This is a genomic window from Isoptericola sp. NPDC056134, from assembly GCF_042264825.1.
GTDB lineage: Bacteria > Actinomycetota > Actinomycetes > Actinomycetales > Cellulomonadaceae > Isoptericola > Isoptericola nanjingensis.
In genome coordinates, this window is record NZ_JBHJVM010000001.1 from 423358 (window position 1) to 479820 (window position 56463).

At 74.6% G+C, this 56463-nt stretch carries 46 protein-coding genes and 1 riboswitch (1 of these 47 only partly in view); of the genes, 22 read left to right on the forward strand and 24 right to left on the reverse strand.

Going from position 1 to position 56463, the window contains the following annotated elements:
• Nucleotides 1-190: 190 nt before the first annotated feature.
• Entirely contained in the window at nt 191-1123 is a 933-nt protein-coding gene (locus ACFCZN_RS01870) for an ornithine cyclodeaminase family protein (protein ID WP_430555628.1), read from the forward strand.
• A 15-nt stretch (nt 1124-1138) separates the two neighbouring features.
• On the opposite strand, the gene ACFCZN_RS01875 is transcribed toward ACFCZN_RS01870, so the two are convergent.
• Together ACFCZN_RS01875 and ACFCZN_RS01880 are read right to left on the reverse strand one after the other, a co-directional pair.
• Complete coding sequence (locus ACFCZN_RS01875; RefSeq protein WP_430555629.1) at nt 1139-1951, reverse strand: alpha/beta hydrolase fold domain-containing protein; 813 nt, start codon at nt 1949-1951, stop codon at nt 1139-1141.
• A 960-nt stretch (nt 1952-2911) separates the two neighbouring features.
• Complete coding sequence (locus ACFCZN_RS01880) at nt 2912-6277, reverse strand: DUF5979 domain-containing protein (RefSeq protein ID WP_430555630.1); 3366 nt, start codon at nt 6275-6277, stop codon at nt 2912-2914.
• Between the two features lie 195 nt (nt 6278-6472).
• Between ACFCZN_RS01880 and ACFCZN_RS01885 the strand changes: the two genes are divergently transcribed.
• Nucleotides 6473-7444, forward strand: coding sequence for a diguanylate cyclase domain-containing protein (locus ACFCZN_RS01885; RefSeq protein WP_430555631.1), 972 nt, complete (start codon nt 6473-6475; stop codon nt 7442-7444).
• Between the two features lie 347 nt (nt 7445-7791).
• On the opposite strand, the gene ACFCZN_RS01890 is transcribed toward ACFCZN_RS01885, so the two are convergent.
• On the reverse strand, nt 7792-8715 hold the full coding sequence (locus tag ACFCZN_RS01890) for an SDR family oxidoreductase (RefSeq protein ID WP_430555632.1): 924 nt from the start codon (nt 8713-8715) through the stop codon (nt 7792-7794).
• A gap of 80 nt (nt 8716-8795) precedes the next feature.
• Here ACFCZN_RS01890 and ACFCZN_RS01895 point away from each other — a divergent pair, with 80 nt between their 5' ends.
• On the forward strand, nt 8796-9308 hold the full coding sequence (locus ACFCZN_RS01895; RefSeq protein WP_430555689.1) for a low molecular weight protein-tyrosine-phosphatase: 513 nt from the start codon (nt 8796-8798) through the stop codon (nt 9306-9308).
• A gap of 157 nt (nt 9309-9465) precedes the next feature.
• Nucleotides 9466-10011 carry a GNAT family N-acetyltransferase gene (locus ACFCZN_RS01900; RefSeq protein ID WP_430555633.1) on the forward strand — a complete coding sequence of 182 codons (546 nt, stop codon included), beginning with the start codon at nt 9466-9468 and terminating at the stop codon, nt 10009-10011.
• Here ACFCZN_RS01900 and ACFCZN_RS01905 read toward each other — a convergent pair.
• Genes ACFCZN_RS01905 through ACFCZN_RS01920 form a run of 4 tightly spaced genes read right to left on the reverse strand, consistent with a single transcriptional unit; the run spans nt 9944 to nt 15588 of the window.
• Complete coding sequence (locus tag ACFCZN_RS01905; RefSeq protein WP_430555634.1) at nt 9944-11113, reverse strand: alpha/beta hydrolase; 1170 nt, start codon at nt 11111-11113, stop codon at nt 9944-9946. The genes ACFCZN_RS01900 and ACFCZN_RS01905 overlap by 68 nt on opposite strands.
• Before the next feature lie 57 nt (nt 11114-11170).
• Complete coding sequence (locus ACFCZN_RS01910) at nt 11171-12601, reverse strand: gluconate:H+ symporter (protein ID WP_429762776.1); 1431 nt, start codon at nt 12599-12601, stop codon at nt 11171-11173.
• Between the two features lie 15 nt (nt 12602-12616).
• On the reverse strand, nt 12617-14233 hold the full coding sequence (locus ACFCZN_RS01915; protein ID WP_430555635.1) for an amidohydrolase family protein: 1617 nt from the start codon (nt 14231-14233) through the stop codon (nt 12617-12619).
• A gap of 11 nt (nt 14234-14244) precedes the next feature.
• Nucleotides 14245-15588 carry an amino acid deaminase gene (locus tag ACFCZN_RS01920; RefSeq protein ID WP_430555636.1) on the reverse strand — a complete coding sequence of 448 codons (1344 nt, stop codon included), beginning with the start codon at nt 15586-15588 and terminating at the stop codon, nt 14245-14247.
• Between the two features lie 107 nt (nt 15589-15695).
• Between ACFCZN_RS01920 and ACFCZN_RS01925 the strand changes: the two genes are divergently transcribed.
• Nucleotides 15696-16112 (forward strand): RidA family protein, encoded by a 417-nt coding sequence (locus tag ACFCZN_RS01925; RefSeq protein ID WP_429762773.1) that lies wholly within the window; start codon nt 15696-15698, stop codon nt 16110-16112.
• Here the strand turns inward: ACFCZN_RS01925 and ACFCZN_RS01930 are convergent.
• The 4 genes from ACFCZN_RS01930 to ACFCZN_RS01945 are packed head-to-tail and all read right to left on the reverse strand — an operon-like array spanning nt 16100 to nt 18914.
• A complete protein-coding gene (locus tag ACFCZN_RS01930) occupies nt 16100-16948 on the reverse strand; it encodes a Nif3-like dinuclear metal center hexameric protein (protein WP_430555637.1) in 849 nt (282 codons plus the stop codon). The genes ACFCZN_RS01925 and ACFCZN_RS01930 overlap by 13 nt on opposite strands.
• Nucleotides 16949-16992: 44 nt before the next feature.
• Complete coding sequence (locus ACFCZN_RS01935; RefSeq protein ID WP_430555638.1) at nt 16993-17775, reverse strand: HAD-IIA family hydrolase; 783 nt, start codon at nt 17773-17775, stop codon at nt 16993-16995.
• Nucleotides 17772-18356: an AAA family ATPase gene (locus ACFCZN_RS01940; RefSeq protein ID WP_430555639.1), complete on the reverse strand. Its 585-nt coding sequence runs from the start codon at nt 18354-18356 to the stop codon at nt 17772-17774. The genes ACFCZN_RS01935 and ACFCZN_RS01940 overlap by 4 nt, the downstream gene beginning before the upstream one ends.
• A 6-nt stretch (nt 18357-18362) precedes the next feature.
• The gene (locus tag ACFCZN_RS01945; protein WP_430555640.1) at nt 18363-18914 is read right to left on the reverse strand and encodes a DUF1992 domain-containing protein; all 552 of its coding nucleotides are present in this window, start codon (nt 18912-18914) and stop codon (nt 18363-18365) included.
• An 83-nt stretch (nt 18915-18997) separates the two neighbouring features.
• Between ACFCZN_RS01945 and ACFCZN_RS01950 the strand changes: the two genes are divergently transcribed.
• The 3 genes from ACFCZN_RS01950 (at nt 18998) to ACFCZN_RS01960 (ending at nt 21759) form a co-directional block, all read left to right on the forward strand.
• The gene (locus ACFCZN_RS01950) at nt 18998-20179 is read left to right on the forward strand and encodes an aminotransferase class I/II-fold pyridoxal phosphate-dependent enzyme (RefSeq protein WP_429762768.1); all 1182 of its coding nucleotides are present in this window, start codon (nt 18998-19000) and stop codon (nt 20177-20179) included.
• Between the two features lie 294 nt (nt 20180-20473).
• Nucleotides 20474-21265 (forward strand): endonuclease/exonuclease/phosphatase family protein, encoded by a 792-nt coding sequence (locus tag ACFCZN_RS01955; RefSeq protein WP_430555641.1) that lies wholly within the window; start codon nt 20474-20476, stop codon nt 21263-21265.
• The gene (locus ACFCZN_RS01960) at nt 21262-21759 is read left to right on the forward strand and encodes a DUF6328 family protein (RefSeq protein WP_429762766.1); all 498 of its coding nucleotides are present in this window, start codon (nt 21262-21264) and stop codon (nt 21757-21759) included. Before ACFCZN_RS01955 ends, ACFCZN_RS01960 begins: the two co-directional genes overlap by 4 nt.
• Before the next feature lie 7 nt (nt 21760-21766).
• Here the strand turns inward: ACFCZN_RS01960 and ACFCZN_RS01965 are convergent, their stop codons facing one another.
• Nucleotides 21767-22087, reverse strand: coding sequence for a CBU_0592 family membrane protein (locus tag ACFCZN_RS01965; RefSeq protein ID WP_429762765.1), 321 nt, complete (start codon nt 22085-22087; stop codon nt 21767-21769).
• Nucleotides 22088-22272: 185 nt separating this feature from the next.
• Between ACFCZN_RS01965 and ACFCZN_RS01970 the strand changes: the two genes are divergently transcribed.
• The 8 genes from ACFCZN_RS01970 (at nt 22273) to ACFCZN_RS02005 (ending at nt 30763) form a co-directional block, all read left to right on the forward strand.
• Nucleotides 22273-23181, forward strand: coding sequence for a LysR family transcriptional regulator (locus ACFCZN_RS01970; RefSeq protein ID WP_429762764.1), 909 nt, complete (start codon nt 22273-22275; stop codon nt 23179-23181).
• A 72-nt stretch (nt 23182-23253) separates the two neighbouring features.
• The gene (locus ACFCZN_RS01975; protein WP_430555642.1) at nt 23254-23907 is read left to right on the forward strand and encodes an HdeD family acid-resistance protein; all 654 of its coding nucleotides are present in this window, start codon (nt 23254-23256) and stop codon (nt 23905-23907) included.
• Between the two features lie 77 nt (nt 23908-23984).
• A riboswitch (glycine riboswitch) is annotated at nt 23985-24092 on the forward strand.
• Between the two features lie 149 nt (nt 24093-24241).
• Complete coding sequence (gene gcvP, locus ACFCZN_RS01980) at nt 24242-27328, forward strand: aminomethyl-transferring glycine dehydrogenase (protein WP_430555643.1); 3087 nt, start codon at nt 24242-24244, stop codon at nt 27326-27328.
• Between the two features lie 46 nt (nt 27329-27374).
• The gene (gcvT, locus tag ACFCZN_RS01985) at nt 27375-28538 is read left to right on the forward strand and encodes a glycine cleavage system aminomethyltransferase GcvT (protein WP_430555644.1); all 1164 of its coding nucleotides are present in this window, start codon (nt 27375-27377) and stop codon (nt 28536-28538) included.
• Nucleotides 28539-28607: 69 nt separating this feature from the next.
• Nucleotides 28608-28976, forward strand: coding sequence for a glycine cleavage system protein GcvH (gene gcvH, locus ACFCZN_RS01990; RefSeq protein WP_429762760.1), 369 nt, complete (start codon nt 28608-28610; stop codon nt 28974-28976).
• Nucleotides 28977-29226: 250 nt separating this feature from the next.
• Entirely contained in the window at nt 29227-29457 is a 231-nt protein-coding gene (locus tag ACFCZN_RS01995; RefSeq protein ID WP_429731230.1) for a helix-turn-helix domain-containing protein, read from the forward strand.
• Between the two features lie 118 nt (nt 29458-29575).
• On the forward strand, nt 29576-30013 hold the full coding sequence (locus tag ACFCZN_RS02000; protein WP_429762759.1) for a (deoxy)nucleoside triphosphate pyrophosphohydrolase: 438 nt from the start codon (nt 29576-29578) through the stop codon (nt 30011-30013).
• A gap of 78 nt (nt 30014-30091) precedes the next feature.
• Nucleotides 30092-30763, forward strand: coding sequence for a GAP family protein (locus ACFCZN_RS02005; protein ID WP_430555645.1), 672 nt, complete (start codon nt 30092-30094; stop codon nt 30761-30763).
• On the opposite strand, the gene ACFCZN_RS02010 is transcribed toward ACFCZN_RS02005, so the two are convergent.
• On the reverse strand, nt 30750-31379 hold the full coding sequence (locus ACFCZN_RS02010; protein WP_430555646.1) for an AAA family ATPase: 630 nt from the start codon (nt 31377-31379) through the stop codon (nt 30750-30752). The genes ACFCZN_RS02005 and ACFCZN_RS02010 overlap by 14 nt on opposite strands.
• 82 nt (nt 31380-31461) lie before the next feature.
• On the opposite strand from ACFCZN_RS02010, the gene ACFCZN_RS02015 reads away from it, so the two are divergent.
• Nucleotides 31462-34380, forward strand: a complete 2919-nt coding sequence (locus ACFCZN_RS02015; protein ID WP_430555647.1) for an FAD-binding and (Fe-S)-binding domain-containing protein — start codon at nt 31462-31464, stop codon at nt 34378-34380.
• Here the strand turns inward: ACFCZN_RS02015 and ACFCZN_RS02020 are convergent.
• On the reverse strand, nt 34308-35264 hold the full coding sequence (locus tag ACFCZN_RS02020) for a DMT family transporter (RefSeq protein WP_430555648.1): 957 nt from the start codon (nt 35262-35264) through the stop codon (nt 34308-34310). The two genes, ACFCZN_RS02015 and ACFCZN_RS02020, sit on opposite strands and share 73 nt — an antisense overlap.
• Nucleotides 35265-35303: 39 nt before the next feature.
• Between ACFCZN_RS02020 and ACFCZN_RS02025 the strand changes: the two genes are divergently transcribed.
• Entirely contained in the window at nt 35304-35789 is a 486-nt protein-coding gene (locus ACFCZN_RS02025; protein WP_430555649.1) for a MarR family winged helix-turn-helix transcriptional regulator, read from the forward strand.
• Nucleotides 35790-35918: 129 nt separating this feature from the next.
• Here the strand turns inward: ACFCZN_RS02025 and ggt are convergent, their stop codons facing one another.
• Nucleotides 35919-37778 (reverse strand): gamma-glutamyltransferase, encoded by a 1860-nt coding sequence (ggt, locus tag ACFCZN_RS02030; protein WP_429762753.1) that lies wholly within the window; start codon nt 37776-37778, stop codon nt 35919-35921.
• A 174-nt stretch (nt 37779-37952) separates the two neighbouring features.
• Between ggt and ACFCZN_RS02035 the strand changes: the two genes are divergently transcribed.
• Both ACFCZN_RS02035 and ACFCZN_RS02040 read left to right on the forward strand, forming a co-directional pair.
• Entirely contained in the window at nt 37953-42050 is a 4098-nt protein-coding gene (locus ACFCZN_RS02035) for a phosphodiester glycosidase family protein (RefSeq protein ID WP_430555650.1), read from the forward strand.
• 64 nt (nt 42051-42114) lie between these two features.
• On the forward strand, nt 42115-42339 hold the full coding sequence (locus ACFCZN_RS02040) for a hypothetical protein (protein WP_429762751.1): 225 nt from the start codon (nt 42115-42117) through the stop codon (nt 42337-42339).
• Between the two features lie 36 nt (nt 42340-42375).
• On the opposite strand, the gene ACFCZN_RS02045 is transcribed toward ACFCZN_RS02040, so the two are convergent.
• The 9 genes from ACFCZN_RS02045 to ACFCZN_RS02085 form a co-directional block, all read right to left on the reverse strand.
• The gene (locus tag ACFCZN_RS02045) at nt 42376-44406 is read right to left on the reverse strand and encodes an RICIN domain-containing protein (RefSeq protein WP_430555651.1); all 2031 of its coding nucleotides are present in this window, start codon (nt 44404-44406) and stop codon (nt 42376-42378) included.
• A gap of 92 nt (nt 44407-44498) precedes the next feature.
• Complete coding sequence (locus ACFCZN_RS02050) at nt 44499-45932, reverse strand: aminopeptidase P N-terminal domain-containing protein (RefSeq protein ID WP_429762749.1); 1434 nt, start codon at nt 45930-45932, stop codon at nt 44499-44501.
• The gene (locus tag ACFCZN_RS02055; RefSeq protein WP_430555652.1) at nt 45929-47212 is read right to left on the reverse strand and encodes an alpha/beta hydrolase family protein; all 1284 of its coding nucleotides are present in this window, start codon (nt 47210-47212) and stop codon (nt 45929-45931) included. Before ACFCZN_RS02055 ends, ACFCZN_RS02050 begins: the two co-directional genes overlap by 4 nt.
• Complete coding sequence (locus ACFCZN_RS02060; RefSeq protein WP_430555653.1) at nt 47209-48213, reverse strand: ABC transporter ATP-binding protein; 1005 nt, start codon at nt 48211-48213, stop codon at nt 47209-47211. Before ACFCZN_RS02060 ends, ACFCZN_RS02055 begins: the two co-directional genes overlap by 4 nt.
• Nucleotides 48210-49055, reverse strand: coding sequence for an ABC transporter ATP-binding protein (locus ACFCZN_RS02065; protein ID WP_430555654.1), 846 nt, complete (start codon nt 49053-49055; stop codon nt 48210-48212). The genes ACFCZN_RS02060 and ACFCZN_RS02065 overlap by 4 nt, the downstream gene beginning before the upstream one ends.
• A gap of 10 nt (nt 49056-49065) precedes the next feature.
• The gene (locus tag ACFCZN_RS02070) at nt 49066-50064 is read right to left on the reverse strand and encodes an ABC transporter permease (RefSeq protein WP_429762744.1); all 999 of its coding nucleotides are present in this window, start codon (nt 50062-50064) and stop codon (nt 49066-49068) included.
• A complete protein-coding gene (locus tag ACFCZN_RS02075; RefSeq protein WP_430555655.1) occupies nt 50064-51020 on the reverse strand; it encodes an ABC transporter permease in 957 nt (318 codons plus the stop codon). The genes ACFCZN_RS02070 and ACFCZN_RS02075 overlap by 1 nt, the downstream gene beginning before the upstream one ends.
• A gap of 3 nt (nt 51021-51023) precedes the next feature.
• On the reverse strand, nt 51024-52751 hold the full coding sequence (locus ACFCZN_RS02080) for an ABC transporter substrate-binding protein (protein WP_430555656.1): 1728 nt from the start codon (nt 52749-52751) through the stop codon (nt 51024-51026).
• 68 nt (nt 52752-52819) lie between these two features.
• Nucleotides 52820-54757: a glycoside hydrolase family 127 protein gene (locus tag ACFCZN_RS02085; protein ID WP_430555657.1), complete on the reverse strand. Its 1938-nt coding sequence runs from the start codon at nt 54755-54757 to the stop codon at nt 52820-52822.
• 303 nt (nt 54758-55060) lie between these two features.
• Between ACFCZN_RS02085 and ACFCZN_RS02090 the strand changes: the two genes are divergently transcribed.
• On the forward strand, nt 55061-55738 hold the full coding sequence (locus ACFCZN_RS02090; RefSeq protein WP_429762740.1) for a GntR family transcriptional regulator: 678 nt from the start codon (nt 55061-55063) through the stop codon (nt 55736-55738).
• A gap of 83 nt (nt 55739-55821) precedes the next feature.
• Nucleotides 55822-56463, forward strand: the 5' portion of a protein-coding gene (locus tag ACFCZN_RS02095; RefSeq protein WP_429762739.1) for an NAD(P)/FAD-dependent oxidoreductase. 558 nt of this gene lie beyond the right edge of the window; the window shows 642 of its 1200 coding nt (coding positions 1-642); its start codon is at nt 55822-55824; the stop codon falls past the right edge of the window.

The window sequence follows — 56463 nt, forward strand, 5'->3', positions numbered from 1 at the left end:
TTGCGGATGACATCCCCCTCCCCGGGCGTCCCCCCCGGACCTCCCTCCCCTTCCCCCCCCCCTCCTCCTCCCGCCCCCCCCCCCCGCTGGCCCCCCCGGCCCGTGCTGCGGGCGTCCGGCCTGCGCATCCCCGCGGCGGCCCCGTGGCATCCTGGCCCCGTCCGTGACGTCGAGGGCCAGGAGACAGCAGATGAGCGCCGGGACGGGGCTGCCGTTCGTCACGGGCGACGAGGTCCGCCGCCGGATCGGGCCCGACGACGCCCGCCGGCTGGTCGAGCGGGCGCTGGCCGACGGGTTCGACCCGGCCGACGACCCGGCACGGTCGTCGGTGGCCGTCGGCGCGGGGCACCTGCTGCTCATGCCGTCGGTGCTCGGCGACTGGGCCGGGGTGAAGATCGCGTCCGTGGCCCCGGACAACCCGGCCCGCGGCCTGCCGCGCATCCAGGCGACCTACCTGCTGCTCGACGCCGCCACGCTCACCCCGCGGCTGCAGATCGACGGTTCGGCGCTCACCGAGCTGCGCACGCCCGCGACCTCGGCGGTCGCGGTCGACCACCTCGCCGCGGCGGACGCGCGGCGCCTGGTCGTCGTCGGCACCGGACCGCAGGCGGTGGAGCACGCGGTGGCGATGGCGGCGGTCCGCGACCTCGACGACGTCGCGCTCGTCGGCCGCGACCCGGGGCGCCTGGCGGCGGCCGTCGAGGCGCTGGTCGCGCGTGGCCTGCCGGCCCGCGCGGGAGGCACGGCCGACGTCGCCGACGCCGACCTCGTGGTGTGCGCGACGTCGGCGGGCGCGCCGCTCTTCGACGGCGCCCTGGTGCGCGACGGCGCGTGCGTCGTGGCCATCGGCTCGCACGAGCCCGACCGTCGCGAGCTCGACGCCGGGCTCATGGGGCGGGCGCTCGTGGTCGTCGAGGACCGTGCGACCGCGATGCGCGAGTGCGGCGACGTGGTCCTCGCCGTCCACGAGGGCGCCCTGCGCGTCGACGACCTCGTGCCGCTCGCCGACGTCGTGCGCGGCCACGCCCGGGCCACGGACCGGCCGAACGTCTTCAAGGGCTCCGGCATGTCGTGGCAGGACCTCGCCGTCGCGGTCGGCGTCGCGGAGACGGACGAGGCCTGAGCCGGCGGGCGGCGCTCAGGCGAGGCGGAAGAACGCCGCCGCCTCGGTGAGCACCGTGCCGGCGCGCTCGGTGCCGACGAACCCGTGCTCGGCGCCGGGCAGCTCGACCAGCCGGCAGGGCACGCCGTCGCGGCGGCAGGCGTCCGCGAGCTCCCGCGCCTCGGGGCGCAGCGAGTCCAGCTCTCCCACGGCCACCAGCGTGGGCGGCAGCCCGCGCGCGGAGCGCTGCAGGCGCGGCGCGTCAGCGGGCTCGACGCCGGTCCACGCGCGCATCGCGTACGTGGACAGCTCGCGGCCCGGCCCGCCCGGCAGGTCGTCGTCGTAGGTCTCGAGCGACAGGTCGAGGTTGGGGTTCGTGAGCAGCAGGCCGGCCAGCGGGTGCGCGGTGCGCGCGGCGGCGAGGACGGCGACGGCGCCGCCCGCGGAGTCGCCGTCGAGGTAGAGGCGGTCGAAGCCGTCGCCGGCGAGCAGGTCGAGCGCGGCCAGCGCGTCCACGACGGCGTCGTCGAGCCTCGCCTCCGGCGCGAGCCGGTAGTCGACGGCGAGCACGACGACGCCGAGCGCCTCGGCGGCCCGGCGGCACCAGCCGTCCTGCAGCTCGAGGTCGCCGAACAGCCCGTACCCGCCGTGCAGGAAGACCATCGCGGCGCCGGGGCGACGGCGGTCGGGCGTGTAGCGGCGCAGCGCGACGCCGTCGGTCGCGAGGTCCGTCACCGCACCCGCGAACGGCCGCCGCGGGCGGGCGACGGCGCGCTCGTGGGCGCCGCGCCGGAGCGCCGCGACGTCGGGCAGGCCCGCGGAGCCAGGATCCGCAGGGCCGGGGGTCATGGGACGATCCGTAGCTCGGCCATGTCGACCACCTTCTCGTAGCCGAGCCGCTCGTACAGCGCGTTGGACACCGGGTTCTCCAGGTCGGTGAACAGGCAGACGCGGTTCCCCGAGTCCTGCAGCCGAGCCGACGCGTGCGCGACCAGCGCCCCGCGAATCCGCGCCCGCGGTGCTCGGCCGGGGTGAAGACCGGACCCAGCCGGGCGACGTCGAGCGCAGGGCCGACGTGGCCGACCAGCGACACCGGCGCGCCGTCCACCTCCCACCACCAGAGCTTCCCCGCCCGGACCCGCCGCTCGACGGTGTCCCGCGGCGGCGGTGGGATCCGGGGTGGCCCAGTCCGGCCCGCCTGCGCGTCGGCGTCTGTCACGAAGTCCGCGAACCAGGAGCAGGCCAGGTCGAGCTCGTAGTGCCGCACCGGCCGAGGCGCACCGGCGGGCGGCGACGTCGGCGGGGCGAGCGTGCCCAGCTCGAACAGCCGCGTCGGCCGCGCGACGGCGACGCGACCACCCGTGCGCGCGGCGACCCGGTCGAGGAACGCGCGCGCCGGCGCCTGGGCGCCGTTCGTCGCGGTGACCACCTCGCCGCGGTCCACGAGGAGGTCGGCCAGGGCCTGTGCCGTCCGCCGGTCGGCGACCAGGACGTGCGCCTGGTGCGGCGGCGCCGGCGCGGTCCGCATCGCGACACCGACGACGGCGCCGTCGACGTCGTGCGCGACGGCGAACCAGCACGGGTGGTCCGGCCGTGGCTCGCCGGCCGCGGCGCGAGTCGCGAGCCGGTGGGCGGTGTTCGCCACGATCGTCGCCCGCACCGGGTCGGCGGCGAGCAGGTCGCCGACGTCGTCGAGGAATGCCTGCGGGTCCTCGGTGAGCTCCCACCTCGGGAGCCCACCTGCCCCGGGAGTCGGGTCGGCCATCCGCGCAGGCTAGCGCTTCGGCCGGCCCTCGTCCCCCGGCGAGGTCAGGCCCGGAGCGTGCGCGCCACGAGCCGGACGGCGATGCCGAGGAGCAGCAGCCCGAGTGCCAGCAGCGGGAGCGTGCCGCCGCCGAACCCCGTCTCCGGCAGCTGGCCACCCGGCGTCGTCGGGCGGGCCGTGTTCGTCAGCGTGACGGCGTTGAGCCGCTCGTCGTTCGCGTGGATCACCACCCAGCCGTCGTCGTCGGGCTCGAGCGTCTGCCCGTTGATCGCCCAGCGCGGCGCGGCCCACGTGCTGCCGTCGACGGCGGGCGGGTCGGCCTCGCGGATCTCGACCGTGGTGCCCAGCGGGACGTCGTCCGCCACGAACGGGTCGCCGAGCACGAGGTCGCCCTCCTGGACGGGGCCGTCGTCCACGCGGTACTCGACCGGGAAGCGGGTGCCGTCGGGCAGGTCCGCGCCCTCGACCAGCTTCTCCACCCGCAGGGTCGTGATGGGGACGGCCGAGTTCGTCACCGTGAAGGCCGTGGTGCCGGTGCCCTCGTCGATCGTCACGCTGCTGCCCGGGGACCAGGTCGGGACGGCCCAGGTCCAGCCGTCGGGCAGCATCGCGTCGGAGGGCGGGTCCTCGGTGACGTGCACCGTCGTCCCCACCGGGAACTCGCGGTCCGGGCCGACGGCGGAACCGTCGGCCGGCACGGTGAGCACCCCCTCGTCGGTGCTGCCGTCGGGCAGGGTGGCGGTCCACGGCACGGCGAACCCGTCGCCGCTCACGTCGCCCGGGTCGGCGCCCTCGAGGGCCTTCGAGACCTCGAACGTGCCGTGCTCCACCGTGGCGGAGTTGGTGACGACGACCTCGGCGGTCTCACCATCACCCACCGTGATCTCTGCCGGCGTGATCGTGGGCTCGCCCCAGTCCCAGCCGGGGAGGTCGGGCAGGTCCGCCTCGTCGAAGGTGACCGTAGTGCCGACGGGGAAGTCGAGCGGGTCGCCGTCGGCGTCCGTCGGGGCCACCGGCTCGCCGTCCGGGGCGAGGGTGGTGGAGCCGCTGGTCGTGGTGCCGTCGACATAGGTCGCCGTCCACCCCACCGTGAACCCCGTGCCCTCGGGCACGTCCTCGGCCTGCGGACCGTCGAGCGTCTTGGACAGCTCGAACGTGCCGGTCGCCACCTGCCCGACGTTGGACACCTCGAGCGCGACGGTCTCGTCACCCGTCAGCTCGATCGGGTAGAAGCCGTCCTCGTCCGGGTCGGTGAGCGGCTCCCCGTTCACGGTGAGCACCGGGTCCTCCCACGTGATGCCGTCGTCGCCCGTCGGCTCGGGCTCCTGCACCCACACCGTGCTGCCGGCGGGGATGGGCTCGCCGTCGAGCAGGGTGTCGATCGTGATGGGGTCGCCGACGGCGATCTCCCGCTGCCGGGCCTCGCGCGGACCGCCCGGCGGGTCGAACGTGTAGGCGATCGAGAACTGCGGTTCCGGGTCGACCGGCGCGTCCAGGTCGAGCACCTTGACGACGCTGAACGACGCCGTCCCCGACTCGGGCACCAGCAGGTTCGCGAGATCGACCGTGACGGCCTCGCCACCGCGCTCGATGGTGAACTCCTGCCCCGGGCTCCACGTGGGGTCGCCCCAGTCGTAGCCGTCCGGCGCCGCGCCGGCGTCGACCTCCACGAGGCGGATCACGGTGCCCACCGGGAAGGTCACCGGGTCCCCCTGGTCGTCCACCGGGCCCTGCGGCGTAAAGGTGCCGTCCGCGCCTGCCACCAGCTCGATGGTGCCGGAGGCCGTGCCCACGCCACCCCCGGGGAACTCCGCCTCCCACCAGACCGTGATGGTGGTGCCCTCGGGCACCGTCGGCGGGTCCTCGGTGCCGTCCGACGCGGTCTTGGCGACCTCGAAGGTGCCGGTCGTGCGCTCCGCGGTGTTCGTCACCGTCGCGGCCACGACGCCGTCGCCGTCCGCGGTGATGGTCACCGGGTTCGGGGCCACGGACGGCGCCCCCCACTCCCAGCCAGGTACGGCGTCCGGCGTCTGCTCCTCGAACGTGATCACGGTGCCGACAGGGAAGGTCTGGGGGGTGCCGTCCACCGCCGTCGGGCGCACGGGCGAGCCGTCGGCGGGCAGCTCGAGCGTCCCGGTGCCGAGCACCTCGCCGTCGGGCGACGTGGCGGTCCAGTCCACGGCGAAGGTGGTGCCCTCCGGCAGGTCGCCCGCGGTGATGCCGTCGAGCTCCTTGTCCACCTCGAACGTGCCCCGCGGCTCGCCGCACGGGATCGTGCTCGCGAACAGGAACGAGTGCACCTCGCCGCCCAGCAGGGTGACGTCCCGCCCCATGACCTGGCCGTCGAGGGGCGCGGCGTCGACCGTGACGTCGGCGAACGGCGCGAAGATCGAGCCGTCGATGCGGCTGCCGGTGTTCTCGACCGTCACGTCCCCCGTCACCGCCGACAGGTCCCACAGGATGTACGGGGAGAACTGGCCCTGCGGGTCGACGCGCAGGCCGTGCACGTCGGTGGTGCCCGCGGGCACGCGGATGATCAGGGGGTTCGCCTGGCCGGGGGTGGGGCTGCCCGCCGAGAACTGGAGCAGGCTCGCACCCGCGACGTCCTCGTACGCGACCACGTTGGGCCGGTCGGCCGCGAGCGGGGCGAGCACCTTGCGGTCGCCGTCGTCCTCCGCGACCGTCACGTGGTGCGCGTCCTGGCTGTCGGGGTCCGCCATCGCCGCGAGGCACTGCGCGCTCTCCTCGGTGGTCGCGTCCTGGTTCGCCTGCACGTACCCGGCGACGACGTCCTGGGTGCCGCCCGTCTGTGCCGTGAAGATGGACGTGTTGCCGCCCGTCGGGGGCTCCGCGTCGGCGGGGTAGGTCTGCGCCGTCGCGTCGATGAGCGGCGGTGCCGACCCCGGCTGCGAGACGCGCACCCAGCTCTCCCCGCGCGCCGACGTCTCGAAGGGCCCGAGGTCGCGGTCCACCATCTTCAGCGTGCCGACGTTGTCGGGCGTGGTCGCGCCCCGGCTCGTGATGTTGACCTCGCCGACGTTCCGCGTCGTGTCGGGGTCGAAGCGCCCGATCAGCAGGCGGTTCGGGTCGCCGTCGACGGTGGGGATGGTGTAGTCGGCGGTGCCGGCGGCGACGTGGATCACGGCCCACTGCTCGGCCGTCGTCCGCGCGAAGTTCCGGCCCGCGGCCAACGAGCCCTCGAGCTCCTGGTTGCCGGCGAAGGCGTCGCGCTGCGCGTAGACGGTGTAGCCGCCGGCGGACGTGAACGGGTTGACGTCGCCCTCGGCCGCGGCCGCCGGCGGTGCCGTCGCCGTCTGCGCTCCGAGGCCCACCAGCCCACCCAGCGCGAGCGCGGCGGCCAGCAGGCCGCTCGTCGTCCTGCGCCCGACCGCCGTGCTCGTCCTTCGCATGTGTCGCCCCCGAGACATCACAGACATCGCGTACCCTCGCGACACTCTAGGGACGGGCGATCGTGGGCGCTGCGTGGTCGCGCTCCCAAGTTTCGGGGCCGCTTCCGAGGCCCCGGCTGAACGGCCGGCGAACGCTCGGCGAACATCTCCGCGGAGCGCCTCTGACCGGGTCACCGGGTGGCCATACTTCCGCTTGTGCACGACGAGATCGCCCGCCTGGCCCGCCACGTCGCCCCCCGCCGGACGGCGCGCGTGGCGTCGGTCGCGGCGCTGGCGCAGCCGGTGCTGGTGGTGGGTTCCATGCTGCCCGTCGGGCAGCTCGAGGTCATCTTCCGGCGTCCGGAGGTGGGATCGGTCGCGGTGCAGGACGACACGGAGCCCGCCCGCACCGGCATCGTCACGCGGGCCGGCCTCACGGCGGCGCTCACCGGGCGCCTCGGGTACGGGCGCGCGGTCCTGGAGCGGCGCCCGACCGGGGCGGTCGCGGACTGGTCGCCCCTCGTCGTCGAGCCCGGCACGGCGCTGACGGACGTCGCGACGCTCGCGATGGCCCGCACCGCGGACCGGCGGTACGACGACGTCCTGGTGAGCGGGCCGTCGGGCTGGGGCGCGGCGAGCACGGCCGACGTGATGCGCGCCGTCGTCGCCGAGCTGGCCGAGCGTTCCACCCACGACCCGTTGACCCGCCTGCCGGGGCGCGCCGCCACCTGGTACGCGCTGCGGCACCGCTGCGCGCTCGTGCGCGGCGGAGCGAACCGTGTGGTGCTGGTGCTGCTCGACGTGCGGGGCATGGCGAGGCTCAACGCCGACCACGGGCAGGACACCGGGGACGCGGTGCTCGGGGAGCTCGCGGCGCGGATCGGGGCGGCGCTGCCCGCCGGCTGCGAGGCGGGTCGTGTGGAGGGCGACGGCTTCGCCGTCCTGGCGACGTTGCCGGCGATGGACGACATCCAGGCCGCGGCCTCCGCGGACGCCCTGCGGCAGCACCTGCTCGCGCAGGTCGCCGCGCCGTCCGGAGGGCTGGAGGGCGGGCTCGACGGCGTGGCGTGGCCGGCGCTGCACTCGGCCGCCGCGTGGTCGGTGGCCGGTGCCGCCGACACGGACCAGCTCGTCGTCCAGGCGGAGCGGCGCCTGCTGCGGGAGCGCCGCGCGGCGATGCTGGTCTGACGACCGCCCAGGACGACTCCTCCCCCGGACAGCAAAGAGCCCGCGGGCCGGAGGTCGAACCTCCTGCCGTGCTGGACGAGGGCACGGCACCCGCGGGATCCGGTGGTCGCGAGGAACTCGCTACCCGTCCCGTGCGCCGAACGGTCCGACGAATGATCAGGTCGTCAGGCCGACAGCGCGAAACGCTCAAGGGCGCACGCGACTAGCGCGCGACCACCTCATGGGTCCGAAGAGTCTTCACTTCTCCGATCACCTCCTTTCTCATGTGCCGACGACGCTACGCCCGCCCGGCGAGGGAGGCCAAGGGTTTTCCTCAGGGTGAACTCCGCAGCACGAGCCGACCGGGATCAGGCGCGCCGCAGGTGCGCCCACTCGCCCGGGTAGTCGTCGAGCCACTGGGCGAGCGAGCGCGCGGGCCGGCCGACGAGCCGGCCGACGTCGTCGGAGACGTGCGCCAGCTCGCCCGCGGCGATGGCGGTGTACGACGTGACCCACCCGTCGAGCTCGAACGGCTCCGCCCCGTACCCGGCCCGGGAGGCGTACGCCTCCTCCTCGGTCTCGGGGTGGTAGGTGACGTCGCGGCCGGCGGCGCGGCCGAGCGTCGCCGCGACCTCGTCGAGGGTGAGCGCCTGCGGCCCGGTGACCTCGTAGGTGGCGCCGTCGTGGCGGGCGGGCCGCTCGTCGAGGATGACGGCGGTCGCGACGTCCGCCACGTCGTCGTGCGACACGGCCGCCACGCGCCCGTCCGCCGCCGGGCCGCGGATCACGCCGTCGTGCCCGACGAACGTGCTCAGCGCGTGGAAGTAGAGGTTGTCGCGCAGCACCGTCCAGCGCAGCCCGGTGCGCGCGGCGACGTCGGCGAGGTGCTGCTCCGTGTGCCAGTGGTCGCGGGCGAACGTGAACACGGCGTCGGGCGCCGCGCCCGCGAACGACGTGTAGACCACCCGCTCGACGCCGGCCGCCGCGGCGGCGTCGATCGTCGCGACGTGCTGCGCGACGCGGTCGGGGGCCTCGCGCGCGCTCACCAGGAACACGGTGCGCACGCCGTCGAACGCGGCCCGCATCGCGTCGGCGTCGTGGAAGCCGTCGGCGACGGCGACCTCCGACACCGGCAGCGCCCGGCCGTCGCTGAGCCGCGGCGCGCGCGCCGGGTCCCGCACGACCAGCCGCTGCCGCGCGCCCTCCGCCGCGAGCCGGAACGCCAGTCGTGACCCGAGCCGCCCGCTCGCGCCGGTCACGGCGATCAGCCCGTCCGCCGCCCATCTCGCCATGCCTCACGGTAGGCACGGATCAGGGGCGGGGCTCGGCGAGAGGTGAGAATGGGCCGGTGACCGCCACCCCGTACCGCGTGATGACCGTCTGCACCGGCAACATCTGCCGCTCCCCCATGGCCGAGATCGTGCTGCGCGACCGGCTCGAGGCCGCCGGGCTCGGCGACCGCGTGGTCGTGGACTCCTCGGGCGTGAGCGACGAGGAGCACGGCAACCCCGTGGACGGCCGCGCGCGCCGCACGCTGGCCGCGCACGGCTACCCGACGGGCGACGGCCACCGCGCCCGCCAGGTCACCCCCGCGGACCTCGCCGACCACGACCTGGTCCTGCCCATGACCGCACAGCACGCGCGCCGCCTGCGCCGCCTCGCGGACGGCGCGGCGGGGTCCGCCGGCCTCGCCGAGATCCGCCTGTACCGGTCGTTCGACCCCGACGCCCCCGTCGTCGAGCCGGGCGGTGACGAGCACCTGCTCGACGTCGACGACCCCTGGTACGGCGACGAGTCCGGCTTCGAGACCACCCTGGCGGAGGTCGAGGCCGCCGCCGACGGCGTCGTCGCGCACGTCCGCGCGCGCGTCCTCGGCGCGTCCTGACGCGTGAGGTAGCAGGAGACCCTGACCACCTCGCGAGTCTCCGTACTACCTCGGTGGGTTCCGTACTACCTCGGCAGATCCTGCACTACCTCGGCGTGTCGGGTCCTGCCTCGCGGGGTGGCGGCCCTGCCGGGTCCCGAGGTGACAGGATCGGCTCATGACGACCCCGCCCGCCCTGCTCACCGTCCGTCGCGCCCGGGAGGACGAGTGGCGCGAGACCCGCGACCTGCGCCTGGCGGCGCTCCAGGACCCGGCGGCCCCGGTGGCGTTCCTCGAGACGCACGACGTCGCGGCCGCGCGGCCGGACACGTTCTGGCAGGAGCGGGCGCGCGGCAACGCGACGAGCGACGCGGTGGCGGCGTTCGTCGCCGTCGACGCCGACGGGCGCTGGGTCGGCACGACGACCGGCCTGGTCGAGGAGCCGGGCGCGACCGACGTCCTGGGCGGGCCGGTCACGCAGCGGCAGGTGCACCTGGTGGGCGTGTTCGTCCGGCCCGAGCACCGCGGCGCCGGCCTGCTGGCGCGGCTGTTCGACGGCGCCCAGGACTGGGCGCGGAACCGCGGCGTCGAGCGGGCGCGACTGTGCGTGCACGTCGACAACCCGCGCGCCCAGGCCGCCTACCGCAAGCTCGGGTTCACGCCATCGGGCGAGCGCTTCGTCCTCGAGCAGGGCGAGGAGGTCGAGCTGGTGCGGGCGCTGTGACCGCCCGCCGGGACGGGCGGCCGCGGCCGAAGGCGCGGCGCCACCAGGCGGCCACGCCCTGCGGTTCCGGCTCGGCCGCCGGCGCCGCGGCGGGCACGTAGGCGCCGACCCAGCGGGAGATCTCGCGCCAGACGACGTCGCGGACGGCGGGGGCGGAGAGCGTGACGTCGTGCATGGCGCCGTCGATGCGCACCAGCGTGACGAGGCTGCCCAGTGCGGGCACCCGGCGCGCGACGCCGCCCACCTCGAGCACGGAGTCGGTGGTCATCATCTCGGGGCTCCACCGCACGGGCGCCGTCGAGCGGGCGGACAGCAGCACCAGCACCGGGACGTCGATGCCGAGCCCGCGGGACACGCGCTCCTGCCCCTGGAAGATCGCGGACAGCCACGCCGGGGTGGTGCGCCAGCCCGTGTCGGGCCGCCAGGCCGGGTCGATGTCCCACGCGCCGTCGAACCGCCGGGACACGCTGCGGGTGTAGAACCCGAGGTCCACGTTCACGAGGTGGCTGCGCGGCGCGAGCGCGGCCTGGGCGCGCAGGCCCGGCTCCAGCATCCACCGGCCCACGCTGCGGGTCTGGAACTCGAGCCACGGGCTGTTGAGCACCAGCGCGTCCGCGCGGCCCGGCCGGTGCGACACCCACAGGCTGAGCACCAGCCCGCCCGTCGAGTGGCCCATGAGCACCAGCCGTCGGCCCGACGATGGCTTCGGGCCGTGGCCGAGCACGGCCAGCGCGGCCTCGATGTCCTCGTCGTACGTCGCCAGCGCGGTGACGAAGCCCGGCGTCTGGTGCTCGCGCAGGCTGCGGCCGTACTTGCGCAGGTCGAGGGCGTAGAACCGCGCGCCCTGCCGCTCCCAGAACGCCGCGAGGTGGGTCTGGAAGAAGTAGTCCACCCAGCCGTGCACGTACAGGACGTCGATGCCCGCGTCCCGCCCGGTGTCGCCGGCGGGCAGGCCGGACGTCGCGACGCCGGGCTCGACGGCCCTCCGTACCAGCGTCGCGACGACGTCGCCCTCGAAGTCCGGCTCCAGCGGCAGGGTCAGCCGCTCGAAGCCGGGCAGCGCGTCGGGCTCCCACGCGCTGCTCGTGCCGGCCTGCTCCACGACCCGAAGGTAAGGAACTCGGCCCGCCCGCGCGACCGGGCCGTGCCGGACGACCGGCTACACCACGAGCCAGAGCAGCCAGGTGAAGACCAGTCCGAGGACGGCGATGATCGTCTCCATCACCGTCCAGGTCTTGAGCGTCTGACCGACGGTCATGCCGAAGTACTCCTTGACCAGCCAGAACCCGGCGTCGTTGACGTGCGACAGGATGAGCGAGCCCGCGCCGATGGCCAGCACGAGGAGCGCGAGGTGCGTCGGTGTCAGGCCCGTGGCGAGCGGCGCGACGATGCCCGACGCGGTGACGATCGCGACCGTCGCGGACCCGGTCGCGATGCGCACCAGCACGGCGATCAGCCAGCCGAGCAGCAGGATGGACAGGCTCATCGCGACGGCGGCCTTGCCGATGGCGATGCCCGTGCCGCCCTCGACCAGCACGGCCTTGAAGCCGCCGCCGGCACCGACGATCATCGTGGCGCTCGCGATGGGCTTGAGGCTCTCCGTCATCTTCGAGCCGAGCGTGCCGAGCGAGAACCCGACGCTGGTGCCGAACGTGATCATCGCGAGCAGGACGGCGATGAGCAGCGCCACCAGCGGCTCGCCGATGAACGACACGAACGGGTAGAACCACGAGTCCGGGCTGGCCCAGACCTCGACGCCCGCGCGCACCAGCATGAGGATCACCGGGCTGAGGATGGTCACCAGGGTGAGCACGAAGGTGGGGTTGCGGGTCTTGACCGTGCCCGGCTCCCCGGAGCCGCCCGCCTCCTCGGCGACGATGCCCCCGCCGCCGCCCTGCGCGCCGATCGGCACCAGCCTCGCGGCGAACCGGCCCCACACCGGGCCGGCGATGATCACTGTGGGCACGGCGATGAGCAGGCCGAGCGCCATGGTGATGCCGACGTCGGCGCCGAGGTTGCCGATGGCGGCCAGCGGCCCGGGGTGCGGCGGCACGAAGCCGTGCAGCACCGACAGCCCGGCCAGCGCCGGCATGGCCAGCAGCATCGCCGGCAGGCCCGAGCGCCGGACGGCCAGCATGATCACCGGGATCAGGAGGACGAGCCCGACCTCGAAGAACATCGGGATGCCGATGAGGAACGCGATGAGCGCCATCCGCCACGGCAGGCTCCCGGTGCTGCCGCGGAAGATCTTGTCGACGATCTCGTCCGCTCCCCCGGAGTCGGCGAGCAGCTTGCCGAGCATGGCGCCCAGCACCACCAGCACGCCCACGGTGCCCAGCACGTCCCCGACGCCGGTCTCGAACACCCCGGCGACGTCGCCGAGCGGGATGCCGGACCCGATCGCCACGAACAGCGACCCGATGGTCAGGGCCAGGAAGCCGTGCATCTTGAGCATCGTGATGAGGAGCACCACCACGGCGATGCCGATGGCGGTGACCACCAGCACCTGCGTGTCGTGCTCCGACCACGGCTGGTTGATCAGCGCGAGCGTGTCGTCGTCGTCCCCCGCGGCCTGCAGCAGCGCGTGCATCGGGTTCCTCCTGTCTCAGCGGGTGCCGCTCCCGGTGCGTCGCAGCGCGTGGCCGGGGAGGGCGTCGGTGCGTGCGCCGTCGTCGATGACGGCGACGCCGTCGACCAGGACCAGGTCGATGCCCGTCGCCTGCTGGCGCGGGTCCTCGAACGTGGCCGCGTCCTGGACGGTGTCGGGGTCGAGCAGCACGAGGTCCGCGGCGTAGCCGGGGCGGACCAGGCCGCGGTCGACCAGCCTCAGCCGCGCCGCGGGGCGGCCCGTGAGGTGGTGCACGCAGTCCTCGAGCGTGAGGACGCCGAGCTCGCGCACGTACCGTGCGAGGTAGCGCGGGAAGGTGCCCCACGCGCGCGGGTGCGGGCGGCCGCCCACGAGGATCGCGTCCGAGCCCCCGGTGTGGGTGCGGTGCTGCATGATCGCGCGCACGTTCTCCTCGTGGCCCACGTGCTGCAGGATCGTCGTGCCGAGCCGGTCGGCGATCAGCTGTTCCACGAACACGTCGCCCGGCGCGCGGCCCTCGTCGCGGGCGATCGCCTCGACGGTGCGGCCCACCCGGCCGGCCAGCGCCGGGTTCTGCACGCCGCTGATCTCGATCGTGTCCCACTCCGCGACGCAGCCGTGGCAGCCGTCGGTGCCGACGTGCTCCAGCTCGTCCACGATGCGCTCGCGGTCGGCGGGGTCCGCCAGCCGCGCGAGCAGCGCGTCCGTGCCGCCCGAGAACGACCAGCTCGGCAGGATCGCGCTGAGCGTCGTCGAGCCCGGCAGGTACGGGTACGTGTCGAGCGTGATGTCGACGCCGTCGCCCAGCGCCGCGTCGATCAGGGCGAGCAGCTCGCCCGCGCGGCCCTTGTTGGGCGCGAAGTTCATCGTCGCGTGCGTGAGGTGCAGCGCGCAGCCCGTCGCTCGGGACAGGTCGATCATCTCGGCGTACGCCTCGAGCGCGCCCTTGCCGTACGACCGGTGGTGGGGGCTGTAGTAGCCGTCGTGCGCGGCGACGACGCGCAGCAGCGCGGCGAGCTCGTCGTCGTCGGCGTACATGCCCGGCGTGTACGTGAGGCCGCTGCTCATGCCCAGCGCGCCCTCGCGCATCCCGTGGGCGAGAAGCTCGCCCATCCGGGCGACCTCCACGGGCGTCGCCGGGCGCTCGTCCGGCCCGACGACGAGATGCCGCAGCGTGCCCTGCGGCACCAGGTAGGCGGCGTGGCAGGCGATCCCGTGGTCCAGGCGGTCGAGGTAGCCGGCCACGGACTCCCAGTCCCAGGCGAAGCCCGGCGGGTCGTCGTTCCAGCCCGCGATCTGGGCGCGGATCGCGGTGCGCGTGCGCTCGTCCACGGGCGCGAAGGACAGGCCGTCCTGGCCCAGCACCTCCAGCGTGACGCCCTGGCTCACCTTCGCGGTGTGGTCCGGGTTCGCGAGGATCTGCACGTCGGAGTGCGCGTGCATGTCGATGAAGCCGGGCGTCAGCGCGCGGCCTTCGGCGTCCACCGTGCGGTGGGCGCCCGCCGCACGGGCGTCGGAGCGGCCGTCGTCGACGGCCGTGACGCGCCCGTCGGTCACGGCGACGTCGGCGACGACGCCCGGTGCGCCCGTGCCGTCGAGCACCAGCGCGTCGCGGATCAGCAGGTCGGCGGCCATGCCGCGGCCCCTCAGAACCAGGTCCGGACGAGGTCGACGACGACCGGGTCGGCCGTGTCGGCGTCGTCCACCACCGGCACGAGGGTCCACTTGTCCATCGCCGTGCACGGGTGCGACAGACCCAGCCGCAGCTCGTCGCCGATGCGCAGGTCGACGTCGGCCGTGGCGTCCCAGCGCAGGAAGCCGTGCTGGTCGTTGAGCGCGGTGACCTGGACGCCGGGGACGGCGGCGGGCTCCTCGCCGGCCGCGCGCGGGCGGCGCAGCTGGACCTCGGGCAACCCTTCGTCGAACGGCAGGTCGCGCTTGCCGGCGTCGAACAGTGCGAGGCCCGGCTCGGGCTGCGAGCTCACGCGCACCCACCCGTGCATCGCGCTGCGGAACCTCGGCCCGCCGCTGCGCGGCTCCTCGCCCAGCGGGGAGACGTGCCGGTAGAAGCCGTCGTCGTGCACGATGTAGGCGCCGCTGCGCAGCACCACGCGCGTGCCCGTCGCGACCAGCGGCGCCATGACCTCGTCGACGACGTCGAAGTACGCGCTGCCGCCCGCCGTCACGACGGGCACCTCCACCTCGTAGCGCCCGTCGGCCGCCAGGCGCTCGTGCACCTCGACCATGTCGCGCAGGTAGCCGCGCACCACGTCCCGGCTGTGTGCGTCCGAGTCGTGCGCCAGTGCGCCCTCGTACCCCCCGACGCCGGCCAGGCGCAGGTGCGGCGACGCGACCACGCGCTCCGCCGCCGCCAGCGCCGTGTCCAGGTCCCGGGCGCCCGTGCGGCCGCCCGCGCCGCCGCGCTCGACGAGCACGTCGATCGGCGGGCGCGAGCCCGAGGCCTCGACGTGCGCCGCCAGCGCGTCGTGCATGAGGTCCACCGTGACCGGCGAGTCCGCCCAGACGAGCACCCGCAGGTGCTGGTCGGCGGCCAGCTCGTCCGCGATCCAGCGCAGCGCCAGCGGCGAGATCACGCTGTTCGCGACCATCACGCGGCTCACGCCGAACTCGAGGGCCACGCCCAGCTGGAACGGGTTCGCGACCGTGATCGCCCACGCCCCGGAATCGACCTGCTCGGCCCACAGCTGTGGCGCCATCGTCGTCTTGCCGTGCGGGGCGAGGTCGAGGCCGCGCTCCGCGCACCAGTCGGCCATTACGCGGAGGTTGGTGTCGAGCGCGGACCGGGACAGCGTGAGCAGCGGGGTCGGCAGCTGCGACAGGCGCGGGCGGCGCTCGCGGACCTCCGCGACGGTCAGCCCCCACAGCTCGGGCGGGATCGCCTTGTGCCGCCGGCCGACGCGCTCGCCCTCCCGGGCGGCGACCTTCTCGCGGTCGATCCGACAGGTGTCCTCGGCTCCGGTACCGTCCATCGTCAGGCCCTCCTCGTTCCCCCGTCGACGGTGCGACGATGCCGCACACGCCGCTGAAATGCACGCCGGGTCCAGAGCGGCCGTACCACCCCCGAAAGGACGAGCCAATGGCTGAGCAGACCTCGAAGACCGCGATCTCCACCGACCAGGCCCCCGCCCCGGCCCACACGTTCCACCAGGGCGTGCGGGTCGGCAACCTGCTGCAGGTCTCCGGGCAGGGCCCCGTGGACCCTGCGACCAACGAGTACCTCTACCCGGGCGACGTCGCCGCGCAGACGACGCGCACGCTGCAGAACGTCGAGGCGATCGTCCAGGCCGGCGGCGGCACGATGGCGGACGTCGTCATGCTGCGCGTCTACCTCACGACCCGCGACGACTTCGGTGCCATGAACGACGCGTACGGCGCGTTCCTCACCGAGCGGCTCGGCCCGGACGCCGTGCTGCCGTCGCGCACCACCGTCATGGTCGGCCTGCCCCGCGAGGAGATGCTCGTCGAGATCGACGCGCTCGCCTACGTGGAGTGAACCTCGGCCGGGCGGGCGAGGTCCGGCGCGGGCAGGAACGTCACCGGCACCTCCGGCACGACGTCGCGCAGCCAGTCGGCGAAGAACGCCATCCCCGCCTGCTCGGCCGGCACGTGCCCGGCCACGACCAGCCCCTTCGGCGCGCCCCGACCGGTCGTGCCGAGGTGCGCGGCGTCCACGGCGTACGACTGGGTCTCCCACTCGTGGGCCTCCCCCACGACGACGGCGTCCACGTCGGCGCGGCGCAGCAGCGCGCGGTTGCGCGCGAAGCCGCGGAACCCCAGGTCCAGGCCCACGCGGCGCACCGGCTGGTCGGGGTCGCCCACGAAGCGGGCCGTGCGCGAGCCGAGCGCCGTCGCGACGTGCGTGGCCAGGGCCCCCAGCGTCGTCGGGCCGACGTCGCACACCGATGCTCCCTCGGCGGCGGGGTCGAGCGACCAGCCCAGCGCGCGGGCCGCGCCCTCGTCGACGCCGTCCGGGCGCCGGTCGTGCCAGGCGTCGTGCGCGCGCCACAGGACGAGGCCGTGCTCGGCCACGAACGCGCGCTTGGCGGCGAGCACGGGGTCGCCCTCCGCCTCCAGGTCGGGCACCGAGGCGCCCGTGTGGTCGTAGTCGGGCGGCTCGTGCGTGACGACGACGTTCGCGCCCGCAGCGACGGCGCGCTCCAGCACCTCGAGCGTGGCCAGCGTCGTCACGGCGACGCCGCGCACCACCGTGCCGGGGTCACCGGCCACCAGGCCGTCGACCGTCGTCGGCCGCCGCGTCACGGCCAGCGCCGCGGCCGCACGGGAGGCCAGGCAGGCGGCGGTGAGGGTCGGGTCGTGGGGCGTCGTCACGGCGCCACGGTAACCGCCGGGGCCGACGCTCGTGCCCGGCGCCCTCACGCCCGGCGGAGCAGCTCCGGCAGCGCCGTGACGTCGTCCAGCACATGCTCGGGCCGCGGCAGCGAGCCGTCGTCGGCCTGGCGCGCGAACTTGCCCGTGCGCACCAGCACCGTGCGGACGCCCGCGGCACGGCCCATCGCGACGTCCGACGAGCGGTCGTCGCCCACCACCCACGTGCGCCCGGGCTCCGGCGCCGGGCTGACGGTGCTCAGCGCGAGCCGCAGGAACTCCGTGCTCGGCTTGCCCAGCGTGCGCGCCGCCACCTCGGCGCCGTGCTCGATCGCGGCGACCACGGACCCGGTGTCGAGCGCGGGCCGGCCGCCGCGCAGGAACCAGCGCCCGTGCTGCAGCGCCAGCAGCTCCGCGCCGCCCAGGACGGCGCGGAAGGCGGCATCCAGGGCCGGGTAGTCGAGCACGTCGTGGACGTCGCCCACGAGCACGTGCGTCGGGTCGTCCTCCGGCCCGACGACGTCGAGGCGCGCGGCGAGCTGGTCGCGGACGGCGGAGGTGGCGAGCGCGTGCACCCGCGCGCCGGTGCCCTCGAGGTCGGCGACGGCGGCGTCCACCGGGGTGAACAGCTCGTCCGCGTCCAGGCCGAGACCCATCCCCCGCAGCCGCGCGACGATCGACGCCGAGTCCTGGGAGTCCGTGTTGGTGACGAAGCGGACGGCGTGCCCCGCGTCGCGCAGCGCCGCGACCGCCGCGTCGGCACCGGGGACCAGGCGGTCGCCCTCGTGGACCGTGCCCTGCAGGTCGAGCAGGACGGCGTGCCCGGTCACGGCCGCACGCCGCCGGTCGGGACCGGGCCGGGCACCCGCAGCGCCCCGGCGTGCAGCAGGTCGCGGACCCGCGCCGCGAGGTCGGCGGGTGACGCGCCGTCGTCCCGCAGGACGGCGCGATCGGCCGCCGGGTCGGCCTGCGCGCCGTGGACCTCCGCGGCGAAGGCCGCGTGCATGTCCCGCGTGGCGTCGGGGTCGTCGAAGCCGTGCCCCGTGCGTGCGGCCACGCGGGTCAGGCACACGTCGACGGGCGGCAGCAGGACGGCGCGGTGCACGGCGATGCCCGCAGCGGCGGCGCGGGCCGCGAGGTCCCGGGCGGCGTCGCGGTGCAGCACGCCGTCATAGACCACCCAGGCGTCGGACCGCGCGAGCTCCACGGTCGCGGCGAGGGCGGCCCGGCCGGCGGGCGCGGTCTGGGGCGCCGCCTCCGGGAGCCAGGGGTCGACGGCGCCGCGCCGCCACCGGCCGAAGAACCAGTCCGCCTCGAGCAGCGCGGACGGGTCGAGCAAGTCGGCGAGGGCCGCCCCGACGGCCGACTTCCCCGAGCCCGGCGGTCCCGACACCACGACGACGTCACCCACGGTGCCTCAGAAGATCCCGCGGGCACGGCGGCGCTCGCGCCACCGCTGCACCTCGCGCTCGACGTCGCGCGTCGGGGTCACGACCGGCGGGCCGCCCATGAGCTGCCGGCGGGCGTCGATCACCCGCGCGTTGAACTCCTCGACGGCATCGCGGACGCGCCGCTCCTCGGGCTCGCGGTCGAGCGTCTCGTCCAGCTCGGCGTCGTCGCGGCGCAGCTGCGCCGCCGGGAGGACGCCGGTGATCTGCTCGCGCTCCACGAGGTTCTTGAGCCACCAGTCCGGGTCGTGCGTGCCGCGCAGCCCGGGGATGGGCTTGCCTGCCAGCGGCAGGTCGTCGAACTCGCCGCGCCGGATGGCCTGGTCGACGACGGTGTCCACCCACAGGGCGCGGTCGTCCATGCGGCGCTTGGCCCGGCCCGCGCCGGCGGCCTCCTCGTCGGGTGCGGCGTCGCCGGCCTCCTCCGCGGCCGCGGCGTCGGCGGCCGCCTCCCGGTCCACCTGGTACTGCGCGGCCCGGCGCGCCGGGTCCTTCTCCCTGTCCTGGCGTCGTCGGAACATCGGCATCCCCTCGGGTCGGCTGCTCCCAGCCTAGGGGCGGACCGGGCCACCGCCGCGGGGACCGGACCCGGCATGATGGCCGTATGAAGGTCTCGCGCCGCAGCCACGTGCCGCCGTTCGCCGTCATGCAGGTGCTGGCCACCGCCAACGAGCGGCGTGCCGCCGGCCACGACGTGCTCAACCTGTGCGCGGGCGAGCCGTCGACCGGCGCCTCGGACGTCGTGCGGGAGAAGGCGGCGGAGCTGCTGCGCACCGCGGACCTCGGCTACACGGAGTCGATGGGCGTGCCCGCGCTGCGCCGCGAGATCGCGGGGCACTACCGGCGCTGGTACGACGTCGACGTCGACCCGGCGCGCATCGCCGTGACGACCGGGTCGAGCGGCGGGTTCCTGCTCGCGTTCCTCGCGGCCTTCGACGTCGGGGACCGGGTCGCGCTGGCCCGCCCGGGGTACCCGGCGTACAAGAACATCCTCGCCGCGCTGGGGTGCGAGGTGGTGGAGCTCGACTGCGGCCCGGACACCCGGTACCAGCCCACCGTCTCCCAGCTCATGGAGGCGTACTACGAGGGCGGGCTGGACGGCCTGGTCGTGGCCTCCCCCGCCAACCCGACCGGCACGATGCTCCCGCCCGCCGAGCTGGCCGCGCTGGCGCGCTGGTGCGAGGAGCACGACGTGCGCCTGATCAGCGACGAGATCTACCACGGCATCGCCTACTCGACCGATGTACAGCAGGCCACGGCGGCGATGTACACGGATGTCGGGGCCGTGGTGGTGAACTCGTTCTCCAAGTACTGGGCCATGACCGGCTGGCGGCTGGGCTGGCTCGTCCTGCCCGACGAGCTGGTCGGGCCGGTCGACGCGCTCGCCGGCAACGTGGCCCTCTCGCCTCCGGCGCTGGCGCAGCACGCGGGCGTCGCGGCGTTCTCCCCCGCCGGCTACGCCGCCGCCGCGGAGAACGTGGCCCGGTACGCGGCGTCGCGCGCCGCGCTGCTCGACCGCGTGGACGAGCTCGGCTGGCGCCCCGTCGCGCCCGCCGACGGTGCGTTCTACCTGTACGGGAACGTCGCCGGCTTCCGCGACGCCGTCGGCGGCGACTCGGTGACCTACTGCCGCCGCCTGCTGGCCGAGGCCGACGTCGCGATCACCCCAGGCGCGGACTTCGACGTCGTGGGCGGGGGCGACTGGGTGCGCCTCTCCTTCGCCGCCGCGCCCGACGTCGTCTCCCGCGCCGTCGACCGCATCGTCGCCTGGCACCGCACGCTCTGACGCCGAGTGGGAACCCGCCCTCGCGAGGTGGTACGCACCTTCGCGAGGTAGTACGCATTCCCGCGAGGTAGTAGGGGCTCCCGCGAGGTCGTGGGCCGAGGCCGAGGCCGCGGTCGTGGGTGCGAGACGGCGCGTCGTGCGGGAGGCTCGCACTACCTCGTGCGGGTTCGTACTACCTCGGCAGGCCAGGTACTACCTCGGCAGGCCAGGTACTACCTCGACAGGGCTGGTACTACCTCGCGGGGGTGCGTACTACCTCGGCAGGGCTGGTACTACCTCGTGGACGGAGGGCGGATGATCCGGCTGGTGACGGCGAACGTCCAGCACGCGCTCGTGGACGGGCGGCAGGTGGACCTCGACCGGCTCGGGCAGGCGCTGGCCGCGCTGGACGCCGACGTCGTGGCGCTGCAGGAGGTGGACCACGGCCAGGCGCGGTCCGACGGGGAGGCGCAGGCGTACCGGGTCGCCGCGGCGCTCGGGATGCCGGAGCACCGCTTCGTCCCCGCGGTCCGCGGGTCGCTCGACCCGGCGTGGCGCCGCCGCCGGGCCCCCCGCACGGCCGCGGGCGACGACGGTCGCCTGCCCGCCCCGCCCGGCTACGGGATCGCGCTGCTGAGCCGGCACCCGGTGCGTGCCTGGCACGCCATGCGGCTGCCCGGCCTCAACCTGCCGGGCGTCCCGCCGCTCGGCGTGGACGAGCCGCGCGTCGCCGTCGCGGCCGCCGTGGCGACCCCCGACGGCCCGCTGACCGTCGTCGCCACCCACCTGTCGAAGACCGAGCCGTGGAAGGGCGCGCAGCTGCGGCGGCTGCGGCGCCGGCTGCGGCACGCGCCGCGGCCGCTGGTGCTGCTGGGCGACCTCAACACCCGCGGTGACCTGCCCGCCCGGCGCACGGGCTGGCGCGAGCTCGTGCACGTGCCGACCTATCCGCGCACGCGGCCCTGGCTCCGCATCGACCACGTGCTCGCGGACGGCCCGGTCACCGCGGCCGCCGCCGCGCGGGCCGTGGACCTGGGCGTCAGCGACCACCGCGCCGTCGTGGTCGACGTCGCGCTCGACGTCGCACCCGGTGGGGACGGGGGATGACGGACGAGCCCACCGGCGGCGTGCCCGACCGGTCCTACGGCCGTCAGGAGACTCCGGAGCAGCGCTCGGACCGCAACTGGAACGAGCTGCTGCAGGAGCTGCGCGTCATGCAGACCGGGGTGCAGATCCTCACCGGCTTCCTGCTGATCCTGCCGTTCCAGAGCCGCTTCGCGGACCTGGACGACTACCAGCGCACGGTCTACCTCACGCTCGTGCTCGTGTGCGTGGCCACGACGGGGCTCCTCGTCGCCCCGGTGGCGCTGCACCGGGCCCTGTTCCGCAAGCACCTCAAGCGGTCGGTGGTGACGGGTGGCGACCTGATGGCGCGCGCCGGGCTGGTGCTCCTCGCGATCGCGCTGGCGGGCACGGCGGAGCTCGTGTTCGACGTCGTGCTGGGCCGCACGGCGGGGATCGTCGTGGGCGCCGCGTCGGCGGTCGTGCTGCTCGGCCTGTGGGCGGTGGTGCCCGCGTTCGTGCGGCACCGCCGGGAGTGACGCGGGGTCAGGCGGCGAGGTCGACCTGCTCGGCCGACTCGACGGGCGCGACCTCCGCGTCGCGGCGCGCGGCGGCCCGCGCCTTGCTGACGGTCAGCAGCGTCTGCGCGCCGATGACGATCCAGGCGAGGTTCGCGGCGGCGGACGGCCAGACGCCGTTCACGCCCGCGACGACGGTCATCACGACCGCACCGCACATGTTGGTGATCTGGAAGGCGAACGAGTTCGCGGTCCAGCGGCCCTTGCTCACCATCCCGTAGGCGATGAGCCCGGCGAGGGCGCCGGCCCACCCGAGGGCAGTAATCACGGTCAGCAGGGAGATCGTCATGACGGGCACCTCCGGGGGGTCGGCGTGGCACAGGTGTGCCACGGGAAGGAAGAGCTGAGGATGTGGGGACGCCGCTCCCGAGACCCGGGAACCGGAGAGGTCCGGCTGGCGTCGAAACGATTCTGCAGCACGACCTGCGTTCAGCACAATCAAATCCTTCTCCGACCGGCAGTTAGTATCTCTACATGGCCACAGACCCACGGAGACTTGCCTTCCTCCTTGCCGTGCACCGGGCCGGGGGCGTGCTCGCGGCAGCAGATCTTCTGCATGTCACCCCGTCCGCGGTGTCCCAGCAGATCGCCCGCCTCGAGGCCGAGGAGGGCATCGCCGTCCTCGACCGCGGGCCGCGCGGCGTGACCCTCACCCCGGCGGGCCGCGTGCTGGCCGAGGCCGGCGAGCGGATCGAGGCCGAGCTTCTCGAGGCCCGGCAGGCGATCGCCGGGCTCGGCGAGGGGGTGAGCGGCAGGGTCGTGCTGGGCGCCTTCCAGACGGCGATCCGTGCCGTCGTGGCGCCCATGCTGCTCGACCTGGCCGAGCAGTACCCGGCCGTCGAGGTGGACGTGCGCGAGCACGAGCCGGCCGAGGCGATCCGCATGCTGCGCGCCGGCGACCTCGACGTCATCCTCCTCGAGCGCGACGCCGACATGGACTCCCCCGCCCCCCGCGGCGTGCACGACGTCCCCCTGCTCGACGAGCCGTGGTGCGTCGTCGTGCCCGCCGGGCTGCCCATGCCCGAGCGCCTCGACGACCTGGCGAACCTGCAGTGGGTCGGCGCCGAGGCCGACACGGCGTCCGACCGCGCGCTGCGCCGCCTCGCCCGCACGCTCGGCACGACCGTCAGCCAGCGGCACCGCTTCTTCGACTTCGACACGGCGCTCGCGCTCGTCGCGGCGAACCAGGGCGTGGCCATGCTGCCCGCGCTCGCGCTCCAGGGCGGGGACGTGCCCGAGGGCGTCGAGGTCGCGCGCCTCGCGGGTCTCGGCACCCGCCGGATCGTGGCGCGGCACCGCGCCACGCGGCACGAGCCCGGCCCGGCCGTGCGCGCCGTCGTCGACGCGATGGTCGAGGTGACCCGCGACCTCGAGCTCGCCTGAGGGCCGCTCCCGCTCGCGACGCCGCAGGTCTCCGCCGCGCGACCTGGCGGGACCGCTCCTAGCATCGCGAGCATGAGCGACACGACGTCGGGGCCCGCCGGGTCGTCGGGGGCCGCGCCCCTGTCCGACCGCACGTTCGGCGCCGCGCGCCGCCTCTGGGGTCTGGTGTACCTGCGCGCGCTGATGTACCTGGCCGCGGGGATCGTGCTGTTCGCGAACCCCGACCGCGGGCTCGTGTGGGTGCGGTGGCTCGTCGGCCTGGTGATCGTCGTCCAGGGCGTGCTGCTCACGCTGGAGGGCGCCCCCACCAAGCGGTCGGGCCGTCCGCAGGGTACGGGCGACGAGATCAGCTGGCGGCTGATCGCGGGCGTCGTCAGCCTCGTCGCCGGCGTCCTCATCATCGTCTGGCCGTCCATGACCGGCCCGGTGATGTACCTGGTCGTGGCGGTCTGGGCGTGCGCGGCCGGCGTGGTCGGCGTCATCGGCGCGCTGCGGGGTCGCGCGCTCCGCACGACGTCGTGGGACTGGCAGCTCGTCAACGCGGTGCTGTGGATCGTGCTCGGGCTGGTGATGCTGCTGCGGCCCAGCTCGGACGTCGCCACGGGCGCGCAGCTGCTCGCGCTCTACCTGGTGCTCGCCGGCGCGGTGCTGGTCGTGGGCGCGTTCGCCACGGGCACCCGGGACCGGGACGCCCGCAAGGCCCGGGACGGCGCCGCGGCCGGGTAGGATCGGGCGCGTCACACCGCAGCCCCGGCTGCCCACAACGCGGCCGCACCTCCGGGTGCGGTTGCCGCATAGCCGCTCGAACCGCGACGGGAGAGCTCGCGCCGCGCCCCCGCAAGGTGGCCGGCCGGCGCCGAAGGAGCAACCCTCCCCGGGAATCTCTCAGGCATCCGTACCGTCGTGGCGAGGCAACTCTGGAAAGCGGCCCTGCCCCGTCCTCGCGACGGGCGGGCCCACCGACGGTGCAAGTCGGCGCGCCCCGTCGACGTCGTAGGTCACGTCTGCGACGACGCCATGGCGGACCGGCAAAACTCTCAGGTCGACGCGCGCGCGTCCGATGACAGAGCGGGGAGGACCTGCCAGTCCCCCGCCTGCCCGGCCCGACCCTCGGAGCTCCGACGTGACCACCCTCCCGGACGACTCGCACATCCTCACCGGCGTCGACCCCGACGTCTTCGCGGACCGGCACGTGGGCCCGCGCGGCCGCGAGGTCGCCGCGATGCTCGACACCCTCGGCCACGCGAGCCTCGACGCGCTGGTGGACGCTGCCGTCCCCGCGTCGATCCGCACCGACCGCCCGCTGGACCTGCCGGCCGCCCGCTCGGAGGCCGAGGTGCTCGCCCACCTGCGCGACCTCGCGGGGAGGAACCAGGTCAAGCGCCAGATGATCGGCCTCGGCTACTACGGCACCGCCACTCCCCCGGTCATCCGCCGCAACGTGCTCGAGTCCCCCGCCTGGTACACGGCGTACACGCCGTACCAGCCGGAGATCTCCCAGGGCCGCCTCGAGGCGCTGCTGAACTTCCAGCAGGCCGTGGAGGACCTCACCGGCCTGGGCATCGCGGGCGCGTCCCTGCTGGACGAGGCCACGGCCGTCGCCGAGGCCGTCGCGCTGATGTGGCGCGCCTCGCGCGCGAAGAGCGGGTACGTCGTGCTCGACGCCGACCTGTTCCCGCAGAGCCTGTCGGTCACGCGCGGCCGCGCCGAGGCGATCGGCCTGCCGGTGGTCGTGGTCGGGCTCGACGGCGGCCTGGCGGCGGGCCTCGACGCGTTCGTCGCGGCGGGCGGGACGCTCCCCGCCGGCGACCTGGTGGGCGTCGTGGTGCAGCAGGCGGGCGCGTCCGGCCGCGTGCTGGACGCACGCGGCGTGGTCGCGGAGGCCAAGGAGCGCGGCGCGCTGGTCACGGTGGCCGCGGACCTCCTGGCCCTCACCCTGCTGACCTCCCCGGGCGAGCTCGGCGCCGACGTCTCGGTCGGTTCGGCCCAGCGCTTCGGCGTCCCGCTCTTCTACGGCGGCCCGCACGCCGCGTTCATGGCGGCCCGCAAGGGCCTGGAGCGCCAGCTTCCCGGCCGCCTCGTCGGCGTCTCGACCGACGCCGACGGCGCCACGGGCCTGCGCCTCGCCCTCGCCACCCGCGAGCAGCACATCCGCCGCGAGAAGGCGACGAGCAACATCTGCACCGCGCAGGCGCTGCTCGCCATCGTGGCCTCGATGTACGCCGTGTACCACGGCCCCGACGGCCTCCGCGCGATCGCCGAGCGCACCCACGCCCGCGCCGCGGCCGTCGCGTCGGGCCTCCGCGCGGCGGGCATCGCGGTCGAGCACGACGTCTTCTTCGACACCGTCCGCGCGGTGGTCCCCGGCCAGGCAGGACGCGTCGTGGCAGCAGCCGCGGACGCCGGCTACAACCTGTACAAGGCCGACGCCGACCATGTACAGATCGCCTGCGACGAGACCACCACCTCGGCGGACGTGGACGCCGTTCTCGCGACCTTCGCCGCCGCCACCCCCCAGGACGGCGGAACGCACCAGGGAGCGGGGAGGTCGGCAACCTCTCGCGCGGACGTAGACCTTCCCGAAGTGGAGGGCGCCCTGGCGCCCGTGAACGCGTCCGCGCGAGAGGTTGTCGACCTCCCCGCGGAAGTGACCCGACAGACGCAGTACCTCCAGCACCCCATCTTCCACCTGCACCGCAGCGAGACCTCGATGCTCCGGTACCTGCGGTCGCTGAGCGACAAGGACCTGGCGCTGGACCGCACGATGATCCCGCTGGGCTCGTGCACGATGAAGCTCAACGCGACGGCGGAGATGGAGGCCATCAGCTGGCCGGGCTTCGCGGACATCCACCCGTACGTGCCGGCTGACCAGGCGCTGGGCTACGCGGAGCTGGTGTCGACGCTGGAGTCGCAGCTCGCGGAGATCACGGGGTACGCGGGCGTCTCCGTGCAGCCGAACGCCGGCTCGCAGGGCGAGTTCGCGGGGCTGCTGGCGATCAAGGGGTACCACCGGTCGCGCGGCGAGGAGCACCGCGACATCGTGCTGATCCCGGCGTCGGCGCACGGCACGAACGCGGCCTCGGCGGCGCTGGCGGGCCTGCGCGTGGTGGTCGTGGCGACGGCGGACGACGGCGAGATCCAGCTGGACGACCTGCGGGCGAAGCTCGAGCAGCACGGCCCGCAGGTGGCCGGGATCATGATCACGTACCCGTCGACGCACGGCGTCTACGAGGGGCACGTCCGCGAGGTCTGCGACCTTGTACATCACTCGGGCGGGCAGGTGTACATCGACGGCGCGAACCTCAACGCGCTGGTCGGGCTGGCGCGACCGGGGGAGTTCGGCGGCGACGTCTCGCACCTCAACCTGCACAAGACGTTCTGCATCCCGCACGGCGGCGGTGGTCCGGGCGTGGGCCCGGTCGCGGTGGCCGCGCACCTGGTGCCGTTCCTGCCGGCGGACCCGACGCCGGGGATCGACGGCCACGACGGCATCGCGCCCGTGAGCGCGGCGCCGCACGGGTCGGCGGGGATCCTGCCGATCTCGTACGCGTACCTCGCCCTGATGGGGCCGGACGGGCTGACCGAGGCGTCGAAGGCCGCCGTTCTCACCGCGAACTACGTGGCGAAGCGCCTGGACCCGTACTTCCCGGTGCTCTACACCGGCGAGAACGGCCTGGTGGCGCACGAGTGCATCCTCGACCTGCGGCCGATGACCGCCGAGACGGGCGTGACCGCGGAGGACGTGGCGAAGCGCCTCATCGACTACGGCTTCCACGCCCCGACGATGTCGTTCCCGGTGGCGGGCACGCTGATGGTGGAGCCCACCGAGAGCGAGGACCTCGCCGAGCTGGACCGCTTCGTCGACGCGATGATCGCCATCCGCGGTGAGATCGACCGTGTCGCGGCGGGGGAGTGGACCGTGGACGACAACCCGCTGCGGCACGCCCCGCACACCGCGGCGAGCGTCGTCGCCGACGAGTGGGAGCACCCGTACTCCCGCGAGCGGGCCGCCTTCCCGCTGCCCAGCCTGCGGGGCGCGAAGTACTGGTCGCCCGTGCGCCGCATCGACGGGGCCAAGGGCGACCGCAACCTCGTGTGCGCGTGCCCGCCCCTGGAGTCCTACGCGGAGCCCGCCCCCACGCACTGATCGCTGCCCACCACACGCGACCCGGGACACACCGAAGGGAGCCTCGATGGCCGAGGACCAGCAGGAGACGCAGGACAAGACCACGCCGCTGCACGACGAGCACGTCGCGCTGGGCGCCAGCCTCACCGGCTTCGGCGGCTGGCTGATGCCGCTGCGGTACACCTCCGACCTGGCGGAGCACCGCGCGGTGCGCGAGGCCGCGGGGCTGTTCGACCTGTCGCACATGGGGGAGATCCACCTCGAGGGCGCGGAGTCCGGCGCGGCGCTGGACCGGGCGCTCGTGGGCAACGCGAGCGCGATCGGCGTCGGCCGGGCGCGGTACTCGATGATCTGCGCCCAGGACGGCTCGGTGCTCGACGACCTCATCGTCTACCGCCTGGCCGACGAGCACTTCCTCGTCGTCGCCAACGCGGGCAACGCGCCGCGCGTCGCGGCCGAGCTTGTCGCGCGGTCGGCCGGCTTCGACGCGCTCGTCACCGACCGGTCCGCCGAGACCGCGCTGGTCGCGGTGCAGGGCCCGCAGGCCGAGGAGATCGTCGCCTCGCTCACGTCCGACGACGACGTCGACACGGTCCGCGGCATGAAGTACTACGCGTCGGCGGAGGTCACGGTCGCCGGGATCGGCGTGCTGCTGGCCCGCACCGGGTACACGGGCGAGGACGGCTTCGAGCTGTTCGTGCCCGCCGACCGGGCGGTGGAGCTCTGGCGGGCGCTGCTGGCGGCGGGGGAGGGGCGCGGCCTCGTCCCGGCCGGGCTGTCCGCGCGGGACTCCCTCCGGCTCGAGGCGGGCATGCCGCTCTACGGGCACGAGCTCGACGAGACCACGACGCCGTACGAGGCGGGCCTCGGCCGCGTCGTGAAGCTCGACAAGACCGGCGCCGACGGCGAGCCGCTGCCGTTCGTGGGCCGCGACGCCCTCGCGGCGCGCGCCCGGAGCGCGCCGGCACGCGTCCTCGTCGGCCTGCGCGGGGAGGGTCGCCGTCCCGCCCGCGCGGGGTACGACGTCGTGCAGCGCGGCCTCGACGGCGCGGTGGGAGCCGTCGTCGGCCACGTGACGTCCGGCGCGCCGTCGCCGACGCTCGGCTACCCGGTGGCGATGGCGTACGTGACGCCCGAGGTGTCGGCCGAGGGCACCGCCCTCGCCGTCGACGTGCGCGGCCGCGCCGAGCCGTTCGTCGTCGTCCCGCTGCCCTTTTACCAGCGGTCGTAGGACGATCGTCCTGACCTCGTCCTGAGCCCGACCGTCGTCAAGCACGCAGAACCCGAAGGAGCAGTCCCCATGGCCGACTTCCCCGAGAACCTCCGCTACTCCGCCGAGCACGAGTGGGTGGACGACGCGTCGCCCGCCACGATCGGCGTCACGTCCGTCGCCGCCGACGCGCTGGGCGACGTCGTCTACCTCGAGCTGCCCGAGGTGGGCGTGACGATCGAGGCGGGCGCCGTCGTCGGCGAGATCGAGTCCACCAAGTCCGTCTCGGAGCTGTACTCGCCGGTGAGCGGCACCGTGGTGGAGGTCAACCAGTCGGCCGTGGACGACCCGGCCGTCGTGAACTCCGACCCCTTCGGTGCGGGGTGGCTCTTCAAGGTCGACGTGACCTCCCGCGGGGCCTTGCTGACGGCCGAGGAGTACGCCGCCCAGGCCGGCTGACGCTTTCCCGAATCTCGTGACCGAATCGTGACCATCGGGCCCGAAATGCGTTGATTGCCTGGGATAACCGCGCTGACCTGCGACGACATGGCCGGCCGCGCCCTTCGAGGGGGCGCGGCCGGCCGTCGTCGTCCTCGGGCGACAGCGATCCGCAGAATTTCGCGTCATGAGAGCGGCCCGTCCGCATCTTCATCCATGACGGCTTCCCCTGGTCGACCTTCGGTCGGCGGCCGTCGACGGAGGAAGAACGATGAGCACGATCGAAATGGCCCCGGTGACGAACCGTCTGCTGACGCGCCGCGAGCGCGTGGTCCTGTCCAACCTGTCCGAGGACGTCACCCTCGAGCAGATCGCGACCAAGCTGTTCGTCACCCGGAACACGGTGAAGTCGCAGGTGCGCAGCGTGTATCGCAAGATCGGTGTCTCCAACCGGGCGGAGGCCGTCGCATGGGCGCGACAGGCCGGCCTGGGAGTCGGCTGACAGCGGGTAGGTGCGAGCCCCGCCCGACGACAGGGGAGGTCGTCGGCGCGGGGCTCTCGCACGTCCGGGGACCGGCCACGACACGGTGCGCCGGGACACGGATGGCAGACTTTCCGTCATGACAGCCCGCCGCCTCGTGGTCGCCGCCGCGATCGTCGACGACCTCGACCACCCGGCGCGCCTGCTCGCCGCCCGGCGGAGCCGGCCCGAGCACCTCGTGGGCCGGTGGGAGTTCCCGGGCGGCAAGGTGGACCCGGGGGAGACGCCGGCCGAGGCGCTGCACCGCGAGCTCATGGAGGAGCTCGGGGTGCGGGTCGATCTCGGCCACGAGCTGCCCGGCCCCGACGACGGCGGCTGGATCATCACCGACCGGCACGTGCTGCGCCTCTGGCTGGCGGTCGTCACCGACGGTGACCCGCGGCCCCTCGTCGAGCACGACGACCTGCGCTGGCTGGACCGTTCCACGCTGCTCGACGTCGACTGGCTGGACGGCGACGTCCGGATCGTCGAGGCGCTCGACGCCGTCCTGCACGACCGGGTCGACACCGCGCGCTGACACCTCGGCAGGCGACTCGACGGGCGGTCTCGTTCCGCCCCGCCTACGTTCGGACCAGACCCGGACGAAGGAGCACAGGTGGGCGCAGCGATCGGACAGTCCCTCCCGGTGGCGGTGGGCGTCCTCATCAGCCCGCTGCCGATCGTCGCCGTGGTGCTGATGCTGGTCAGCCGGCGTGCCAAGGCCAACGCCGCCGCCTTCCTGATCGGCTGGTTCGTCGCCGTCCTGGTCGTGGTCGCGCTCGTCGCCGTGCTCGCCGGTTCGGCCGCCCCCGACGAGGAGGGCACGCCCCTGTGGTCGGCGATCGTCAAGATCGTGCTCGGCGTGCTGCTCCTGCTGCTCGCGGTGAAGCAGTGGCGCGGCCGGCCGCGCGAGGGCGTCGAGCCGGAGACGCCGAAGTGGATGGCGGCCATCGACCAGTTCACGCCCGGCAAGGCGCTCGGCCTCGCCGTCCTCCTGTCCGCGGTCAACCCGAAGAACCTGCTGCTCGTCGTGTCCGGCGGTGCCGCCATCGCCTCGGCCGCACCGGGCGACACGAACGCGCAGGTCGTGGCCGCCGTCGTCTTCGCGCTCATCGCCAGCGCCGGCGTCGTGACCCCGCTGGTCATCTACCTCGCGATGGGGGAGCGCGCCGCCCACGTGCTCGACGGGCTGAAGACGTGGATGGTCCAGAACAACGGCGTGATCATGGCCGTCCTGCTGCTCGTCATCGGCGCCAAGGTGCTCGGCGACGGCATCAGCGCGCTGTGAGGCCGCGGCCGACCAGACGGTGACGGTGCTCCGCCGCGCTGCTGGAGACCTCCGGCTCCTCAGGCCGGGGACCCAGGGCGCGCACCCAGCGCTCGACGTCGCGGCGGCGGCGCAGCCGCACGACCTGCACGTGCGGCGCCTCGCGCGTCAGCCGCCGGTCGAGCCCGCGGAGCTTGTGCCGGGTGCGCCACGCCCACCGGAGGATGTGGTCGCGGTCGGAGAGGACGGTCCGCAGGGGCGGCTCGACGTTCCCGTTCCACAGCTCCGTCCGCCGCAGCCTGCGCCGCACGGTGCGCCGTCCGACCTGCCACAGCACGACCGGCACCGGCAGGTCGAGCCACACCAGCAGCTCGGCGCGCTCCAGCAGCAGCGGCCGCACGGGCGTGTACTGCCACTCGCTGACCCAGGCGTCCTGCGCGACGACGGCGCGGACGTCGTGCTCGAACTCCGTACGGGGCGTCCAGCCGGGGCCGTGGAACAGGCTGTCCAGCTCGGTGTACGGCAGGTCGAGGGCGGCCGCCACGCGCCCGGCGAGCGTCGACTTGCCCGCCCCGGACGTGCCCGCCACGAGGATCCGGCGGGCGGTCACGGGTGAGGGAGGGGCGTCGTGCGGCACCCGCCAAGAGTACGGTGGCGCCAGCGCCTCACAGCCCTCAGCCACGCCCGCGGTCGACGTCGACCCGGAGGACGGAGCACCCGTGCCGCACGACGAACCCGCCGGCTTCGAGCTGCGGACGGACCTGCTGACGCGGGTGGCGCACGCGCACGACGCGTCGCACTACCTGCTGCGCCCGGAGGTGGTGGTGCGGGCGCACGACGTGGACGGGGTGGTGGCCGCGATGCGGGAGGCGAGCCGCCGCGGCCTGCCGGTGACGTTCCGCTCGGGGGGCACGAGCCTGTCGGGGCAGGCGTCGGGCGCGGGGATGCTGGTCGACACGCGCGCGCGGTTCACGCGGGTGGAGGTGCTCGACGGCGGGGAGCGGGTGCGCTGCCAGCCCGGCGCCACGCTGCGGCTGGTCAACGGGCACCTGGCGCGGCGCGGGCGGCGGCTGGGGCCGGACCCGGCGAGCGAGATCGCGTGCACCGTCGGGGGAGTGGTGGCCAACAACTCCTCGGGGATGTCGTCGGGCACCACGCGCACCGCGTACCGCACCGTCGAGGCGATGACGGTGGTGCTGCCCGGCGGCACCGTGGTCGACACGGGCGCGCCCGACGCCGACGCGCGCCTGGCCGCCCTGGAGCCGGACCTGCACCGCGGCCTCGCGGAGCTGCGCGACCGGGTGCGCGGCAGCGCGACGATGCGCGCCGAGGTGGAGCGGCAGTTCGCGATGAAGAACACCATGGGCTACTCCGTGAACGCGCTGCTGGACCACGACAGCCCGGTGAAGATCCTCGAGCACCTGATGATCGGTTCGGAGGGCACGCTGGGGTGGGTCGCGGACGTCACGTTCCGCACGGTGCCGCTGCTGACACAGGTCGCGACGACGCTGCTCGTCTTCGACTCCCTCGAGCGCGCCACGGACGCGCTCGTGCCGCTGGGCGCCTCCGGCCCCGAGGCGATCGAGCTCATGGACCCCGCCTCCCTGCGGGTCGCGGCGGCGGACCCGAAGGCGGACCCCTCGATGCGGTCGCTGGCCGCGGGCGCCGGCATCACGGGCCAGACGGCGCTGCTGGTGGAGTACCGCGCCGCGACCGACGAGGCGCTCGCCCCGCTGCAGGACGCCGCGCGCGCCGTCGTCGACGGTCTCGCGCTGGAGCTGCCCGCCACGCTCACGACCGACCCCGCCACGCGCGAGCGGCTGTGGCGCGTGCGCAAGGGCCTGTACACGGCGGTCGCGGGAGCCCGCCCGGCCGGCGCGACGGCGCTGCTGGAGGACGTCGTCGTGCCCGTGGCCGACCTCACCGCCACGGTGCGCGACCTGGGCGGGCTGTTCGCGCGGCACGGCTACGACGGGAGCCTCAACGACGAGGCCGTGACCTTCGGGCACGCGAAGGACGGCAACCTGCACTTCATGATCACGCCTCGGCTCGGCGACACGGCGGAGCTCGACCGGTACGCGGCGTTCAGCGACGACCTCGTGGACCTGGTGCTCGGCCGCGGCGGCTCGCTCAAGGCCGAGCACGGCACGGGCCGCATCATGGCGCCGTTCGTGCGGCGCCAGTACGGCGACGACCTGTACGCCGTCATGCGCGAGATCAAGAGCCTGTTCGACCCGCGGGGGCTGCTCAACCCGGGCGTCATCATCACGGACGACCCGCACGAGCACCTGCGCGACCTCAAGGTCGAGGCCTCCGCCGGCGGCGAGGACGCCCCGCTCGTCGACCGCTGCGTGGAGTGCGGGTACTGCGAGCCGGGCTGCCCCTCGCGGACCGTCACGACGACGCCGCGCCAGCGGATCGCGCTGCTCAAGGAGCTCGCCGTCGCGCCCGAGGGCGAGCGCGAGGAGCTGGCGAAGGCGTACCGGTACTGGGGCGTGCAGACCTGCGCCGCGGACTCGATGTGCGTCGAGGCGTGCCCCGTCGGCATCGACACCGGCGTCGTGATGAAGGGGCACCGGGCGCGGTCGAACCCCGCCGTCGTGCAGAAGGGCGGCGAGGCCCTCGCGGGGTCGTGGGGCCCGGTCGTCGACGTGCTGCGCGGCGCGCTGGGCGTGGTGGAGAAGCTGCCGACGCCCGTGGTGCGCGTGGCCTCGGAGATCGCGCGCGGCGTCGTCGGGACCGACGTCGTGCCGCGCGTGGACGACGACCTGCCCGGCCCAGGCCTCCGGCGCGAGGCCGACGACCTCCGTGCCGCCACCGGCGGCGCACCCCGGGCCGTCCTGTTCTCGTCGTGCATGGGCGAGCTGTTCGCCCCCGCCCCCCGGGGCCTGCCGGACGTCGGCGGGAGCGCGGTGGGTGCCGAGCACGCCCTGCGCGTGCTGTGCGAGCGCGCCGGGATCGGCCTGGCCGTGCCGGAGGGGATCGGCGGCCTGTGCTGCGGCACCCCGTGGGCGAGCAAGGGCCTGCCGGACGGCGCGGCGCGGATGGCGCGACAGGTGCTCGACGCCCTGTGGGCGGCGACGCGCGGCGGGGCGCTGCCGGTCGTGTGCGACGCGTCGAGCTGCACGCACGGCCTGGTCGAGACGCCGCACCACCTCTCCGGCGAGGACGCGGAGCGGTTCGCCCGGCTGCGCATCGTCGACGCCGTGACGTTCGTGCGCACCGACGTGCTGCCCGCCCTCGCCGCGCAGGGCGTCGCGATCGAGAAGCAGGGCAGCGTCGTCGTGCACCCCACCTGTGCGACGGTGCACCTGGGCGCGGTGGACGACCTGCGCGCCGTCGCGGCCGCCGTCGCCGACGACGCCGTGGTGCCCGCCGCGTGGGGCTGCTGCGGCTTCGCCGGGGACCGCGGGATGCTGCACCCCGAGCTCACCGCCGCCGCCACGCACGCCGAGGCGACCGACGTCGCGGCGGGGGAGCGGGCACTGCCCGGCGGCCGGTACGACGCCTACGTCTCGACCAACCGCACCTGCGAGATGGGGATGTCGCGCGCCACTGGCCGCGACTACGTGCACGTGCTGGAGCTGCTGGAGGCGGCCACGCGCGGCTCGGGGCCCGGGGTCCCCGGCGCGCCCTGACGGGGCCTGGTCCTCCCTCCCGCGTTGACGAGCGCGACGCTCGCCAGCACGAGGCCGATCCCGAGCGTCTGGGACCCGGTGAGCACCTCGCCCCCGGCGAGGACCCCGAGCGTGACGCCGGTGACGGGGTTCAGCAGGCCGATCACGCCGACGGCCCCGGCCGGGAGGTGGCGGAACCCGCTGAACCAGCAGACGAACCCGAGCGCCGTCGCGACGAGGCTCACGTACGCGAACGCGAGGGACTCGGTGACCGAGAGCGCGGGCGGCGCGCCCTCGACGAGCGCCGCGGCGACGAGCAGCTCGAGGCCGCCGACGACGAGCTGCCACGCGGTGACCGTGAGCACGGGCGTCCCGTCCTGCCAGCGCTTGGTGAGGACGGCGCCGACGGACGAGAGCACCATCGAGGCGACGGACGCCGCGATGCCCCAGCCGTCGAGCGCGCCGGTCGCGGTGCCGACGATCAGCAGGACGCCGGCGCCGCCCACGGCGGCCGCGACGACGACGCGCGGCGTGGGCCGTTCACGGAGCAGGAGCCACGCCGCGCCGGCGATCGCGATCGGGCTGAGCGACATGAGCGAGGCGGCGACGCTGGACGGCAGCAGCTGGGCCGCGACGTACACGAGGCAGAAGAAGATCCCCATGTTCAGGGTGCCGAGCACGACCGAGCGCCACCACCACGACCCGCGGGGCAGCCGGCGCGCGACCAGCAGCAGGACGACGCCTGCCGGCAGCGCGCGGATCGCCGACCCCCACAGGGGGGAGCCCCCGGGGAGGAGGTGGTGGGTCACGACGTAGGTGGACCCGAACGCGACCGGCCCGACGGCCGCGACCAGGGGCCAGCGGACGCGCAGCCAGGCCCGGCGCGGCCCGGAAGAAGTTTCCATGGAAAGCATCCTACTTTCCGTGGAAAGTAGGATGGCCCCATGGCTGAGGTCGATCGCGTCGCGACGTTCGTCGAGCAGTGGCGCAGAGAACGCCCCGACCTCGACCCGAGCCCGATGGCGGTGATCGGGCGGATGCGTCGGATCTCCGACGACTTCACCGCCGCGCTCGTCGCGAACTACCGGCGGTTCGGGATCGGGGAGGGCGAGTTCGACGTCCTGTGCGCGCTGCGGCGCGCGGGCGACCCGTTCGCGCTCAACCCGGGGGAGCTCGCGGAGCACACCATGGTGACGGCCGGCGCGACGTCCAAGCGGGTCGACCGGCTGGAGGCCGCCGGGCTCGTGGCCCGGCAGGCGCGGGCCGGCGACGGGCGCGGGCGGGTGGTCACGCTGACGCCCGAGGGGCGCCGGCTCATCGACGAGGCGTACCCCGCGCACCTCGAGCTCGAGGAGGGCCTGCTGGGTCCCCTCTCGCGCGGGGAGCGCGAGCAGCTGGAGGCGCTGCTGCGCAAGCTCGTCGGCGGCTGACGCCGGAGGTCGCTGCGCCCGCGGGCATGAGGACCCGGCCCGGGGTGCTGGCCGGCGTCGGGCTCGCCGTGCTCGTCGCCGCCCTCCTGGAGCAGCACGAGCAACCGCCGCGGCTGCAGCGCCGACGCCTCACCGGTCCGCCGGGTGCACCACCATCGCGGCGCCGCCGCCGCGCCGTCGCGGCTCGGAGACGGCCGTGAGCAGGCCGTCGTCGCCGAGCTGCACGGCGGTGGCGGCCCCGATCTCGGCGGCGGAGGTGAACGCGTCGCCCGACGGCACGAGCGTGTGCCCGTACTCCTCGAGCGCCGGGCCGTAGGCCTCGATGAACTCCGGCTCGGCGGTGACGGACGCCGTGTTGCGCTGCGCCGCGCGCGGCGCGGCGAGCGCCTCGCCGATCGGCATGCCGCGGTCGAGGTGGTGGGTGAGCGTCTGCAGCACGGTCGTGATGATCGTGGAGCCGCCGGGCGAGCCGAGGGCGAGGACCGGCTCGCCGTCGCGCAGCACGATCGTCGGCGCCATCGACGACCGCGGGCGCTTGCCGGGCTCGATGCGGTTCGGGTCGTCCGCCGCCCACACGGTGGAGAAGTCGGTGAGCTCGTTGTTCAGCAGGAAGCCGCGGCCCGGGACGAGCATCCCGGAGCCGCCGGTCTGCTCGATCGTCAGGGTGTACTCGACGACGTTGCCGTCCCCGTCGACCACGGTGAGGTTGGTCGTCGAGACGTTCTCCGTGTCGGAGTCCGCGGGCGCGATCGTCTCCCCGCACGCCGCGTCGTCGGCGTCCACGTCGCCGGGCGCGACGGGCTTGGTCGCCGCGGCCTCCGGGTCGAGCAGGCACGCGCGCTCGGCGGCGAAGTCGTCCGACAGCAGGGTGTCGAGCGGGACGTCGACGAACGCCGGGTCGCCCACGTAGGCGCCGCGGTCGGCGAAGGCCAGGGCGCTCGCCTCGAGGTAGTGGTGCAGGTAGGCGGCGTCGTCCATGCCGGCCAGGTCGAACGTCTCGAGGATGTTCAGCGCCTCGCCCACCGTGGACCCGCCGCTGGAGGACGGCGCCATGCCGTAGACGTCGTAGTCGCGGTAGTCGGAGACGGTCGGGTCCTGCAGCAGCGCCTCGTACCCGGCCAGGTCGTCGAGGTCGAGGTAGCCGGGCGGCACTGGCAGGTCGGTGTCCGGCGAGGTCTGCGGGTGCTGCACGACGTCCACCATCTCGGCCGCGAGCTCGCCGCCGTAGAACGCGTCGGTGCCACGCTTCGCCAGCAGGTCGTACGTGTCCGCCAGGTCGCGGTTGCGGAACACGCTGCCGACGGCGGGCGGCTCACCGCCCGGCAGGTACAGCTCCGCCGTGGCGGGGAACGCGGCGAACCGCTCGGCGTTGCTCGCCGTCTGGTCGTGGAACGTCTGGTCGACGACGAACCCGCGCCGCGCCAGCTGCGTCGCCGGCTTCAGCGCCTTCTTGAGGGAGTAGGTGCCCCACTCGTCGAGCGCCGTCTGCCAGGTCGCGGGCGTGCCCGGCGTGCCGACCGAGACGCCGCTGGTCACCAGGTCCGGGGTGAACGGGTACGGCTTGCCGGTCGCCGGGTCGACGAACGCGTCGTTCGGCATCTCCGCCGGCGCCGTCTCCCGACCGTCGATCGTCTGCACCTCGCCGCTGTCGGCGTCGTAGTACACGAAGTACCCGCCGCCCCCGACGCCGGCGCTGTACGGCTCGGTCACCCCCAGCGCCGCGGCCGCCGCCACCGCCGCGTCGACCGCGTTGCCGCCCTTGCGCAGCACCTCCAGGCCGACGCGGCTCGCCTCCGGGTCCACCGTGCTGATCGCGCCGCCGTACCCGACGGCGGTCGGTACCTTGATGTCGTCGCGCGGGGCGGCGCTCGCCGTGGACGCGGCGGTGGTGCCCACGACGGCGGTCGTCGCGGTCAGCGCCGCCGCGCCCAGCGCGGCGAGCGCGCGGGTGCGACGGGCGGGGCGGGAGGAGGAGCGTCGGCGGTCCATGCGTTCCACCATGGCGGATCCGGACGTCGGTCGCGCGCCGTGCGGCGGCGTTTCGGCGCCAGCTCGACGGTGAAAAGTTTCCCTGCTGGTTGACAGCGTGAAAGTTGGTGGCAACCTGGTCGCGGGACGCTGCGACGGCGCACGTCCCGGCCCGACCAGCGGAGGATCCCCCCAGTGAGCCGAGCACAGAGCCGAGCACTGCCCCCTGCCCGACGGACCGTGCCCCTCGGGGTCGGTCTCCTGCTCGGCCTGGCGATGGCGGTGCCCGCGGGCGCCGCCGCGGCCGCGACGCCCGATCCCGACCTGCCGCTCGCCACCGCCGGCGTCGCGCCCGCCACGGCGGGCACGGTCTCCGACGACGTCGCCGACCTGCCGCTGGACGACGCGGGCGCGGCGATCGTCACCGAGCGCGCGGAGCGGCTGATCGCCCCGGGGCTGGAGCTCACGGAGTTCGCGCGCGTCTCCGCGGAGGGCTGGCTGAGCGGCGAGGTGCTCGTCGCGCACCTCGGCCGGGACGGCGGGCCGCGCCTCGGCTACCTCGGCCCCGACGCCGTCGCCGGCAACGCGACCGTGAGCGAGATGGCCGCCGACCGCAGCGCCGTCGCCGCGATCAACGGCGACTTCTTCGACATCAACAACTCCGGCGCCGCGCTCGGCGCGGCCGTGGACGACGGCACGCTGCTCAAGTCCGCCGCCCCCGGCCGCGAGAAGGCGCTGACGGTCGACACCTCCGGCGTCGCGCGCCTCGCCGAGCTGTTCCTGGAGGGCACCGTCGCCCTCGGGACGGGAGACGACGCGCGCGAGCTGCCCGTCGCGGGCCTCAACGTCACCGCCGTGCCGGCGGGCGGCGTCGCGGTCTTCGACGCCGCCTGGGGCGACGCGGCCCGCACCCGCCCGCTCGGCGCGGGGGAGCAGGGCGTCGAGGTGCAGGTCCGCACCGCACCCGGGAGCGACGAGGGCGCGGCCGGGACCGTCGTCTCCGTGGGCGCTCCGGGATCCGGTCGCCTGCCCGCCGACGTCCGCGCCGTCGTCGCCCGGCCCGGGGCTGCGGCCGACGCGCTGGCGGCCCTCGCGCCCGGCGACGAGGTGACGCTCGAGTACGGCCTGCGCGACGACCTCGGCGAGCTCCGCACCGCGATCGGCGGCGACCCCGACGACTGGCTGCTCGAGGACGGCGAGGTCACGTCGTCCACCAGCGACTTCGCCACGCTCCGGCACCCCCGCACGGCGGTGGGCCTCAGCGCGGACGGCACGACGGCGTACCTCGTGGTCGTCGACGGCCGGCAGGCGCAGAGCATCGGCGCCTCCCTGCCCGAGCTGGGCCGGTTCCTCGATCAGCTCGGCGCCGACGACGCGATCAACCTCGACGGGGGCGGCTCGACGACGATGGTCGCGCGGCTGCCCGGGGACGCGGGGACCAGCGTGCTGAACAGCCCGTCGGACGGCGGCGAGCGCCTGGACGCGAACGGCCTCGGGCTGTTCACCCCCGAGGGGTCCGGCGAGGTGCACGCGTTCGACGTGCGCGCGGCCGTGCCCACGGGCGCCGCGCCCGCCGGCGACGCGCTGCGCGTCTTCCCCGGCCTGCACCGCACCCTGACCGCGGCGGGGTACGACGAGTCCCGCGCCCCCGTCGACACCCGTCCGGACGACTGGACGACGACCGACGCGGCGGTCGCCGCCGTCGCCCGCGCCGACGACGGCGCGGGGGTCGTCACCGGCGTCGCGGCCGGCACCGCGACCGTCCGCGCCGCGACCCCCGCGGCGGACGGGGTGGCGACGGGCTCCGCGGAGCTCACGGTGCTCGGCGGCCTCGAGCGCCTCACCGTTCCCGAGCCGGTCGTGACGCTCCCGGACGCGGACGCGACGGCGTCCCTCACCGTCGTCGGGCACGATGCCGACGGGTACGCGGCGCCGGTCGAGGCGCGCGACGTCGAGGTCATGGGCGGCGACGGCGTCGCCGCGCTGGAGCCGGCGGCCGACGGGTCGTTCACGGTGCGGGCGCTGCAGGGCGCGGGCGCCGCGACCTTCACGCTCGCGGTCGGGGACGAGCAGGTCGAGGTCGCCGTGGCGGTCTCGCTGAAGGACGTGGTCGTGGCGGACCTGGCGGACGCCGACCGCTGGACCTCGGCGCACGACCGCGCGCCCGGCGGCTCGGTCACCCCCGCCGAGGGCCACGAGGGCGCGGCGGGCCTGACGCTGACCTACGACTTCACGCAGTCCACCGCGACCCGCGGCCAGTACGCCGTCGCGCCGGACGGCGGGACCGTGGTGCCCGGGCAGCCGCGCACGCTCACGGCGTGGGTGCACGGCGACGGGAACGGCGCGTGGCTGCGGCTCCAGGTGCGCCAGGGCGACGGGGTCGTGACCAACCTCGACGGCCCGACCGTGTCGTGGGAGGGCTGGCGCCAGGTGCAGGTCGTCGTGCCCGAGGGAGTCGCGTTCCCGCTCACGCTGCAGCGCCTGCGCCTCCTCGAGACGCGGGCGGCGGAGCAGTACACGGGCGAGGTCGTCGTCTCGGACCTGCGCGCGCAGGTGCCGCCGGACGTCGACGCGCCGGTGGCGGAGCGGGTCGAGGACCCGGTGGTCGTGGCCGACGGCGCGACGGACGACGCGCCGTTGCGCGTCGCGGTGCTGTCGGACGCGCAGTTCGTCGCCCGGGACCCGGGGTCGGGGGCGGTGCTGGGCGCGAAGCAGGCCCTGGCGGAGATCGTCGCGGCCGACCCGGACCTGCTCGTCATCAACGGCGACCTGGTGGACGAGGCGTCGCCCGCCGACTTCGACCTGGCCCGCGAGGTGCTCGACGAGGGCCTCGCCGACGCCGACTTCCCCTGGTACTACCTGCCGGGCAACCACGAGGTCATGGGCGGGTCCATCGAGAACTTCGAGGACGAGTTCGGCGAGCGGACGCACGTCGTCGACGTGCCCGACCCGCGCGGCGACGGCGGCACCACGCGCCTCGTCATGCTCGACTCGTCCAGCGGTCGCCTGGGCAGCGACTTCGCCCAGCTCCGCGCCCTGCGCGACGCGCTCGACGACGCGGCCGCGGACGACGCCGTGACGGGCGTCGTGACCTTCTTCCACCACCCGCTCGACGACCCGCTGCCCACGAAGGCGAGCCAGCTCGTCGACCGGGTCGAGGCGGAGACGCTGCGCGGCTGGTTCGAGGACTTCCGCGAGACGTCGGGCAAGCAGCTCGCCTCCGTCGGGTCGCACGTGGGCGTCTTCCACGCGGCCACCGCGGACGGGGTCCCGTACGTCGTCAACGGCAACTCGGGCAAGAGCCCGGCGAGCACGCCCGACGACGGCGGGTTCACCGGCTGGTCGATGATCGGCGTCGACCCGGCGGCGCAGGGCACCGGCGACGGCGGCTGGTTCTCCTGGGAGGTCGAGGCGCGCGCCGAGAGCGTCGCGGTGAGCGGGCCCGAGGAGCTGGCCGTGGGCACGTCGGGCCAGGTCAGCGCGCTGCTCACGCAGGACGGCACCCGCCAGGTGCCGGTCGCGTGGCCGGTGTCGTCCCGCTGGGGCGGGGAGCGGGTGTTCGTCGGCTCGCCCGACGACGCGCCGTCGGGCGCCGTGCTGGCGCTGGACCCGGCGACGCACGAGGCCACCGCCGTCGCGCCCGGCCGCGCGACCGTCGAGGTCGAGGTGAACGGCGTCGTCGGCACGCTCGACGTCCTGGTGCCCGCCGGGGCGCCGGGTACCGCCCGGATCAGCGACGACAACGGCTGGGACACCGGCCTGCGCGACGGCGACTACCGCGTGCTCGTCGACCTGTGGTGGGGCGAGAACGCCACCGGCCTGCGGCTGTACGAGGACGGCGCGCTGATCCACTCCGAGAAGCTCGCGCACGGCGGCACGGACGCCCAGCGGATCGCCGTCCCCGTCACCGGGAAGAAGAACGGCAGGTACGAGTACACCTGCGAGCTCGTCAACGCGGCGGGGACGACGCCGTGCGCCGGCCCCCACACGGTGCGGGTGACCGACGCGAACCCGGGCACGCCCACGCTGTCGCACGACAACGGCGACGGCGACGGGGACTACGTCGTCGCGATGGACAAGTGGTGGGGCACGCAGGCCACCGGCTACGTCCTCTACGAGGACGGCGTCGAGGTGGACCGGCAGGAGCTGGTCCCGGGGACCGGGGGAGAGGCGCAGTCCGCCGCCACCGTGCTCGCGGACCGGGATCCCGGCACGCACCGGTACGTCGCCGTCCTCACCAACGCCGCCGGCGAGACCCGCAGCAAGGAGATGGCCGTCCGCGTGCGCCGCTGAGCGCCGCGGCACCGACCGCGGCGGGCGTTCGCCCCGCCCGCCGCGGTCGGCATATCCTCGGACCATGAGCGACTTCCAGGTCAACCCGCGCGTCAAGTCCGAGCCCACCGGCGCCGTCCTCGGCCGTTTCCTCGGCGCGCTCGTGCTCTTCCTGGGCGGTCTGGTGCTGCTCGGCTCCGGCGCCTCCGGCGGGAACCCGACCCTGGACCCCTACATGGTCGTCGGCGGCATCCTCGCCGTCGGGCTGGCCTTCGGCCTCCCGATGATCGGCGCGCACGAGCGGGGCTGACCCGCAGCCCACCACCTGTGTCGTGACGTCGTCCGGTCAGCGCCGCGTGACGACGAGGACCTCCGAGACGTTCCCCGCGCGGTCCGTCGCACGCGCCTCGACACGGTCGTGCGGGTGGATGCGGATCGTCCCGCCGTAGGTGGTCCACTCGCCGCGGCCGACCCGGTACTCCACGAGCGCGACGCCGGACGCGTCGTCCGTCGCGTCGAGGGTCAGGGTCTTCCGGTTCGGGTGGGCCCACGCGGACGTGACCTCCGGGGCGGTGACGTCCGGCAGCAGGTAGGCGCCGACGCCCTGCGCCGCGGTCCGGGTGGTGTCCTCCAGCAGCCACCGGGTCGCGGCGGCAGGGTCCGACAGGGTGAGCGAGACGCCCGACGCGGTGTGGCCGTCGACGTCGAGAGCACCGCCGGTGGCCGCGTTGACGAGCTGCCCGTCGTGCTCCTGCTCTGTCGAGGCGTCCGGCGCGAACGTCCACCGCTGCCGCGGGTCGTCCGCGTCCGCCCGGACGCCGGCGTACCGGACCTCGGTGTCCGAGACCGCGGCGAGCGCGCCGGAGCCGTCGGACGCGGCGATCGTGTACGCGCCGCCGCCGACAGGGGCGAGCGACCACACGCCGTCGCCCCACCTCGACCAGACGACCATGTCCCGCTCGGGGTGGTCGCCGTCGCCCGCGTACCGGTCGATCTGGTACTCGGTGCCGATCCCGTCGGTGACGATCCGGAACGCGTCCGTCGCGAAGTCGACGCCCTCGGCGGTGACGCGCTCGGGCGCCTCGGGCACCTGCGTGAAGTCGCCGTGGTAGACGTCGGGCGCCGGCTCGTCCCACGGGGCCGGGAGCGTGAGATCCGCGGGGTAGACCTTGGCGAACAGCGCGTAGGCCTGCGGGTCGTACTCCTTCAGCTCCGCCCGGGTGTTGATCGGGCTGCGCACCCCGTCCGTCCAGTCGGGCTTCTCCGCCATGACGTCGAACCAGATGGCCGACAGCGTCGCGAAGTACTCGTCGATGTTGCCGATCGCGTACGTGTTCGGCCACCGGCCGGTGGACCACGAGTTCTCGTACGCCCTGTAGAGCTCGTCGGAGAGGCTCTTGTCGGCCAGCGTCTCGATGCCCACGAGCCGCACGGCGTGGCCGAACTCGTGCACCAGGATGTTCTCGTTCCGGTAGCCCGTGTTGAGGAACGCGTTCTCGTCGTCGCGCGTGCGCAGCACGTTGCGCTCGGAGATCGACGACACGCAGCCGTTCCACTCGCTGCCGCCGTACCCCTCGACGTCGTACATCTCGGGGTCGTAGCCGCCGCGATGCTCGGGCACGAGATAGGCGTTCTCGCGCGCCGCGTACACGGCGAGCGAGCAGCCGAAGTCGGCCATCCGCGCCGCGATCCCGTTGTCGGCCTTGCCGAGCTGGACGTCCACCTGCGCGGCGGCCAGGTCGAGCGTGGCGGGGTCGACGCGCGGGTTCGCCTTGACGACGATCCCGGATCCGGTGGTCACGGACTGCGTGTAGTAGTCGAGCCGGGGGACGCCGGTGTACGTCACGTCCTCGGCGGGCCGGCCCTCGGCGTCCTCGATCTGCGACCCGTCGACGGTGACCGTGAGCGGCTCGTCGGGGTCGAGCGTGCCGGTGTACGCGATGCTCGCCAGGTGCAGGTCGTCGGGCAGGCGCGCCATGCTGTTCGCGTCCGACGCGGCGATCTGCCGGTTGTCCTTGTCGAAGAAGATCGTGTCCGTGGGCCCGGTGGCGGGCTTGGCGGTGAGGGCGACGGTGGTGCCGCCCTGGCTGAGCGTGACGTTCTCGGGGCTCACCGCCGCGGTCTCGTCGACGTACCGGTCCCACGAGATCTCGAGGAACCTGCCCTCGTTGATCACGCGGACCTCGGTGACCTGGGGGCCGTCGTACGTCGGGTCGACGGCGACGGTGCCATCCGCCGCCACGGGGATCTCGGGCGGCGCGTCGGCCGCGGCCGCCGTGCCCGCTCCCACGAGCAGCGACGCTCCCACCGCCACCGCCGCCGCCGTCGCCGCTGCCGTCAGGGCGGGCAGCCCGCCCCGGTCTCGTCCGTTCTTCACACCAGTTCCCTTCGTCTGCGGAGGTCCTGCCTGACGGGGGTGACGCGGGTGTTGCTCGGCCCCGCCCCGGCAGGCGCCGGGGCGGGGACGCCTCAGACGGCGGCGGGCAGCAGCGCCGACGTCCAGGCCTCGACGCCGGCGGCGTCGATGGGCAGGGCGTCGGAGAGCACCTCGTGGCCGTCGGGGGTGACGAGCAGGTCGTCCTCCAGCCGCACGCCGATGCCGCGCAGCTCCGGCGGCACGGTGAGGTCGTGAGCGTGGAAGTACAGGCCTGGCTCGACGGTCATGACGACGCCCGGCTCCAGGTCGGCGCCCATGTACTGCTGCCAGTCGCTGTGCGCGCAGTCGTGCACGTCGAGGCCCAGGTGGTGCCCGATGCCGCACACGAGCCAGCGGCGGTGATGCTGGCCCTGCGGCGACAGCGCCTCGTCGACGGAGACGGGCAGCAGGCCCCAGTCGTGCAGGCCCTGCGCGATCACCTCCATGGCCGCGTAGTGGAAGTCGAGGTAGTTCACGCCCGGCTTCACGTGCGCCATGCCGGCCCGGTGGCTCTTCTCCACCAGGTCGTGCACGGCGCGCTGCTCCGGGCTGAACCGGCCCGACGGCGGCACCGTGCGCGTGACGTCGGCGGTGTAGAGGGTGGTCGTCTCGACACCCATGTCGAGCAGCAGGGCGGCGTCGGGGAGCACGGGGCCGTCGCAGCGCACCCAGTGGAGGGTGGGGGCGTGCGGGCCGCTGCCGACGATGCTGGCGTAGCCCGGCCCGTTGCCGGTGGTGCGGGCGTGCCGATCGAACGTGCCCTGCAGCCAGCGCTCGCCGCCGGACCGCACCGCCGCGGGGATCTCCCGGGCCACGGCCTCGAAGCCCGTCACCGTGTGGTCGACGGCGGCGCGCAGCTGCGCCACCTCCCAGGCGTCCTTGACCATGCGCAGGTCCGCGCACGCCCGGGCGAGCTCGGCCGAGGGCTCCAGCCCGTGCCGCGCCACGACGTCGTCCGGCACGGCGCGCCCGGCCCACCAGCCGGAGCCGTGCGCCAGGGCGTCGTCCAGGTCCGCGAGCGGGCGCACCGGGACGCCGAGCGCCCGCGCCCACTCGCCGAGCCCGGGGGAGGCGCCCACCCACAGCTCGCCGTGCATCGCGTCGGAGAAGAAGGCCGGGTCGCCCGGTCGCGCGGGCGGCGGCGCGTAGAGCACGGCGTCCGCCCCGTGCAGCACGACGACGGCGTCCTCGAGCTGGCAGCCCGTCAGCCACACGAAGTCGCTGTCGGCCCGGAAGTCGTACGACGTGTCGTTGCTGCGCACGGGCGCCCGGCCCGCGCCGACGACGACGGTCCGCCCGCCGAGCCGCTCCGCCAGCCGGGCGCGGTGCGCCGCGGCGGCCTCGGCCGCGCCGTCGGGCACCCGGGCGGGCACGACGTCGGTGGACCAGCCCTGGGCGATCATCTCGGTGAAGGCCGGCACCTCCGTGAGGCGCGGGGTGCGGTTCCCCGAGTGCGGGGGCCGGTGGTCGTGGGCCTGCTGCGTCATCGTCGTTCTCCTCCTGCGTCCCGGACCAGCTCCCGCAGGCGCCGCAGCACCCGAGGGTCGCCGATCCCGTCGTGCTCGTACTCGTTGGTCACCCAGGCGTGCGAGCCGCCCAGCCTGGACAGGGTGTCGAGCTGCAGCCCCGAGTCCACGTACATGTCGTCGAAGTAGACCGCCGCGGCCAGCGGCACGTCGTTCGCGGCGAGGCGCTCGACGTCGTACAGCGGGCTCCACTCCCGGCGCGCGGCGAGCTCGTGCACCGCCGGCGCGAACGGCTTGAGCAGCCGCACCTCGTCGAACATCCACGGGAACGCCATCTCGCCCGTGAGCAGCAGCGGCCGCTCGTCGGGCCCGAACTGCGGCCGCTCGTCGCGGGCGCGCTGCGCCGCCCACGCCGTCGGGCCGTTCGCCCCGTCGCCGTAGATGGACTCCTGGAGCGTCCAGAACAAGGGGTTCGACGCCGACGACGAGCGCACCAGCACCTGCTCCAGGAACGCGTGCGACAGGCGGCCCGGGCGCACGAACGCCTCGTCGACCAGCCAGTGCAGGCGCTCGGACCCGGGCTTCATCCCCAGGTCGATCCCCAGGGACTGGAACCGGTGCACGGTGAGCGCGTCGCCGTCGGGCAGGCGCACGTCGCCCTCCGCGAGCCGGTCGGCGATCGCGGCCACGGCGTCGACGTCCTGCGGGTACAGGTCGTAGTACCGGCGCGTCTTGGCCTCGGCGCGCGCGAACGTGCGCCGGTAGACCTCGTCGGCGCTCGCGGGCGTCCCCGGGATGCCGCCGGTCACGTAGCAGGCCGCCAGCCCCTCCGGCGCGGTCGAGAGGTAGGCGAGCGTGATCCAGCCGCCGAACGACTGGCCCAGGCTCGCCCACCGGCGGCCGTCGTAGTGGGTGCGGCGCACGTGCTCCAGGTCGGCCACGATCGAGTCGGCCCGGAAGCATGCCAGGTAGTCGGCGCCCGCGACGGCGTCGCCGCGCGCCGCGACCGCCTCGCCGTCCAGCGGCGTGCTGCGGCCGGTGCCGCGCTGGTCCGGCAGGATCACGCGGTACGTGGTCAGGGCCTCGTCGAGCCAGCCGTCGCGCTTCAGGGGACGGGGTGACGCGCCGCCCGGCCCGCCCTGCAGGTAGACCAGGAGGGGCAGGTCGTCGCCGCGGCGCTCGGGGTCGACCAGCTCGCGCCAGAAGACGTCGATCTGCTCGCCGTCGGGCCGGGCGTGGTCGAGGGGGACCGCCGTCGTGCGTTCCGTGACGTGCAGCCCCGGCAGGTGATAGGTGGTCACGCGGTCGTCTCCTCCTCGGTGCCGGCGGCCTTTGCCTCGCGGTCGGGCGTGGCCGTCGCGGCCCGCGCCTCCGCCGCCTCGCGCCGCGCCCGCTCCCACTCGGGGCGGATGCGCGGCACGGCAGCCAGCAGGGTCCGGGTGTACTCGTGCTGCGGGTCGTCGAAGACGGCGTCGCGCTCGCCCTGCTCGACGATGCGGCCCTTCGACATCACCGCCACGCGGTCGGCGATCTGCCGCACCACCGCGAGGTCGTGCGCGATGAAGAGGTAGCTGAACCCCTCCTCGCGCTGCAGCCGGCGCAGCAGGTTGATGATCTGCGCCTGCACGGACACGTCGAGCGCGGAGACCGCCTCGTCGCAGACCACCAGCCGAGGCGACACGGCGAGCGCGCGGGCGATGCCGATGCGTTGCGCCTGGCCGCCGGAGAACTGCGAGGGGTAGCGGCGGTGGTGGTCGGGGTCCAGGCCCACGCGCTCCATGAGCTGCTGCGTGAACGCCCGGGTGCCGCCCGGCACCTCGCGCCCCTGGTAGACCAGCGGCGCGGTGACGATGCGCTCCACCGTGTGCCGCGGGTTGAGCGACGAGTACGGGTCCTGGAACACCACCTGCACGTCGCTGCGGAACCGCCGCAGCCGGTCGCCCTTCGCGCGCGTCACGGGCTCGCCGTCGAAGACGACCTCGCCCGACGTCGCGTCCGTCAACCGTGCGACGATCCGCGCCGTCGTCGACTTGCCGGACCCGGACTCGCCGACGAGCGCCAGCGTCTCGCGGGCGCGGACCTCGAGGCTCACGCCGTCGACCGCCCGGAACGTGTCCGCCCGCCCCAGCAGCCCGCCGGTGCCGGGCACCGCGAACTCCTTGACCAGGTCCGTGGCGCGCAGCAGCGGCTCGGACGACTGCGACGTCGGGGCCGCCGGCGCGCTCGCGGGGGCGACGGTGCTCTCGCCGGTGCTCGCCCCGGTGCTCTGCCCGGTGCTCTGCCCGGTGCTGGTGGCGCTCATGGCTTCCCTCCCACGCCGGCGGCGGCGTCGATGCCGCGCAGCTCGCCGATCTCGTCGTCGATCCGGGGGACGGCGTCCAGCAGCGCCCGCGTGTACGGGTGCTGCGGGTCGGAGAACAGCCGCTCGGCGGGGGCCTGCTCCACGGCCACGCCGTGCCGCATGACGACGACGTCCTCGGCGATCTCCGACACGACGGCGAGGTCGTGCGAGATGAGGATCAGCGCCGTCCCGGTCTCCCGGCGCACCTCCTGGAGCAGGTCGAGGATCTGGGCCTGCACGGTGACGTCGAGCGCGGTGGTGGGCTCGTCGGCGATGAGCAGGTCCGGCTCGGTGGAGAGCGCCATCGCGATCATCACGCGCTGGCGCATCCCGCCGGAGAACTGGTGCGGGTAGTGGTCCACGCGCCGCGCGGCGTCCGCGATGTGCACGCGCTCCATCGCCTCGACCGCGACCTTGTGCGCCTGCCGCCGCGTGACCCCGGGGCGGTGCGCCCGGTAGGCCTCCTCGATCTGCATCCCCACGGAGTAGTACGGGTTCAGGGACGACAGCGGGTCCTGGAAGATCATCGACATGCGGTCGCCGCGCAGGCGCCGCACCTTCGACTCGGGCAGCGACGTCAGGTCCGCGCCGTCCAGGGAGACCCGGCCGCGCAGGCTCGCCGTGGGCGGCAGCAGCCCCATGACGGCCAGCGACGTCATCGACTTGCCGGAGCCCGACTCGCCGACGATCCCCAGCGACGCGCCCTGCTCCAGCGTGAACGAGAGCCCGTCCACGACGTCGACCGGCCCGTGGGCCGTCCGGAAGGTGATGGTGAGGTCCTCGACCTCGAGCAGCGTGCTCATGCCTGCCCCCTCATGCCCTCGCTCCGATCCGGACGCGCGGGTCGATCGTCGTGTAGACGATGTCCACGATCACGTTCCCGACGATGACCAGGAAGGCCGCGACGAGCGTGACGCCCATGATGACCGGCTGGTCGTTCTTGGTGATGGAGTCGGACGCCATCTTGCCGATGCCGTTGAGGCCGAAGACGGTCTCGATGATGATCGCGCCGCCCAGCAGGCCGGCGAAGTCCATGCCGAACAGCGTCACGACCGGCGTCAGCGCGGGCCGCAGGGCGTGCCGCCGCCACACCAGCCGCGGGGCGAGGCCCTTGGCGCGCGCCGTGCGGACGAAGTTCTCGTCGAGCGTGTCGAGCACGTTCGCCCGCGTGAGCCGCTGGTACATCGACGCGTAGGTGAACGCGAGCACCAGCCACGGCATGACGAAGTTGAGGAACCACTGCCCGGGGTCGGCGGCGAACGGCACCGCCTGGGGGAAAGGCAGCCACCCGAGCCGCACCACCAGCACGTACTGCAGCACGAGGGCGAGCACGTAGTTGGGGATGGAGACGCCGCCCAGCGCGGCGCCGGTCGCGGCCCGGTCGAACCAGGTGCCCTTCTTGATCGCGGCGATCATGCCGCCCGAGACGCCCATCAGCAGCCACAGCACGGCCGCGCCCACGGCGAGCGTGGCCGAGACGCCGAAGCGCTGCTCGAACATCTCGAGCACGGGCTGCCCGGTCTGGAAGGAGTAGCCCAGGCACGGCGCCGCGCAGTCGATCGCGTTGGCGCCCGTGCCGTACGTCGTCCCGACGAACAGCCCGGACAGGAAGCCGAGGAACTGCTCGTAGAACGGCCGGTCCAGGCCCAGGTTGGTGCGGATCTGGTCGATCAGCTCCGGCGTGCAGTTCTTGCCGCAGATCTGCACCGCGGGGTCGGGGGAGAGCGCGAAGAAGATCGCGTACGTGAACAGGACGACGAGGAACAGCACGCCCACCATGCCGGCGAGCCTCGTCACGAGAAAGCGGACCATCAGCGCCTCTCCCCCGCGTCGACGACGTCCTTGAGCCGGTCGCCCAGGACCGTGAAGGACAGCACGAGCAGGAACAGGAAGGTTCCGGGGATCAGGAAGTACATCGGGTCGACGGCGTACCAGCTCATCGACTGCGCGATCATCTGCCCCCAGGACGGGGTCGGCGGGACGACGCCCACGCCGAGGAAGCTCAGTCCCGCCTCCGTGCCGATGTACCCGGGCACGGCGAGCGTCGTCATGACGATGATCGTGGAGCGCAGGTTCGGCAGGATCTCCAGCAGCACGATCCGCCAGCCCGACGCCCCGGACGCCCGGGCCGCCTCGACGAACTCGCGCTGCGTGATCGTCATCGTCTGGCCGCGCACCACGCGGGCGAGGTAGGGCCACCCGAACACCGAGATGACGAGCACGAGCAGCGGCGCGCGGTTGCTCGCGGGGAGCGCCGACAGGATCGCGATCATGAAGATCAGGGCGGGGAACGCCATGAGGAAGTCCATGACGCGCGACACGACCTGGTCGACCTTGCCGCCGTGGTACCCGGCGAGGAGCCCGAAGAGGACCCCCATGAGCGTGGTGAGCGTGGTGGCGGCGAGCGCGATGAGCATGGAGGTGCGCGCTCCGTAGACGATGCGTGCGAACAGGTCGCGGCCGGTGCCGGGCTCGACGCCGAACCAGTGCTCGGCGCTGATCCCGCCGAGCGGACCGATCGGCAGGCCGCCGAGATTCGGGTCGATGGCGGTCTGGTCGAACTCGTACGGTCCCCAGCCGGAGAGCTTGACGACGAGCGGCGCGGCGACGGCCAGGAGCGCGACGAGCGCGATGTACGACAGGGCCAGCACCGCCCCGCGGTGGCGGAGCAGATGGTGCCAGACGCCCTGCCGGGGCGCCGGGGGCGCGACGCCGACGGACGGCGCGCCCCCGGTCTCTGCCTCGAGCGTGGTCATGCTGATGGTCATGGCTCAGCCCTTGCTCGGGTCCTTGAGCCCGACGCCGGTGTAGTCGAGCCCGCCGGTCGCGACGCCGGGGCTGGAGTACACCCCGGTGACGTTCTCGCCGGGCAGCAGCACGACCTTCTCCACCAGCAGCGGCACGATCGGAGCCTCGGTGAGGACCTGCTCGTCGAGGTTGCCCCACGCCTCGTTCGCCGCCGCAGGGTCGGTGATGGCGAGCGCGTCGTCGATGGCGGAGTTGATCGCCGGGTCGTCGATCTGGGCGAGGTTCGAGTTGCCCTTGTCGGTGATGCGGCGCCCGTCGAACAGCGGCGGGATCACGGTGCTCGCCGACGACGCCCAGTCCGGGCACCAGCCCGTGATCGCGGCGTCGTTCTGCAGCTTGGGCGTGCCGATCGTCTCGTAGAACTTCGAGGTGTCGATCGGGTTGAACGTGACCTTGATGCCCACGCGGGACAGCGACTGCTGCACGGCTTCGGCCTGCGCCTGCAGCTTGGGCTGGGTGCGCATGTCGAGCGTCATCTCGAAGCCGTCGGGGTAGCCCGCCTCGGCGAGCAGCTCCTTGGCCTTGTCGACGTCGCCGGCGTTCCCCTCGCTGGGGTAGAGGTCGAAGTCCTTGAACCCGGCGACCGACTCCGGGATCGTCGTGCTGGCGATGTCGGCGAGCATCGTGCCGCCGGTGCCGTTCTGCACGGCCGCCTTGTCCACGGCGTACGAGATCGCCTGGCGCACCTTGACGTCGTCGAGCGGCTTCTTGGTCGTGTTCAGGCCCATGTACGTGGTGCAGACGCCCGGCCAGTCGACCAGGCGGTCCTTGTACTTCGGGTCCTGCAGGCGGGCGAGCGTCGCGGGCTGCAGGTTGCCGCCGATGGCGTTGACGTCGGTGCCCTGGCCGGCCAGCAGGCGCTCGTCGATGGTGGCCGGGTCGAGGCCGAGCTGGAAGTTCCAGCCGTCCGGCTTGGCGGTGCGCACCTCGTCGGTGGCCGCGTCCCAGTTCTCGTTGCGCACGAGCGTGATGACGCTGCCGGGGGTGTACTCGTCGAGCGTGTACGGGCCGGACGCGACGATGTCGTTGAGGAACTCGTCACCGGCGCCGGAGCCGACGGGGAAGGGCGCGAAGTTCGGCTGCGACGCGACGGCGGGGAAGTCGGGGAACGGCGCCTTGAGGTGGAAGACGATCGTGGTGTCGTCGGGCGTCTCGATGGTCGGCAGGTCGCCGGACTTGTACGGCCCCTCGTAGTCCTTCGGCGCGTCGATGACCTGCTTGGCGTACGGGGAGCCGATGCCGATCTCCGGGTCCCAGGCGCGGGAGACGCCGAACTTCACCTCGGCGGACGTGATCGGGTCCCCGTTGTCGAACTTCAGCCCGTCCTTGAGCGTGAACGTCCAGGTGAGGCCGTCGTCCGACACGGTGCCGGTGTCCGTGGCGAGGTCGGGCACGATCTCGTTCGGGTCCTCCGCGCTGCCCGACGCCGGCGTCGTGAGCGTGCGGTACACGAGGCGGTAGAAGTTGTTCACGCCGCCGTCCCAGCCCTTGGCCGGGTCGAGGTAGGAGAAGTCGGCGTTCTGCAGCACCTGCACGACGCCGCCCTCGGCGGGCTCGCCCTCGAGGCCGCCGGCGGTGCTCGCCGTCGAGCTCCCGCCTCCGCCGCCGGAGGAGCACGCGCCGAGCGCGAGGAGGGCCGCGACGCCGAACGCTGCGGCACGGAGGGCTGGTCTGGTCACTCGTCGTGTCATGGAAAACCTCCCAGGGTGGGGATGGTGCGACGGGTCGGTCGGGGAGTGCGGTGGTGCGGTGTTGCGGGTCAGGACGTCCGGAGGAAGACGCGCATGGCGCCCACCTCGCGGTTGCCCCAGAGCGCGTAGGGCACGAGGGCCACCGGCGCGCGGTGCGTGGTGGGCGCCGTGGCGCCCAGCGGGGGGTACGGGTCGTCGCCACTCGGCGGCGCGACGGCGAGGTCGCCGCGCAGCACGCGCCACGGGTGGTCCTCGTCGACCACGAGCCGGGGCACGTCCTCGGCGGCGAGGAGCAGGTCGTCCACCGGGGCGGGGGAGTCCTGCTGCTCGACGCAGTACACGAGCGGCCCGCGCAGGACGGCGGCGCTGCCGCGCGCGGCGTCCAGGTGCGGGTGCGCGGTGACGGCGCGGACCGGCATGGGCAGGTCGAGCACGACCGTCGCGCCCGGAGCCCAGGTGCGGGTCAGCCGGAGCCAGCCGTCGGCCGGGAGCTCGGCCACGGGCTCACCGTCCACCGCGGCGGTGGCGCCGTCGGCCCAGGCGGGCACGCGCAGCGCGAGCGTCGTGGGGCCGTCGGCGGCGCGGCGCACACGCACGGTGACCCGGCCGTCCCACGGCAGGTCGGTCGTCACGTCCACGTCGAGCGCGGGGGAGTCGATCGCGGCGCTCGCGTACAGCGCGAGGGTCAGGGAGTCGTCGTCGGCCACGGCCAGGTGGTCCTGGAGCTCCGACGTCCAGCGCACGACGTTGGGCGGGCAGCACGGGCAGCCGAACCAGGCCCGGCGCAGCAGCTCGCCGTCCTTCTCGGCGCCGCTGCGCTGCTCGTGGTCGGGGCGGCGCTGCAGCGGGTTGTCGTAGAAGAAGGCGGCGCCGTCCTCCGACAGCCCGACCGCGTACGCGTTGTGCAGCACCCGCTCGACGTGGTCGAGGACGTCGGCGCGGCCGGTGGCGAGGAAGAGTCTCCAGCCCCACTGCGCCGTCCCGATCGCGGCGCACGTCTCGGCGTACGCGCGCTCGGCGGGCAGCTCGAACCGGTCGCCGAACGCCTCGTCGGAGTGCCGGGAGCCGATGCCGCCGGTGAGGTAGGACTTGCGGGCCACCATGTCGTCCCACAGGTGCTCGAGGTGGGCGAGGAGCGCGTCGTCGTCCGTCTCGAGCGCGACGTCGGTGGCCCCGGCCGCGAGGTAGACCATGCGCACGGCGTGCCCGGTGACGGAGCCCAGCTCGCGCAGCGGCACGGCGTCCTGGAAGTAGTCCGCCGCGAAGATCGTGTGCTCGAGGGTCCCGGCGCCGCGGCGCTCGACGAAAAGCCGGGCCTGCTCCAGGTAGCGGCGGTCGCCCGTCTCGCGGGCGAGCTCCACGAGGGCCATCTCCACCTCGGGGTGGCCGCAGTACGCCGGCTCGCCGTCGGGGCCGTAGCGCTCGACGACGAGGTCCGCGAACCGGGCGGCGACGTCGAGCAGGCGGCGGTCGCCGAGCTGGCGGGACGCCGCGACGGCGGCCTGGGCGAGGTGGCCGAGGTTGTACATCTCGTGGCCCCACGAGAGGTCCTGCCAGGGCTCCTTGGGGCTCTGCGGCGACTGGTAGAAGGTGCCGAGGTAGCCGTCGGCGCGCTGGGCCCGCTCGATCAGCGCCACGGACTCCTCGAAGAAGTCGCGGGCCGTCTCCAGCTCCGCGGCCTCGCCCTCGTCGGCCGGCTCGCGGCCGAGCTCGTAGGCGATCCCCTCGAGCGTCTTGTAGACGTCGGTGTCGAGGAACGGGTAGCGCCCGCGGTAGTCGCCGACCGCCGGGTCGTGGAGCCGCCGGAAGTTGTCGAGGTTCCCGGCCTGCCGCACCTCGCGGACGACGTGCGGGACGGTGACGACGCGGTTGCGCCGCTGCCAGTCGTGGAGCAGGCCGCCGGTGAGGCGCACGCGGTCCGTGCCGAGCGGCGTGCCGGCACGACCGGCCGTCGCGACGGCCGGGGCGCGGGTCGGGACGGGAGCCAGGTTCGGGGTGATGGCCACGAAATCTCCTCGGTGGTATATCACATTGCACATGCAGGGCCACGTCGCCCAGGGCGAGCCGGCGTGACGTCGTCGTCCGGTACTGCTGCCGCCGTCCGCGTCCTCGCGTCCGCCGGGTGGTCCGCACCCCGGGAAGATGCCCGGAACTGCGCCGTTCCTGCAGGTGGGCCGGGTGCCGGGTCGCGGTCCCTGTGCCCGTCGCCCGGCGGGTCGTCTTGACCTGCCAGCCGATGTGGGCGGTAACATATCATGCACTACTGTGATGTCCACCACCCCCGGACCAGCCCCCGTGAGGAAGTGCTCATGTCGGAAGCCGTCGCGTCGTTCCGCCGCATCGAGGCGCCGGTGAGCCTGCGCGAGACCGTGTCGCGGGCGCTCACCGCGGCGATCGTCTCGGGCGATCTCGCCCCGGGCACGCTGGTCTCGGTGCCGTCGCTCACCGCACGCTTCGCCGTGTCCGCCACGCCGGTGCGCGAGGCGATGCTGGACCTGGAGAAGCGCGGGTTCGTCACCGCGGTGCGCAACAAGGGCTTCCGGGTCACCGAGGTGTCGCCGGAGATGCTGAGCCACATCGCCGAGGTGCGCCAGCTGCTCGAGCCGCCGGCGATGGAGAAGCTGGCCGGTCGCTTCCCGCAGGGCGCGCTGCCGGCCCTGCGCGAGCAGGCGGACGCCATCGTCACGGGCGCCCGATCGGGCGACCTCGTGACCTATCTCGAGGCCGACCGCGACTTCCACCTGCGGCTCACGACCCTGGCGGGCAACCCCCTGCTCGTGGACGTGGTGGCCGACCTGCGCAGCCGCGCGCGGCTGCTCGGCCTGTCCCAGATGGTCGCCACCGACCACCTGGAGCAGTCGGCGGCCGAGCACCACGAGCTGCTCGACCTGCTCGCGGCCGGCGACGCCGCCGGGGCGCGGGACCTCATGCGCCGCCACATCGGCCACACCACCGGCTGGTGGGCGGGGCGACCCGAGGAGGACTGACCCGGCAGGGCCGGCGACGTGGCCGGCCCCTCACCAGTCTTGGTATGTGACATATTACTGAGCATCGACCCAAGGAGCAGCCGATGACCGACGACGTCGTGGTCGTGGGGGCGGGCATCGTGGGCGCCGCGTGCGCCCGCGCTCTCGCGCGCCGCGGGCTCGCCGTGACCGTCCTCGACCGCGGCGGCGCGGCGTCGGGCACCACCGCCCACGGAGAGGGCAACCTGCTCGTCTCCGACAAGGAGCCCGGCCCCGAGCTGGTGCTCGCGCAGCACGCGGCACGCCGCTGGCCGACCCTCGTCGAGGAGCTGGCCGACGAGCTGGGCCCGCGCTTCCCGGCCGTCGAGTACGACCCCAAGGGCGGCCTCGTCGCGGCCACCACGGCCGAGGGTGCGCAGCCGCTGCGCGACTTCGCCGCCCGGCAGCGCGGCGCCGGGGTCGACGCGCGGGAGATCGACGTCGCCCGCGCCCTCGAGCTCGAGCCCGCCCTCAACCCCGGCCTCACGGCCGCGGTCTGGTACCCCGAGGACGCGCAGGTGCAGCCCGTCGCCGCAGCCGAGGCGCTGCTCGCGTCCGCCCGCCGCGCGGGGGCGCGGGTGCGCACCGGCGTCGAGGTGACCGGCGCGTTGCGCCACGGCGACCGGGTCGTCGGCGTCCGCACCAGCGCCGGCGACGTGCCTGCCGGGGCCGTCGTCCTGGCCGCAGGACCGTGGTCCGGCGTCGTC

Excerpts from the sequence above, each read along its gene's own strand:
- ACFCZN_RS01970 (WP_429762764.1), top strand. The coding sequence starts at position 22,273 with ATGGCCACAGACCCACGGAGACTTGCCTTCCTCCTTGCCGTGCACCGG.
- ACFCZN_RS01975 (WP_430555642.1), top strand. The coding sequence starts at position 23,254 with ATGAGCGACACGACGTCGGGGCCCGCCGGGTCGTCGGGGGCCGCGCCC.
- ACFCZN_RS02025 (WP_430555649.1), top strand. The coding sequence starts at position 35,304 with ATGGCTGAGGTCGATCGCGTCGCGACGTTCGTCGAGCAGTGGCGCAGA.
- ACFCZN_RS02040 (WP_429762751.1), top strand. The coding sequence starts at position 42,115 with ATGAGCGACTTCCAGGTCAACCCGCGCGTCAAGTCCGAGCCCACCGGC.
- ACFCZN_RS01965 (WP_429762765.1), bottom strand. The coding sequence starts at position 22,087 with ATGACGATCTCCCTGCTGACCGTGATTACTGCCCTCGGGTGGGCCGGC.
- ACFCZN_RS01925 (WP_429762773.1), top strand. The coding sequence starts at position 15,696 with ATGGCTGAGCAGACCTCGAAGACCGCGATCTCCACCGACCAGGCCCCC.
- ACFCZN_RS01955 (WP_430555641.1), top strand. The coding sequence starts at position 20,474 with ATGATCCGGCTGGTGACGGCGAACGTCCAGCACGCGCTCGTGGACGGG.
- ACFCZN_RS02075 (WP_430555655.1), bottom strand. The coding sequence starts at position 51,020 with ATGACCATCAGCATGACCACGCTCGAGGCAGAGACCGGGGGCGCGCCG.
- ACFCZN_RS02000 (WP_429762759.1), top strand. The coding sequence starts at position 29,576 with ATGACAGCCCGCCGCCTCGTGGTCGCCGCCGCGATCGTCGACGACCTC.
- ACFCZN_RS02050 (WP_429762749.1), bottom strand. The coding sequence starts at position 45,932 with ATGACGCAGCAGGCCCACGACCACCGGCCCCCGCACTCGGGGAACCGC.
- ACFCZN_RS01880 (WP_430555630.1), bottom strand. The coding sequence starts at position 6,277 with ATGCGAAGGACGAGCACGGCGGTCGGGCGCAGGACGACGAGCGGCCTG.
- ACFCZN_RS01995 (WP_429731230.1), top strand. The coding sequence starts at position 29,227 with ATGAGCACGATCGAAATGGCCCCGGTGACGAACCGTCTGCTGACGCGC.
- ACFCZN_RS01910 (WP_429762776.1), bottom strand. The coding sequence starts at position 12,601 with ATGCACGCGCTGCTGCAGGCCGCGGGGGACGACGACGACACGCTCGCG.
- ACFCZN_RS02060 (WP_430555653.1), bottom strand. The coding sequence starts at position 48,213 with ATGAGCGCCACCAGCACCGGGCAGAGCACCGGGCAGAGCACCGGGGCG.
- ggt (WP_429762753.1), bottom strand. The coding sequence starts at position 37,778 with ATGGACCGCCGACGCTCCTCCTCCCGCCCCGCCCGTCGCACCCGCGCG.
- ACFCZN_RS02065 (WP_430555654.1), bottom strand. The coding sequence starts at position 49,055 with ATGAGCACGCTGCTCGAGGTCGAGGACCTCACCATCACCTTCCGGACG.
- gcvT (WP_430555644.1), top strand. The coding sequence starts at position 27,375 with ATGGCCGAGGACCAGCAGGAGACGCAGGACAAGACCACGCCGCTGCAC.
- ACFCZN_RS01875 (WP_430555629.1), bottom strand. The coding sequence starts at position 1,951 with ATGACCCCCGGCCCTGCGGATCCTGGCTCCGCGGGCCTGCCCGACGTC.
- ACFCZN_RS02090 (WP_429762740.1), top strand. The coding sequence starts at position 55,061 with ATGTCGGAAGCCGTCGCGTCGTTCCGCCGCATCGAGGCGCCGGTGAGC.
- ACFCZN_RS01915 (WP_430555635.1), bottom strand. The coding sequence starts at position 14,233 with ATGGCCGCCGACCTGCTGATCCGCGACGCGCTGGTGCTCGACGGCACG.
- ACFCZN_RS01890 (WP_430555632.1), bottom strand. The coding sequence starts at position 8,715 with ATGGCGAGATGGGCGGCGGACGGGCTGATCGCCGTGACCGGCGCGAGC.
- ACFCZN_RS02070 (WP_429762744.1), bottom strand. The coding sequence starts at position 50,064 with ATGGTCCGCTTTCTCGTGACGAGGCTCGCCGGCATGGTGGGCGTGCTG.
- gcvP (WP_430555643.1), top strand. The coding sequence starts at position 24,242 with ATGACAGAGCGGGGAGGACCTGCCAGTCCCCCGCCTGCCCGGCCCGAC.
- ACFCZN_RS01950 (WP_429762768.1), top strand. The coding sequence starts at position 18,998 with ATGAAGGTCTCGCGCCGCAGCCACGTGCCGCCGTTCGCCGTCATGCAG.
- ACFCZN_RS01920 (WP_430555636.1), bottom strand. The coding sequence starts at position 15,588 with ATGGACGGTACCGGAGCCGAGGACACCTGTCGGATCGACCGCGAGAAG.
- ACFCZN_RS01900 (WP_430555633.1), top strand. The coding sequence starts at position 9,466 with ATGACGACCCCGCCCGCCCTGCTCACCGTCCGTCGCGCCCGGGAGGAC.
- ACFCZN_RS02080 (WP_430555656.1), bottom strand. The coding sequence starts at position 52,751 with ATGACACGACGAGTGACCAGACCAGCCCTCCGTGCCGCAGCGTTCGGC.
- gcvH (WP_429762760.1), top strand. The coding sequence starts at position 28,608 with ATGGCCGACTTCCCCGAGAACCTCCGCTACTCCGCCGAGCACGAGTGG.
- ACFCZN_RS01895 (WP_430555689.1), top strand. The coding sequence starts at position 8,796 with ATGACCGTCTGCACCGGCAACATCTGCCGCTCCCCCATGGCCGAGATC.
- ACFCZN_RS01960 (WP_429762766.1), top strand. The coding sequence starts at position 21,262 with ATGACGGACGAGCCCACCGGCGGCGTGCCCGACCGGTCCTACGGCCGT.
- ACFCZN_RS01870 (WP_430555628.1), top strand. The coding sequence starts at position 191 with ATGAGCGCCGGGACGGGGCTGCCGTTCGTCACGGGCGACGAGGTCCGC.
- ACFCZN_RS02020 (WP_430555648.1), bottom strand. The coding sequence starts at position 35,264 with ATGGAAACTTCTTCCGGGCCGCGCCGGGCCTGGCTGCGCGTCCGCTGG.
- ACFCZN_RS01945 (WP_430555640.1), bottom strand. The coding sequence starts at position 18,914 with ATGTTCCGACGACGCCAGGACAGGGAGAAGGACCCGGCGCGCCGGGCC.